Below are 54,578 nucleotides of genomic sequence, written 5' to 3' on the forward strand. Positions count from 1 at the left end.
AGCAGCACATGCTGGCCCTGATCGCGGAAATGTTCGGCCACGGCCATGGCGGTCCAAGCGGCTTGGCGGCGGGTCAGCGGCGGCTCGTCCCCGGTGGCGACGACGAGCACCGCCTTTTCCATCCCTTCGGGGCCGAGGTCGGAGGCGATGAAATCCTGCACCTCGCGCCCGCGTTCGCCGACCAGTGCCATGACCACCACATCGCACTCCGTATAGCGTGCCAGCATGGCCATAAGCGTCGATTTCCCGACGCCGGAACCTGCGAAAATGCCCAAGCGCTGGCCCTGACAAAGCGGGGTGAAAACATCGAGCGCGCGCACATGGGTCGCCAGTTTCGGGCCGATGCGCTTGCGGTCAAAGGCCCCCGGCGGGGCGGCGCGCAGCGGGCGGGGGTCGTTGCCCTCGGGCAGATGGCCCTTCCCGTCGAGCGGCGTGGCCGAGGCGCTGATCACCCGGCCCTTCCAGCTTTCATCGGGGCGGATCACATCGCGGCCAATCGCGACCTCGACCCGGTCGCCCGCCGCCACCCCGCGCCATGAGCCGAAGGGGAGCAATTCGGTGCCGTGACTGCCCAGCCCCACCACCTCGGCATGGACCGGCCCGTCGGAGCCATGCACGATGCAGCGCTCGCCGATGCCTAAAACCCGCTCCAGCCCCACGGCGGTCAGCGTGATGCCGGTGATCGCGCGCACTTCGCCGGTGATCTCGGCCTCGCCTGCCTCGCGGGCGAAACTGGTCAGCTCGGAAAAGAGTGTCTGCATGGATAAATTTCCTCTAGGAGCGCGGGGCAATATTTACTATACAAGGATTAAACAGGCCATAGGCAAAAAAATGAACTTGTCTAATCTTTCTATTCTTGGACTGGCGTCGGACCGGATGCAGTGGCTTTCGGCCCGGCAAAAGGTCGTGTCTGAAAACGTCGCCAATGCCTCGACCCCGAACTACAAGGCGCGCGATGTATCGTCCTTTGAATCGATGCTCAGCGGCGAGTTGTCGCGCGATACCGGGTTGGTGACCACCCATGACAAACATTTCACCGGCGTCGCCCATGGCACGCCCGGCGTGCGCGAAGTGACGGATGGCCACGCCAAGGGCACCACGCTGGATGGCAATACCGTGAACCTTGAAGAACAGGCCGTGAAGGCCGCCGAGATCGGCGATCACTATAGGTTGGCAGCACAGCTTTACCGCAAAAGCTATGACATGCTGACCATGGCCGTCACCGGAAACAGGTAAGGAAAGCCCATGGATCCGCTTCAGTCCATCGCCAAAATCGCCGCCAGCGGGATGACCGCGCAGACCGCGCGTTTGCGGGTGATCTCGGAAAACGTGGCCAATGCCGATTCAACGGGCACCACGCCCGGCGCCGATCCGTTTCGCCGCAAGACCATCAGTTTCTCAGAGTTGATCGACCGCAATGGCGGCGGCTCCTTGGTGGAGGTCGACCGTATCGGGCGCGACCAATCCCCCTTTCGCCGCGATTATGACCCGGCCCATCCGGCGGCGGATGAAACGGGCTATGTCAAACGCCCCAATGTCGATCCGATCATCGAGATGGCCAACATGCGAGAAGCCTCGCGCAACTACGAGGCCAATATGAACATGTTCGAGTCGGGCCGCCGGATGCGCGGTCAGATGCTCGACCTGCTGAAGTGAGGCTGACCTGAGATGAGCGATCCCGCCTCCCTGATCTCGACCGCCGCGGTTCGCGGTGCCTATCGCACCTCGCAATCGCTGACGGCGCAAAAGGGCGAAGCCATCGCCGAAGAGGCAGGCGCCAGCGCCAATAGTTTCACCAATATGGTGCAGCAAGCCTCGGAAAGCGCGCTGGAAACGGTGCGCGAGGGCGAAGCCGTGGCCCAAGCCGGGCTGCGCGGTGAGGCGGATACCCAGCAGGTGGTCGAAGCCATGCTGGCGATGGAATCCACCGTCAAAGTGGCCGTGTCTGTGCGCGACCGCTTTGTCGAAGCCTATCAGGAAATTCTGCGGATGCCGATCTAGGCCATGACCGAAACCCAGACCTATGACATCATCTCTGCTACCGTCTGGGCCGTGCTTCTGGCCTCGGGGCCGGTGTTGGGGGTGGCGCTGGCGATTGGTCTGGTGATCGCGTTTTTCCAAGCACTGACGCAAATTCAGGAAATGACGCTGACCTTCGTGCCCAAGATCGTGATGATCTTTGTCACCCTGCTGGCGGCGACGCCGTTTATGTATGCCACGCTGAAGAACCTGTCGGACACCATCTTTGACCTCGTGCAGAACGGTGGGCTGTGAGAGCGCTTTGGCATATGGCCCGCGCAGCGCTGCTGGGGGCGGTGCTTGCGACCCCTGCCCTCGCGCAGGGCTGGGGGTCTTTCTATGAGCCGTCGCAGAAGAACGCGGTGACCAAGACGGCCCGGACGCTGGCCGCCAAGGGCGGGCCTGAAGGCGTCTGCATCCGCGAAATCCTCGCCGCCCAAACCCGGCATGGCATCCCCGACAATCTGCTGCTGGCCATCGGCCTGCAAGAGGCGGGCACCCGCCGCAACGGGCATTTCACGGTCTGGCCCTATGCGGTCAACGCCGCGGGCGAAGGGCGGCTGTTTGACAGCCGCACTGCCGCGCTGGATTGGATCGCCGAGCGTCAGGCAAGCGGTATCCGCTCCATTGACGTGGGCTGTATGCAGATCAACATGCGCTGGCACCCGGATGCCTTTGACAGCCCCGCCCAAGGGTTCGATCCGCGCGTGAATGTCGACTACGCGGCGCGCTTCCTCAAGCGGTTGCATCGGCGCACGGGCAGTTGGCTACAGGCGGCGGGGTCGTATCATTCCTTTGAGCCGGAATACCGCGACACCTACCTCGACCGGCTGCAAAAGAACATTTCCGCCGCCAATGCGCGGCTGCCGGAGTTTCAGGCGCTGGCCAGTGCCAGCCCGGCGACGGCCCCTGCCCGCCCGCGCAAAACGGCGCGGCGCGAGGCGGGCCGCTATGACAGGCTGGCGGCCAAGGCGACATGGGGCGCGCAGATCGGCGGGGCGGCGAACGCGCGGCGCTCGCTTTACTCGGCGCATGAGATGCAGCCGGTCCTGCCGCAGTTCACCACCGTCCCTGCGGAGGATGCGGGATGAGCACGAAACCCAATACCCTCTTGCCGCAACTGAGCATGTTTGGCGCCAATAAGGACGTGAGCTTTGCCGTCGGCATGGCGTTGGTGCTGGCGGTGCTCTTCCTGCCGCTGCCGCCGATCCTGTTGGATTTCGGGCTGGCGCTGTCGCTCTCGCTCTCGGTGCTGATCTTCATGGTGGCGCTTTGGATTCCCTCCCCCTTGCAGTTCAACTCTTTCCCGACGCTGCTGCTCGTCACCACCATGCTGCGGCTGTCGCTCAACGTGGCCTCGACCCGGCTGATCCTCAGCGAAGGCCATGCGGGGATGCATGCGGCGGGGGATGTGATTCAAGGGTTCTCCAAATTCATCGTGGCGGGCAATTTCGTCATCGGCGTGGTGATCTTTGCCATCCTCGTGATCATCAACTTCGTCGTGATTACAAAGGGCTCAACCCGTATCGCCGAGGTCGCCGCGCGGTTCTCGCTGGATGCGATGCCGGGCAAGCAGATGGCGATCGACGCCGATATGGGTGCGGGGCTGATCGACGAGGATGAGGCCCGCCGCCGCCGCACGGAGCTTGAGGACGAAAGCGCCTTTTTCGGGGCGATGGACGGTGCCTCGAAATTCGTGCGCGGCGATGCGGTGGCGGGGCTGATCATCACGCTGATCAATGTGATCGGCGGCATCCTCATCGGCGTCGTGCAGCGCGGCATGGGCGTGGGCGATGCCTTCAACGTCTTTACCTCACTCACCATCGGCGACGGGCTGGTGAGCCAAATTCCGGCGCTTGTCGTCTCGCTCGCCGCCGGTCTGATCGTGACCAAGGGCGGCACCCGGGGCGCGGCGAACGAAGCTGTCTTTGACCAGCTTTCGAACTTCCCCAAGGCGCTTTACATGGCGGCGTTGCTGCTGTTCGGCATCGGCCTCTTGCCCGGCTTTCCGCTGCTGGTCTTTGCCCTTCTGGCCGCGGCCATGGTGGGCTTGGGGCTAATGATCCAGCGCGGCGCGGCCGAGGCGGCAGAGGCCAAGGCGAAGGCCGATGCCGAGGCGCAGAAAAAGCAGGAGATGCCGGAGGTCGACAACAATCCGATGCATCTGGATGAGCTGCGGCTGGTGCTGGGTGAAGGGCTGGTGGCGCTGGCCAACCGCCCTGATGCGGTCTTGCCGAGCAAGATCAAATCCCTGCGCAAACATTTCGCCGAAGAGTTCGGCTTTCCCATGCCCTCGGTACGGATCAAGGATGACGTGAGCCTGCCGATCAACAGCTACGCCTTCCAAATCCACGGCGTCGACGCGGCCAAGGGTGACATCCGCGCCAACCAGATGATGGTCATCAATCCCGAAGGCGCGCCGCTGCAACTGCCGGGTGAGGCCACGCGCGAGCCGACCTTTGGGCTGGATGCGCTTTGGGTCGACAGCAAGGTCGCCGATCAGGCCGAGGCGCAGGGCTATACGGTGGTGGACCCGGAAAGCGTGATCACCACCCATCTGACCGAAGTCGTCAAAGAGAACATGTCGGAACTGCTGACCTATGGCGCGGCGAAAGAGGCGATCGAGGGGTTGGACCGGAACTATCAAAAGCTGGTCAACGACCTGCCCGTCCCCTCCCCCGCCATTCTGGTGCAGCAAGTCTTGCAGGAACTGCTGCTTGAACGCGTCTCGATCCGCAATCTGCCGCTGATCGTCGAGGCGATGGCCGAGGCCACGCGCCAGACTTCCAAGCCCGCGCTGGTGCTGGAGAATGTGCGCCGCCGCCTGTCGAGCCAGATTTGCCAAGGGCTGGCCGATGGGCAGGGCTTCGTGCCGGTCATTACCCTGTCGCCCTCATGGGAGGCGGAGTTCATCGAGGCGGTCAAGATCGTGGGCGAGGACCGCACCTTTGTCATGTCGCCCAAACGGGTGCAGGAATTCGTGCTGCAAGCGCGCCAGCAGATCCAGCGCTTCGCCTCGGAAGACAGTTGGCCCGCGTTGATGGTCAACCCCGAGGCGCGGTCCTATGTGCGCTCCATGCTGGAACGGGTCAGCCCGATGACGCCGGTAATCTCCAACGCCGAGATCCATCGCAAGGTATCCCTGCGGACCGTCGCCACCATCGGGGGCTAGGGATGGACCTCTCAGCCCTCCTGACCGACGCCCTGATGGGGTATTTCGTCGTTTTCGCCCGGATCGGCAGCGCGCTTGTGTTCATGCCGGGGTTCGGGGAGACCTCGGTGCCCATGCGGCATCGGTTGTTCTTTGGTCTGATCCTGAGCGCCGCGCTCTATCCCGTGACCGGCCTCGGCCCGGTGGCCGAGGACCGCCCCGCCGCGCTGCTGCTGATCTTTGGCTCGGAAATCACCGTGGGGCTTTGGATTGGGCTGGTGGCGCGCACGCTGCTTTCGGCGCTGCAATTCGCGGGCTATCAGATGGCACTGATGTCGGGGCTGGCCAATGCTTTGGCCCCGAACATCGGCGCCTTTGAGGGGGCGACCTCTATGGCGGCGATGCTGTTGATCGGGGCCACGGCGCTGATCTTTATCACCGACCTGCACCACCTCATCATTGAATCGCTGCTGGTGTCCTATCAGGTCTTCGTGCCCGGCACCTTCATGCTGGCCGATCTGACCGACCAATTCGCGCGGGCAACGCAGGTGAGCCTCTACCTTGGCCTGTCCATCGCAGCACCCTTCTATGTCGCCGGTCTGGTGCTGAACGTCGGGATGGGTCTGGCCAACCGCATGATGGCGAGCCTTCAGGTCTTCTTTATCGCCCAGCCCCTGCTGATCGCCGCCGGGCTGGCCTTGATGGTGCTGGCCGTTCCGACCATGATGCGCGGGTTTCTTGAGCCTTTCGCGAATTGGCTCACCACCTACGGATTCTAGCCCATGTCGGAAGAGGACAAGAGCAGTAAGACCGAAGAGCCGACGGAGAAAAAGCTCCGCGACGCGCGCAAGAAAGGCGACGTGCCGCAATCGCGCGAGACCGGCACCGCGATGCTGGTCTTTGCCCTGCTGATGATCCTGATCTTCGTGCTGCCCGCCTCGATCGACGGGATCGTGGCGGCGCTGCAAAGCCCCCTTTTGGGGGCGGGTGTCACCGCCATTGGCACCGGCGGCACTGGCGTCGCCGAAGCGGGCCAGGTGCTGAAATCGCTTGGCTTTACGCTGGGGCTGGCGATGATGCCGGTGGTCGGGATCATGGTGCTGGCAGCCCTTTTCGGCGTGTTGATCCAAGGCGAGACCGTCGTCTCGGCCGAGCGGATCAAACCGAAGTTCTCCAAGCTGAACCCGCTGTCGGGGTTCAAGCGGCTGTTCTCGGCCGAGGCTTTTGTCGAATTTGCCAAGAATACGGCCAAGGTACTGGTGATCGGTTTCATCACCGTATGGGCCGTGCGCGACATCGCGCAGTCACTGGGCCAGACGCAGGCTTTCATCCCCGAGACGCTGCTGCAAGCGACCCTGCAGAAGGTGCGCTGGATTTTTCTGGTCACCACCGTGCTTCTGGTGCCCATCGCCATCGCCGACATCATCTGGAAGCGGGCGCAGTGGAAAAAGAAACAGATGATGAGCCTCAAGGAGATCCGCGACGAGCATAAAGACAGTGAGGGTGATCCGCAGATCAAGGGCCGCCGCGCCGAATTGCGCCGCGCCCGCGCCCGCCAGCGCATCGCGCAGGCCATCCCCAATGCCAGCGTGATCCTGACCAACCCGACCCATTACGCCGTGGCGCTGAAATATGAACAGGGCGTGGACGATGTGCCGGTCTGTGTGGCCAAGGGGGCTGATGTGATGGCCCACCGTATCCGCGAGTTGGCCAAGGAACACGACATTCCGATGATCGAGAACCGCCCATTGGCCCGTGCACTTCACGCGGCGGTGGAGGTCGACGACCGCATCCCGATGGAGCATTGGCAAGCCGTGGCCGAGATCATCGGCTTTGTCATGGACCTGCGCCGCAACGTGCGCCGCAAGCCGCCTGCCGGGTCGTCAATCCGCGAGGAGTGACGCGCGCTCAGCGCAGGCGCAGCCCTTCGAGGTTGCGGTCGGCAGGGAGTTTGGAGCGTTCCAGCAGGATTTTCGTAATCAACCGCGCCCGGACAAGGCTGAACGAGCCCATGATCTGCGCCGCGTCCCGTTCGGGCATGGCACCGATGACCTGCACGGCGGTCTCCACGTCGATCTCATCCATGATGCCCGCCGCCACCTGCGGCTTCATGTTGCGGTAAAGTTCGACCAGTTTGGTCATGTCTTGGTTGTTGGCCTCTTCGATCACCTTAAGCTGCGCGCCGATCTCGTCGCGCAGGCTGGCGAGGCGGGTCTGTTCGGCCTTGAGGCTCTGTTCGGCCAGCGCAAGCTTGGCTTCGCGGTCGGCAATCGTGTCGCGTTGCTCTTTCAGCAGCGCCCGCTCTTCGGCGATGGCTTCGGCAATCAGATGGCTCGGCTCACACATGCCACTCTCGCCCGGGGCGCTGGCGTCATAGCTGGGCGGCGCGGGGGCGGCGGCAAGCTCAACAGGGACCGGGGGCGTGTCATCGGGGGTTTCGGCAATGGCCATCATCGGCATGAACTCAACCGTGAGCTTGAGCACACCAGCCACACCAAGGCCAAAAAGCGCGATCTTGGGCATGGAAATACGGCTCATTCCTTACGCTCCTTGGTGATGTCAAAAAAGGTACGGACCAGTTCGGATTTGCCCTGTACCGCTGCTTGGCCCCGGACCTGCGCACGGCCCTTGAGCCGCGCGGCGCGCATCTGGGCCGGGTTCTGGCCTGCCGGGCCAGGCTCGGGCGCAGCTTGGCGGGGCGGCGTCGCCTCGCGCTGCACCGGCGGCTCGGGGCGCTGTACCTTGGTGCTAAGGTCGCGCAGGTCTTCGACCGATTTCGCCGATTGATCGACCGCATTGGAAAAGGCCCCGACCATCGGCTCCATCTCTTTCAGGGTCGCCATCAATGCGCGGACACGGCGGTCGAGGATAAAGGCATAGACCAGCGTGCCGACCAGCAGCACGATGATGAGGATATCAATCAAGGCCGGCATCATCGTCGCTGTCCTCCTGATTTTCCTTAGGGAGCAAGGATTGGATCACCCGCAGCGCCAAGGCGCCATTGCTGCGCTGGCCAAAGGCCGCTTGAAACATCGGCTGGGCGTTCACCATGCCGACCACGGGGGTATCGACGGTCATGCCCAGATCGATCACCTGACCGGGCTTCCATTCCAGCACCTCATGCAGCGGGATCGTCACCTGCTGTAGCACGCCGGTGATGGTGACCGTGGTGCTGGAGATCTGGCTGTTCATATCCTTGCGCGCGTTGCTGTCGGTGGGCGAGCGCCCGCCAAGGAAGGGCTGCGCAAGCTGTGCGCTGACCTCGTCCAGCGTGCCATAGGGCAAGACCAGCGCCATATGGCCGCTGCGATCCTCGAACTGCATATGCAGCCGGACCAGCACCGTCGCCGTGCGCGGCGCGGCCAGCATGACCGACCGGGGATTGGATTCGAGCGATTGAATGTCGAATTGCACCGGGCTGACATCATGCAGGCAATGCGCCAAACCTTTGAGCGACAATTCCGCCAGCCTGCGGCCCAGTTTCTGCTCAATCGCGGTCAAGCCGCGGGGTTTCCACTGCTGGCTGGTGGCGCGGCGGCCACCCAGCATGATCTCGAGCACCGAAAACAGCAGGTCAGGCTCGACCACACAGGCGATCTGGCTGCCCCAGCTTTCCGCATTGGCAATGGCGATGAGCGAGGGCGACTGGATGCTCTCCATCGCGTCCTCATAGGGCATGTATTCAAGCGAGCTCAGCTCGATCTCGGGGGCGACGGTGCAATAGGATTTGAGGTCGGGCACCAGCGCCAGCAGCAGACGGTCGATGATGATCTCAAGCGTGGGCAGGCGCTGGAAGCTTTCCCGCGCCTGACGGATCATCGTCTCTTCGAGGCTCAGCGCATCGGGGGAGGCCGCTATCGTCATTGCACCACCATATCGGCAATCAGGATTTCATGCGGCGCGTCGGTGTGCCCCACCGCCCGCGCCCGGCGCAGCAGTTCGGTCTTTAGCATCGCCAGCCCATAGCTGCCCGACAGATCGCTGACATGCAACTGGCGCAGGAAATCTTGGAAGCTGTCGCGCAGATAAATCTCACGCGCGACCAGACGGTCCGCGCCCTCGGCGGTTTCATCATAGACCATCAGCATGTTGAGCTTGAGAAAGCGGCTGGTCTGCCCACCCTGCGGCCCGGTGTCGGTGACGTTCACGATGATCTCAGGAAAAGGCATGACCGGCATTTTGACTTCGGTCTTGGGCTTTGCGCCGTGGCCGTCTTCGCCGCCCTTCTCGCCGTGATCGTTCTCAGCCGTCTCAACGGTCTCTTCGGCGGTTTCCTCCCCCCCCAGCCCGGCCATCTCAAGCAGCCCCGAAGGCCCGATGGCCAGCGTGACCCCACCCAGACCCGCAAGAAGGCAGAGCAAGACGACAGCAAGGATAGCGAGAGGCTTTTTCATTCTTTCACTCTTAATCGGATCCCGCGCGAAGCGCCACATGCAAGAACAAATACATCTTCAAACAAGCTTTATTGCAACAGAAACCTGTTTATTTTTCGGATCGGCCAAGTATAAATCGATATATGCTTGCATAGTGAGGGCCGAGTGGAGAATGCTCGGGCCATACAACCGAGTGAGGGGCCGTGAATCAGATCGTTGAAAACCTTAAGGATTTGGGTCCAAAGCGGCTGGCTCTTCTCGGCGGCATCGGTCTGGCGATCACCGCGGCCATCTTCATCGGCGCGCGAACCATCCTCGCCCCTACCTATGTGCCGGTTTACAGCCAGTTAAGCCCCGGCACCGCCTCGCAAATGATGCAGACGCTGGAACAGGCGGGGCTGACGGTCGATCTGTCGCGCAACGGCGATACCATCTCGGTCGCCGAGACCGACATCGCCCGCGCCCGCATGGCGCTGGCCGATGCAGGGCTGCCCGGCGAAGGCGTCCCGGGGTGGGAGATTTTCGACAATATGTCCGGCATGGGGATGAACTCCTTCATGCAAAAGGTGAACCGACTGCGCGCGCTGGAAGGGGAGCTGGCCCGGTCGATCCAGACGATCAGCGGCATCAAAGCCGCGCGGGTGCATCTGGTGCTGCCCGAACGCGCCGCCTTTTCGCGCAGCCGGGCCGAGGCCAGCGGCTCGGTCATCGTGCGCTCGCAGGCCAATACCAGCATGACGCGCCGTCAGGCGCAGGCGATCCAAGCGCTGGTCGCCTCCGCCGTGGCCGATTTGGAAGCGCAGAACGTGACCGTCCTGTCGGCCTCCGGCGAGACGATCCTGGCCAAGGATGAGGGCGGCAGCTCCGACTTCTCGCTGCAAGGGCAGCGCAGCATGATCGAAGAGCAATTGGCGCAAAAGGTTGAATCGATCCTCAACGCCCGCGTGGGGCCGGGCAATGCCCGCGTGCGGGTCAGCGTCGATCTGACGACCGAGCGCGAAGTCCGCGTCTCGCGCAGCTTCGATCCCGCCCAGCAGGTCGCCCGGTCGATCGAAACCCGCGTGCGCAACTCGAACGAGACTGACCCGGCGGCGGCCACGGTGGATGTGGCCAACAACATCCCCGATGAGCTGCGCGACGATGCAGGCGGGGCCGCAGGCCAGTCCACCCGTTCGGAAAACGATGAGATCATCAACTATGAGATCGGCTCGGTTCAGAGCGAACTGGTGCGCGAGCCGGGCGATATCGAGCGTATCTCGGTCGCGGTTCTGGTCAACGGCAGCTATGGCACCCTGCCCGATGGCTCCGAAGGCTATATTGAGCGCAGCCCCGAGGAGATGGCGCGCCTGACGCAGCTGGTCAGCACCGCCATCGGCTTTGATCAGGCCCGGGGTGATCAGGTGCAGGTCGACAGCCTGCAATTCCTCGATTTCGATTCCGAGTTCAGCAACCCCGCCAGCCGTGGCTTGGGCGCGGTGCTGGCCGATAACGCCATGACCATCCTGCGCTCGCTCTTTGCCTTGGCGCTGGTGGCGATCATCATGGTGCTGGGCGCCCGCCCGCTGCGCATGGTGCTGGATGCCACCCTGCCCCAGCCCGCGCTGGCCGGTGCCGGGGCCGATGCGGCGCTGCTGGACGGCCCCGAGGAAGACAACGCGCCCAAGGCGCTGACCGGCGGCACCCAGAAAGAGACCCCGCAAAACCGTCTGCCCACCCCGGCGGGGGCGCAAACCGGTGCGGTGCTTGGCCCAATGGATGAGCTGCCCCGCGACATGGTGCATCTCGCCTCGGTCGAGGGGGCGGTTCAGCACAGCCAGTTGCGCGCCGTGGCCGAACTGGCCGAGGACAACACCGATGACGCCCTGCGCGTTCTGGGCGAATGGCTGTCGGAAGGGGATGATCTGTGATCACCAGCCTCAAGCTTCAGAACTTCGACGAGGACGGCAAGAGCAAGCCGCAAGACCCGGCGCTGCCCACCCCCGAAGAGATCGAAGCGAAGATTAAGAAGGCCCATAAGCAGGGCCATATCGAAGGCTATCTGGCCGGGGCCGATGCAGGCCGCGCCGAGATGCATCAGACCATGCAGGCCGAACATGCCGCCATGGCCGAAAAGCTCGCGCAGGAACTGGCGCGGCTGGCACAGGCGATGCAGGCCCATCAAGAAGCGCTGATGGCGCAGATCGTGGGCTTTACCCTGCAAACCTGCGAAATCGTCCTGCCCGAGGTGATCGAAAGGCTCTCGACCGCGCGGGTGAAAAAGACCGTGACCCAATCGCTGAAAATGGCCATCGGGTCGAGCCATATCAAAGTGCGCCTGTCGCCCGCCACGCTGGATCAGATCGGCCCCGAGTTGCGTCAACGGGCGGTCTATTACAAATGCGACAGGGTGCTTGACCTGCGGGCCGATCCCGAACTGCCCGATGGCGATGCGCGCATGGAATGGGACCACGGCAGCCTTGATTACGGGTTCAAAAAGATTTGCGACCGCCTGCTTGCCGAATTGCGCGACACCCATGCGCGGGCGCTGAAAGCACAAAAGGAGAAGGACGGAAATGGACAAGCCTGACCTGCAATCCCCCCAAGACGACAACAAGGCCACAGAAAGCAAAGCGCCTGACGCCACGCCAGAGCAGCCGCGCGCCGATGCCTTTGGCAACGCCGCCAGCGCGGGCGGCGATGATGCGGGCGTCTTCCCGCAGCTTGACACCGAAGATTCGCGCAACGCGCTGGCCCCCCGCCCCGAGGCGGGCGGCGCGGGCATCAACGCGATGCTGAACGTCGGCCTCGACGTGCAGATCGTGCTGGGCCAAGCCCGCATGCCGATTTCGCGTCTGCTGGAACTCACCCGCGGCTCTATCGTGGAATTGAACCGCAAGATCGGCGCACCGGTTGACCTCATGGTCTCGGACCGTCTGGTGGCGCGCGGTGATCTTGTGAAGGTCGGTGAAGACCGGCTTGGCGTGTCGCTGACCCAGATTGTCAAGGACTATGTCCCTGACTGACCGCCCCTCTCTGCGCAGCTATGCGTCGGGCCGGATAGGCCTTGCCCTGCTGGTGCTTCTCGCCAGCGGCGGCATGGCCATGGCCCAAGACGGCGGGTTTCTCAGCACCCTGTCGGATGTGATTGGCGATACCGCGCCGGGCAGTGATGAGAACGCCAACCTTTCGGGGCGGATCGTCCAGTTCATCGCGCTGGTCACCGTGCTCAGCATCGCGCCGGGGCTTTTGGTGGTGATGACCAGCTTCACGCGCTTTGTCATCGTCCTGTCGATGCTGCGCTCGGCCCTTGGGCTGAACCAGACACCGCCTAATATCGTGCTGACCTCGCTGGCGCTGTTCATGACCTTCTTCGTTATGCAGCCGGTGTTCGAGGACGCCTATGAGGCCGGGGTCGAGCCGCTGTTGGAAAACGCCATCGCCGAAGAGCAGGCGCTGGAGCGGATCGCCGCGCCCTTCAAGACCTTCATGTACGTCAACACGCGGCCCGAAGACTACGCCCTGTTCCTGCGCATCGCGCCCGCGGATGAAGAGGCCGAAGAAAGCCCCCTGCCCGCCTCGGCGGAAGAGGCCACCTTCCGCCATCTGGTGCCCGCCTTCATGATCTCGGAACTGCGCCGCGCCTTTACCATTGGTTTTCTGATCTACCTGCCCTTCGTCGCCATCGACCTTATCGTCGCCTCGGTCTTGATGAGCGCGGGGATGATGATGCTACCGCCGGTGCTGATCTCCTTGCCGTTCAAGGTCATTTTCTTTGTGCTGATCGACGGTTGGTACATGCTGGCCGGGTCTCTGATCGAAAGCTATGTGCCGCTTGCCGGTGGCTGACCTGCTCTGAAAGGATCTCTTCATGTCGACCAATGCCCTTTCCAAATCCCGCAGAAAGCCCATCACGGTGGAGGATCTGAACGGTCCGACCAAGGCGGCCATCACCTTTCTCTGCCTTGGCGAGCAGACCGGCTCGGAACTCATGCAAAAGCTCGGCACCGCCGAGATCGAGCGTATCACCAGCGCCATGAGCCGCCTTGGCCCGATCCCGGCAGAGGTGGTGGAACATGTGCTCAAAGAGTTCACCCAAAAGGTCGTCAGCGGCACCGGATCGGTCGTGGGGTCGCTGTCGACGGCAGAGTCCATGCTGCGCAAATTCATGCCCGATGAGCAGGTGACCAGCATCATGGAGGGGCTCAAGAACAGCGAGCGCGAAAGCGCCATGTGGCGCGGCTTTGGCGCGCTGGATGAGACGGTGATCGCCAATTACCTCAAGGGCGAGCATGACCAAACCGCCGCGGCGATCCTCAACAACGTCGACACCGGCGTGGCCGCCAAGGTGCTGCCGCTGCTGGGCCCTGAGCGGATGCAGGACATCGCCGAGCGCATGATCGCGATGGAGGCCGTGCCACTGCATATGATGCAGCAGATCGAAGAGACGTTGAAACAAGATATCCTGTCGAATGCGATGCACACCAATTCGGTCGAGACGCATCAGCGCATGGCGGATCTGTTCAACCAGTTGGATGTGCAGGCCTTTGAGGAGCTTTCCGGCGCGCTGGACGCGCGTATTCCGGACGCTTTCCAAGCCATCAAACAGCGCATGTTCGTCTTTGACGACCTGTTCAAACTGCCGATGCAGGACTTGGCGCAGGTCATGCGCGGGCTGGATGGGGCCACCCTGCCGATGGCGATGCGCGGCGCCAAGAAAGAGCAGCGCGATCACCTGATGGAATGCCTGCCGCAACGCTCGCGTCAGATGCTGATGGACGAGATGGCCGCCACCGGCCCGGTCCGGGGCCGGGACGTGCGCGCGGCACAGGCCGCCATGGTGGAATATGCCAAAAGCCTCGCCGATCAAGGGGTGATCGAACTGCCCTCGGCCGCCGATGACGACGAATTCATCGAATAAAGGGGGTCAGCGGTAGACGCTCGACGCGCTATAGCCGCCGGTGATCGTGGGGATGTCGATGGTGGCAGCCGTAAAGCTGCCGCCCTGCCCGATCGAAACAGCCCCCTGCATCAGCGAAAGCACCGTGCTCGACGACGAAGAGACACCTTCGACCGCATCGTAAATCGCCGAGAACCGCGAGACGAGCTTGTCGACCTCCGCCGGGTCTTGCAGCTTTTCGATGTCGAACTTCTGCTCGAAAAGCGCGATCTGACGGTCGAGATCGACTTGAATCGCCTCATCCGGCACACCAAGCGCGCGGCGCATGAATTTGCCGAGGTCTTCGTCCTTCAACACGTCGAGCCAGGAGTCGATCTCAGCGGCTTTGGCTTTGAACTCCAAGGCGATCCGCGCGCCTTCGTTGTCCTCTCCGGCCTCGTTCAGCACGAAACGTTCCTTGAAACGCTCGATCATCTCGGCCTGCCAATCGACCTTATCGAGGTTTTCGCTGCTCCCCCCTCCGGGCGTGAAGCCCAAAGTGAGATACATGTCGCGGATTTTGGGGTCACTGAGGCGGTTCACCAGCGCGGAACTGTCGGTGATATCGCTTTCCAACGTCTTGCGGATCATCGCCTTGCCAAAGATCTGATCTTCAAGGTCAAATGCCCGCATGACGAAAGTATAGACTTCCGTATCGGCAATCAGTTCCTGCGGGGAAGAGATGCTGCCGATACGCTCTTCAAAGGCTTCGATCTGCCGGGCGTTCAGGGCGTTGCTGGCGGCAAGGTCGAGCTGTTTGTCGCGCGTTGCGTCGAACAGTTTGACCGCCACCTGCGTGCCCATGCCGCCCAGCGAAATCATGCGTGCGCGGCCTCATGGCTAGAGGCGGGCGGCACCGGGCGAAGCTGCATGAGTTCGCTCTCGTATTTCAGGACCGCGCGCAGCTCGCTCATTGCCTTGTAGAAATCGGCCATGGAGACGAAATTCGCCGCTTCCATGATGCGGGCGCGCATGTCTGCGCCAAAGCAACAGGCCAGATCAGCCAAACCCTGTTGGATCATCGGCAGGATTTGATCGCGGGTGTCGGGACGGATCAGCGCGGTTTGCACCAAGAAGTAGACCTTGGAGACGGGCGTGGATTCAGCATCCGGCTTCAGCAGATCGGATTCGCGCACGATATCGGCGCGGTTCTCGACCGTCAGCGCCTGACGGCGGTCGCCGTTGCGAATGACGCAGCCGTTTACAACAACGCGTTCGCGGGGGCGGAGGGTGAGTTTCAGCATCTTACACCTCCTGCATCTGGGGCGCGGCCTGCCCGGCCAGACCGGCGGCGATGTTGCCGTTGATTTCGACAAGACCCGCCAAGCGGCCTTCGCCAGCCATCAGCGCGGTGCTGTGACGGTCCACCCAGAGCGCGATGGAAATGAGCGAGGCTTTCAACCCGTCGGGCATCTTGTTTTCCCGCTCCGCAAGGTCAAAGCGCAGGGCCGACCAGAACCGTTGATTTTCGTAGATCGCGTCGCGCAGACCGGAGGCGAGGATGTTCAACCGCTCGCTCTTATCGTCTGTCGCATCAAAGCCTTGGCCCTTTTCGGCAAGGTCATGTGTGACGCGGCTCAGGATGCGGCGCTCGATCTGCCGCGGGGTTTCGCTTTCGCGAATTGTTCGTTTGTATGCTGCCAGCCCCATAGGAATTCTTCCTTGTTTTTATCGTTTGCTGCCTGCCAACCGCAAATTCTGAGGCGGTTGGATCGGGGCCAGAGCGCTAGGCTCTGGCCCCGAAAACCCTAATCCTTAACGGAACAGGCTCAGGATGTTCTGCGGCGCCTGGTTGGCGATCGACAGGGACTGCGATGCCAGCTGCTGCTGAACCTGAAGCGCCTGAAGACGGGCGGCTTCTTCTTCCATGTTGGCGTCAACCATCGCGCCAACACCTGTGTCGAGGTTGTCGGAGAGCTTGGTCAGGAACTCTTGCTGGTTTTCGATGGACTTCTGGCCAACACCGAGTGTGGTAGCGGCTGCGATCGCTTCGGACGTAAGTCCTTCAACTGCAGTCAGAGAGTTCCGGAGATATTCTTCGCCATCAGCGGCGCTAGTGCCTGCGGCAGTGTCGTACCCTGACTTAAAGTTATCGGCGATCGCTTTGAAGTCGGTGTAAGTACGCTTCAAATCGACACCGTCCACAGTCATTGTGGTGGCGGTGACGCCCGATGCGCCACGGGTGATACCGGTGACAACGGTCAAGCTGCGAGCACCTTCAGTCGTGGTGGCCGCTGTGCCAATAGTACCATCCGCAGCAACGGTGGTTGCTGTAGCCACGGTGTTACCGGCCCCGATCAGATCGTCGCCATTGAATGTCGCCTGGCTAATGGACGCATCCATCTGCTTCACGATTTCGTCAAGCTCGTCTTTGATATCGTCGACGCTTCCGCCGCCTTGGGCAAATGCCACACGCTCAGAGAACTGGCGGGCCAAATCGTTGAAGCTGTCCCCACCGACGCTGGCAGTTGCCAACGAGTTTTTGCTCAGAGTCAGGCTTTCGTTGATAGCCTTCGTCATGCCGCTATCACCCTTCATCGTCTCGGAGATGGCGAAATAAGCGGCGTTGTCCTTGGCCGATTCGACCTTCAGACCGGTCGAGATACGATCCTGAGTTTGATTCAGGCTCGAATTGACGCTCCGCAGAGTCGACAGAGCGTTCATTGCGGATGTGTTTGTGTTGATCGAAGACATATTCTTATTCCAGACTATTCTAGTTCGTTATGTCGTCTTTCTGACAACTGCGGGGCGAACCCGCTTGATTACGTTTTTACGCGAAAAACTGGCAACATTGAGGCAATTCAGAAACTTTTGTCCACGGTTGTCATCAGTGTTGCGCGGTTGTCACGTTTCGCACCGCTTCGGCCGTAAATGCCTGCAATGCTGTGCTTTTCCCGGATTTGGGAAACCTGTGAGATCATCTCTGACGTGGCTTGGCGGGCCAATTGCAGGTGGTGATGATCGCGCGCGATCAGATCTTTTAGATCGCGCAATTTATCTTTGCTGACCGCCTCGGGATCGTGGCTGAGTTGCTCTTCCAGCACGGCGGTGAGTCGGGCCTTTTCGCTGGCGAATTCGACCAGCTGGTTGAAGGCTCCGCCCTCGACTGCGGCGATTTCGCGGCGCAGCAGATTGCCCAAGGCGTCAACGGCGGCGAGTGCTTTGCGCGGATCGCTCATCGGTCGGCCCCCGTTTGATAGCGCTGCATGGCGGTCTCAATCGTGCGGGCGATTCCGGTGCTGTTCTGCTCGGCGATGCTTTCGCCAATCGCGTTGGACAGGAAGCTGCGCCAAGTCTCTTCGGCATGCCCCCCGCCGAAGCTGCCGATGTCCACGGTCGAGAGCATTTCATCGACCATTTGCCCGAGGAACATGGCCTCGAACTCCTGCGCCTTTTCAGCGGTGACGGCATCGGCCTGCGGTGCTGCCGGTTTGGCCGCCGGGGTCGGCGCGGGGATTGGGAAAGATGCGAATTCCATGACCTGCCCCTAGATGATCTCAAGGTCGGCATGCAGAGCGCCCGCCGCCTTGATGGCTTGAAGGATTGAAATCGTCTCGGTCGCGCCGACGCCGATGGCGTTCAGCCCGTCGACGAGCCGTTGCAAGCTGACCGATCCATCGATGACGGCGAATTTCGCGTCTTTCTCTTCGACGCCGACCGAGGAATTCGGCACCACTACGGTGGTCCCGCCGATGGACAGCGATTCGGGCTGGCTCACGTTGAAATCATCGCGGACGGTGACGGTCAGCCCGCCTTGGCTGACCGCGACACGGTCGATGCGGACATTGGCGCCGATGACGATGGTGCCGGAACGCGCGTCGATCACCACTTTGGCGACCTGATCAGGCTGGACTTGCAGCGGCTCGATCAGGGCCATCGTCTCCATCAACGATCCTTTGCCGTAGGCCGATACGGTGATGGTGCGCGAGTCGATGGCCTTGGCAACCGGGCCCATGGCTTGGTTGATCGCGGCCTCGACCCGTTGTGCGGTGACGAAATCGGCGTTGCGCAGGGCCAGTTTGATGCTGTTCATCTCGCTAAAATCGAAATCAACCTCACGCTCGACGATGGCGCCATTGTCGATCCGCGCGCCTGTCGGCACGCCTTCGACGATGGAGGCGTTCAGCCCCTGTGCGGCGAAACCGGCGACGGCAATCGGGCCTTGGGCCACGGCGTAGATCTCACCATCGGCGGCGGTCAGCGGGGTGACGATCAGCGTGCCGCCGCGCAGCGATGACGCATCGCCCAGCGAAGAGACCACCACGTCGATGGTGCTACCGGCCCGCGCGAAGGGCGGCAGGGAGGCGGTGACCATGACGGCGGCGGTATTGGCCGTGCGCATCTGGTCTTCGGTCAGGTTGCCGATGCCGAGCCGCTCTAGCATGCCTTCGATGGCGCGTTCGGTGAAGGGCGCGTTGCGCAGGCTGTCGCCCGTGCCGTTCAGCCCCACGACCAGCCCGTAGCCGACCAATTGGTTCGACCGTACGCCCTCGACGGTGACGATATCCTTGATCCGCACCTGTGCTGCCGCCGGCGCGGCGAGCGCGAGGGTGAGGCCGATCAGCAAGAGTTTAAACAAGGCGTTCATGGGGTGGTTCCGGTTAGAGGTAGTTCAGGAAGGACAGGCGCGAGAGCCGCGCGGTGATGGCAAAGCTGGAGTCGAGTTGGTTCTGCAATTGGGTCAGACGGGTGGCCGCATCATATTGGTCGACCCCTTCGAGGTTCATCACCTCCCCATCCAGAAACAGCGCCCGGCTTTCTTGGGCCGCGATCGTATCGGCCAGCTGTGCGCGTTTCAGGCCGGTCTGGGTTTCCAGATCAGTCAGCCCTTCAAGCCCCGCCCCGATGGCGCTGCGCGCCTCGGTTAGCCACGCATCACGGGCGGCCTCATCGGGGATGTCGCTGGGGTTAAACGCGCTCAGCATGGCCAGACCGCGGACCAGATCGCGGATTGCCGGATCATTGGCTTGGGCGGTTTGGGTGAGGGTTTGCGTCTCTGAGGTGCGCGAGGTCAGCGGCGGGTTGCCTGTGGGCGCGCCGTTATAGAAGGTGTTCTCGAAATTATTGGCCGGATCGGCGGCGGTATCGTTAAAGGCCGCTTTCAGCCCGTCGATCGCCGTTTGCACATCGGCCAGCGTTGTGGGAACGCCTCCGATCACATTTGTCACTGCGTCAGCCGGGGAAACGCCGCTGTTGGGGTTCTGAACGTCCCACGCTTGCAGCGGGTTGGTGTCGCTGCGGGTGCCGGACATCAGGAAGCCCGAACTGTCGCTGACCGCCGCACGCTCCAACACCCGGTCAAGCGCCGTGCGCGCCGCCTGCGACAGATAGGTCGTCGAAAGCCCGCCCGCGCTGTCGGTGGTGAAGGCTTGCTCAAGCACCTCTTGGCCCACGTCGCGCATGGCCCCGAGCGAGGTTTCCACGGCGAGGAAACGGCGGTCCAACAGCGCATTGGAGGTCAGGAAACCATCGTTGCGAGTGATCTGCATGCGAATGGCGATGGCATCGGCAGAGCGATGGCCCAGATCATCATAGGGGTTGGCCTTCAGCCCGGTTGTCACCTCTTTCGACACGTCCGAGATCTCGGCGGCGAGGCGGCTGGTCTGTTCGCGCTGGCGCAGGCTTTGCAAAGCGGTGGAGACGGTGCGGGAAATCTCGGTCATCCTATCCTCACACGCTGGCCAAAAGGGTGTCGAGCATATCGCTCAGGCTGGTGAGCACCTGCGAATTCGCGCCATAGGCCTGTTCGATCTCCAGCAGCTTTTGCAATTCGGTATCAACGTTCACGCCCTCGATGCTGCTGCGGTTGTCCTCGAAGGTGACGAGCCGCACGCGCGCCGTCTCGGCCTGCCCATCCGCCCCGACCCGCAGCACATTTTGCTGGCTGACCAGATCGGCGGCGTAATCCCCCAGACGCGCGTTGGTGCTGAGACCGGTGGCCGCGTCAAAGGCCATGCCCGTCTCAAGCACATCGACGAAGGCATTCAACTGCGTGGTGTCGCCCGGCTCCCCGGGCACCGTTGCACCGGCGCCGTCGCGCAGCCGCCAAAGCGCACCGCCCTTGTCGGGCTGGACGCTGTCATTGAGCGCAAGCCGCCCGGCCAGCCCGTCCAACTGCGCCGGATCGAAAGCCCCGCCCGCATCGGTGAAAAGCCCCGGCTGCCCGGCCCCGACGGAGGCATCTGCGGTCTCGAAACTCTGCACCAGCCCGCGGGCGAGTTCATCCAATTGCAGCTTCATCTGCGGCAGGTCATTGGCGATCAGCCCGCTCAGCCCCGCAAGGCGGCCACTGTCGGACCCGCGCGCGGTGACACTGTTTGGCGTGATGTCGATGTCCCCGGCCATCAGCCGCCCTGTATCGGGGTTGGCGCTGAGCGGCACGGCGGTTTCGCCATAGACCAATTCCGTGCCGCCAGTTGTGTGCAGCGTCAGCGTTCCATCCGCTTCCCAACGGCTTTGGAAATCCATCTGACTGCCCAAAGCATCAAGGCGGCGGTTCATCTCATCCATCAGCCCGCTGGTGCCGGTGGGATCGGTCCCGGCAAGGGCCAGACGTTCATTCAACGCGGCGATATCCGAGAGCGCCGCGTTCACCTCAGCCACGCTCGCCACAAGACTGTCACCGGCCTGAGCGCGGCTGCCCTCAAGCCCGATGGCGGCCTCGTTGATGCTGTGCACCAAGGTCTCGCTGCGCGACAAAAGGTCGTTCTGCGCGGCGGGGTCGGAGGGGTTGTTGGCCAAAAGGTCGAGCCCCGCCTGAAACTCCGCCAGACGAGCGGCGGGGGAGACTTCATCGCCCGGCTCGCCCAAGGTGATCAGATAGCTGCCGAGTATCTCACTGGTGGCGGAAGCGCGGCCCAATTCAGCCGAAGCATTCCGCGACATGCCCGCAAGGCGTTCATCCACCTGCCGCGCAATGCGCAGCTCCACCGTGCCACTTTGACCGTTGGTCGTGACCTGCGCGGCCTCGCGCCGGACGTAGCCTTCGGTTTGCGCATTGGCGATATTGCCCGCAACGAGGTTGGCGCGGCCCTCTGTCGTGCTCAGCCCGCTGCGGGCAATGCTAAAGGCAGATGAGATGCTCATTCATGCACCGGGTTAGCGTTTGATGCTTAGCGTTTCACTCAGCATCTCATCGCTGGTGGTGATGATCTTGGCGCTGGAGGAATAGGCCCGCTGCGTCTGGATCAGGTCGGTCAGCTCTTCCGCGATATCCACGTTGGAGCTTTCGAGCGCCCCGCTGTTGATGCTGCCGAGACCGTTCAACATCGGGTTGCCGATGCTCACCGCGCCGGAATCCCGGGTCGCCACATAGGCGTTGCCGTCGACCGAGCGCATCTGGTCGGGGTTGGCGACATTGGCAAGCGGCACTTGGAACAGCGCGCGGCGCTGGCCATTGTCGAAGACGCCGTAAAGGATGCCACTATCGCTCATCTCGGCCCGCTCGAGGCTGCCGGTCTCGGTGCCGTCATCCGAAAAGGCCGGGGGCGTGTAGTCGCCCGAGAATTGGGTCATCCCCTCAAAGGTGCCGGGCGCGCCGAAGTCGATCTCAAGCGGTTGTGGGGTGCCGCCGTTGTTGATTTGCAGGGTCACCACGCCGGTCGCGGGATCAATCGGCAGGGTGCCGGGCGTGTAGCTCGCCGGGCTGCCGGCATTGACGCCGCTGTCGGTGAAATTCACCGTCGCATCGCCGTAGCTGTTGCCTGCCTCATCGCTGATGCTGACAGTCCATTCATTGGCCGTGGCCCCCGGTGTCCAAGACAGGTTCAGCGCGTCGCTGCCGCCCAATTGGTTCACATAGCGCAGGGTGGATTCAAAGGCCGTGCCGGTGGTGCCAGCGCCGGTTTCCTGCGCGGGGACATTGCCCGAAACGCCAACGCGGGTGCTGGGCGTGCCTTGTACCTGATAGCTCGCCACATTGACGGTGCTGAGGTCATTGTAGCTGGTGCTGCTGACGCTGCCCGTGGCGCCGCTGGCATCTGTGGGGAAGCCCGAGAGGAAGTAGCCCGCAGAGTTGCGCAGGTTGCCGTTCTGATCCGGGGTGAAGGAACCGGCGCGCGTCAGGTAGTAGTTGGATTCGACAGGATCGTTGGGATTGCGCGAGACGACGAAGAAGCCGTCACCCTGCACCGCCAAGTCGGTCGAGCGCCCCGTGCCCATGATATTGCCATTGGCCGAGATATCGGCGCGCACATCCGTCAGCACCCCCGCCTGCGTCGCCCCGGTGTTCTGTGTCACGAATTCCGAGAAGGTCCGCCGGTAGCCTACGGTATTGGCGTTGGCGATATTGCTAGAGATATTCTGGACGCGGGAGGAGTTGGCCTGCAACCCGCTGACCCCGATCTGAAGGGCGCTTGTAATGCTCATGACTTGATCCTGCTCGTTCTTGTTATTCTTGCCTTATACATGAGAAAGCCGATTCTTCATGGCTAAAGCAAGAATAAAATGTGTATTTGATATTTATGTCACTGACTTTCCTTGACGTCCGTGACCTTGGTTACGGCCTCTAGGATACGGTCCGCGCTTTCCATGCTCAGCCGCATCACGTCTGACCCCAGCGGCCCCTCTTCGGCAGGGCGCGCGCCCAGCCCTGTGGCGATCTCGGCCCAGCCGGGCAGGTCGGCCAGCGCGGGAAAGGCCGTGGCGGCTCTTGCGACCGTGGCACTGTCGCCCGCCTGATAGGCGGCGAGGGTCAGGCGCGTGGCATCGGCAAAGGCAAACTGCTGGGGGTGTGCCTCCCACATCTCAAGATAGGCGTGCCGTGCAGCGCCCCATTTGCCGGTCTCGTAGAGGGCCACCGCGCGGCTGCGGCGCAGGTCCATGTCTTGGGCGCGCAGGCGCAGGGCGGCGAGTTCATCCGACCGGCCCGCCTGCGCCAAGGCTTCGACCAAAAGCGCTTCGGCCTCGGCGCCCTGATCGTCGGCATAGCCGCTGAGCAAGTCCACTGCCGCATCCGCCTGCCCACCTGCCAAAAGCGCGCGGGCCTCACCGCGCCGCAAGCGGGCCATAAGGGTTGCATCGGGGGCAGTCGCCCCGCCCCGCTCCAAGGTCTGGGCCATTTCGCGCAGCGCGCGATACTCCCGCGCGGCAAGGGCGGTCATCCCGGTATCCAGCAGGCGTTGCGGCACGGCCATGGCATGGCCGACAAAGCCCGGATCGAAACGCCAGCGGGCGCTGATGCGGGTGTGCCCTTCAAGGAATGGCCCGAGGTCGATCTCCCCCGCCGCCCCCGCGGCATAGAAGGCACCGTAGATCGCCCGCGCCTGTGCACGCAGCGCGTCGGCCTCCCCCTCTGGGGCGGTGCGCAGCAAATTATGCAGCGCCCACAACGCGGTATCGGTGTCGCCCTGCTCTGCGGCGACTTCTGCCAAAAGCTGCGCGCCTTCGCGCCCGAGGGCATCCCCGCTCCACATCCAGCGCGCGGTTTTCAATAGCGACAGCGCGTCTTGCCCCGGTAGGGTCTCGGTCTCGCGCCCCATCCGAACCAGCGCGAGCCGCGCCCGTTGCGCATAGGCATCGCGGCCCTGTGCGGCTTGGGCATAGCCATCGAAAGCCATCAAAAGATCGCCCGACACCTCTGAGGCGCGGGCCAGAAGGTAGCGATAGGCGGGGCCATCGCGCAGCTCGGCATGGTCGGGGAATTGCGCGGCCAAAGCCTGCGCCACCTCCCAATCCTCGGCCTCCAGCGCCGCTTCGAGCAGATCGGGCAGAACGGCGGCTTGAATGGCTGGCGACAGGTCGGCGAGGCTTTCCAAGGTGCGCGGCATCAAGCGCGCCGCCTCCTCCACCGCGCCCAGCCGGGCAAAGGCCGCCGCCCGCAGGGCCTGCCCCTGCCCCCAGCCGACGGACCATGACACCGCCTGTCCCAGATCGCCACCCGCGCCCCCGTCGAGCAGGGCGAGCGCGAGGCTCAGGGTCCGGTGCCGCCGCGCCGCGTCGCCGGTGAGGGTTTCGGCGTCGAGCGCTTCCAGAAAGCCAGCCGCCTCGGGGCGCATCATCCAAGCAAGGTGCAATTCCGCCAGCCCCAGCAACACCTCGGCCCGCGCGGGTTCCTCCGGCGCGGAGACTTCTGCCAGCCGCGTCATCAATCCTTCGCGCGCGGTTAGAAAATCCAGCCCGCCCTGCTCGGCCAAAGACAAAGGCGCAAAGACAGCACCCTCCTCCGCCGTCGCGGGTGAGGCCAAGAGCAAAGACAAGCCAAGAACAATGTTGTGCAGATGCTTCATTATATGGATAGATGCACTTTATTCTTGTAAAGATCCATTCTTTATTTCACACTGATCTTCATAATGTCACGCCATCCTTGCCCAAACTGAGGCCCGTTATGACGGAAACCAGCCATATCAGCATGTCGCTGGCGACTTCCCTCCAGCGCCAACTCGACATCACCGCCAACAATATCGCCAACGCCAGCACCGCGGGCTACAAGGGCGAACATGTGGTGTTCGAGGCGCTGTTGCAGGACAACACTGCGCTTGGCGACGATCAGGCGGCTTTCGTCAGCGATACCGGCTCCTACATCGACACCCGCCCCGGCGCGCTGTCGCAGACCGGCAACCCGCTGGACGTGGCGCTGCATGGTGAGGGCTGGTTCAGCTATCAAACCGCCGACGGGCAGCAGGCCTTTGGCCGCGATGGCAGCTTTGCGATCGACCCTGAGGGCAATCTGACGTTGCTGTCGGGGGCCAAAGTGCTCGACGCGGGCGGTGCGCCGATCCAACTGGCCCCTGCGGGCATGGGCGATATCAACATTTCCGAAGATGGCACCATTTCGGGCAGTGAGACCGGCCCGCTGGGCCGGATCGGCGTGTTCGATATACCTGAGATTCAAAGCTACAAACGGCTTGGTGGCGGCATGCTCGTCGCACCTGAGGGGGCCGCCAAACCGGGCGTGGCCGAAGCCGTGCAGGTGCGCCAAGGCACGCTGGAGCTTAGCAACGTGAACCCGGTGCGCGAGATGACGCGGCTGATCGACGTGCAGCGCGCTTATGAGCGCACCAATACCATGATGGGCAATGCGGACGACCTGCGCCGCGACTCGCTCAAACGGATCGCGCAGGCGGTCTGACCCGGCATCCGTAGAACGGAAGGAACGAGACAATGAAGGCACTCAGCATCGCCGCGACCGGCATGATGGCGCAGCAGACCAATGTCGATGTGATCTCGAACAACATCGCCAACGCGAATACCACCGGGTTCAAGGCCAGCCGCGCCGCCTTTCAAGACCTGATCTATCAATCCATGCAGCGCGAAGGCGCCGTCACTTCCGAGGCCGGATCGACCCGCCCCGTGGGCATCGACATTGGCATGGGCGTGCAGACCGCCGGCACCGTGCGGCTTAACACCCAAGGCGGCATGGTGGCCACGGAAAACCAGCTTAACGTCGCCATTGACGGGCGGGGCTATTTCTCGGTCACGCTGCCCGATGGCGGCACCGCCTATACGCGCGACGGGTCATTCCAACTCTCCCCCGAGGGTGAGATCGTGACGATGCAGGGCTACCGCGTCGAGCCCGGCATGGTCGTGCCCGAGAACACGACGGCGGTCGAGATCAACGAACAGGGCGTCGTCATGGCCTATGTCGAAAACGATCCCGTGCCGGTGGAACTGGGCCAGTTCAACCTGACCACCTTCGTCAATGAACCGGGGATGCGCCCGGTGGGCAACAACTTCCTGCTGGCGACCGAAGCCTCGGGCGAGGCGCAGGTGGTGAACCCCGGCGATCCGGGCGCGGGGATGATCCGTCAGGGCTATCTTGAGGCGTCCAACGTGAACGTCATCCAGCAGATCACCGATCTGATCTCGGCACAGCGCGCCTATGAGATGAACTCCAAATCCATCGAGACCGCAGACCAGATGCTCTCGGCTGCGAACCAAATCCGCTAATGCGACGGCTCGCCGCCCTCTTCCTTGGCCTGATGGTGCTGACGGGCCCTGCCCTCTCGGCGCCCATCGGCGTATTGGTCGAGGAACGCGCGCGGGTGGACTACGCCGACAGCCTGCCGCAAGAGGGTGCTTTCGAGATCACGGTCAAGGACGCCCCCGCCGAAGAGGTGCTGACGCTGGCCGAGTTCTGGATGGACCCGCGCAGCGGCAAGTTTCTGGCCAATGCGGTGCTTGAGACGGGCGAGGTGCAGCGCATCGCGGGCTACGCCCTTGTCACCATGCCGGTCCCTGTGCCCATCACCCGCCTGCTGCCCGATGACATCATCATGGAAGACGACCTGACCGTCATGCGCCTGCCGGTGGGCAGGATCGGCGCCTATGTGATGACGGATATGGAAGAGGTCGTTGGCAAACAGGTGCGCCGCGTGCTGACGCCGGGGCGGCCCATTCAGACGCAGTCCATCATTCAGCCGCTGGTCATCAACCGGGGTGAGCGGGTGGAGATCTATTTCAGCGACGGGCTTCTGGCCCTCTCCTCTCCCGGGCGCGCGCTTGATGACGCGCATGAGGGGCAGGAAATCCGTATCGTGAACCTTGTCAGCAACAAAACGGTCACCGGCATCGCCACCGGCGAAGGGACCGTGGAGATCCTACGATGACCACCGCTTTCGCGCGCCTCTCTGCCTTGATGCTCGGTGCCGCCCTTGCCCTGTCCGCCTGCGATACCGCAGATCACTTCGACCGCGATCCGCAGCCCTCCCCAATCGTGGTGGATGGCCAAGCCATCCCCGAGGTTGCCCGCGTACAGGTGCCGATGCCCGCCGTCGCGATGGAGCCGCCCCGGCGCGGGAGTGCCAAGGCCTCGCTCTTTACCGCGCGCAGCCAGCCGCTGTTTTCCGACCAGCGCGCCGATGACATCGGCGATATCGTCACGGTCGTGATCTCCATCGACGACCGGGCACAGCTGCGCAATTCGACCGACCGTGAGCGCGAGGGGGCAAGCTCGGTCGGATTCCCGACATTCTTTGGCTATGGCGCGAAAATTGCCGCAATTCTGCCCGGAATCAGCGCCGCCGATCTGCCGAGCGGCGATATCGTCGAGGTGGGATCGGCCTCGGAGGCCAGCGGGTCGGGTGCCATTTCGCGCAATGAACGGATCGAACTGAAAGTCGCCGCATTGGTGATCGACAAGCTGCCAAACGGCACGCTCGTCGTCGCCGGACGTCAAGAAATACTGGTTAATCAGGAGCTGCGCGAGCTGCGCATGGCCGGGATCGTGCGCCCTGCCGACATCCGCGATGACAACACCATTTCTTACGACAAGATCGCCGAGGCCCGCATCGCCTATGGCGGCAGAGGCACGCTGTCGCGCGCGCAAGAGCGCAGCTACGGCGAAGACGCGATGGATGTGATCCTGCCCTATTAATTCCTGACTTGGTCACAAAGTGAGACCATTGCCGTCGCAATCGACCGTTAAACCTGACGAAAGCTCAGGAAAGGTCGAACATGAAAAAGGCAGCAATCGCATTTATAGCACTCCCCTTGCTTTGCATGGGTGCAGGCTATGGCGCCGGTCTGGCCCTCGCCCCTGCCCCAGCCGAAGCGGCGGGGACAAAGAGTGATGACAAGACCGCTTATGACGCAAAGGAGACGGCAAAGGACGCCGCCCATGCGCCCGAGAAAGACGCCCATGGCGAGAAAGGTGAGAAATCCGCCAAGGGCGATGATCACGCGCCGATGGACAGTTATGAACTGGCCAATGACCGCACGGTGGTGCGTCTTGGGCAGATGACGATCCCGGTGGAGAAGACCAACAGCGTTTCTTATGTGGTCGCGGATTTCGCGCTCAAGATGGGGTCACTGGAATTGGCCGAACGCTACCGCCGCGTGGAAGACGCGACGCGGATGCGCGATTCGCTCTTGCAGGCGATGAACCTAGCCGCCGAAAGCGCCGTGCTGCGCGGCGTGGCGATCGACAGCGAAGCCCTGTCGCGGCTGCTGCGGGATCTGATCAGCAAAGAGCATAAGGGCGTCGATGATGTGATGTTCGTGTCACTCTACAAACAAGACGTGGCGCGGCTCTGACACGCGCCACATCGCAGGTTTAGAGAACCGAACGCACCACGTTCGACAGCACGGATTCCCCGTTATCCAGTTCCAACTCCGGCCCGTAGGCAGTGAAGTTCACCCGCGTCACCTCGGACCGGGTCAGCGGGGTGACGCCCACATCGTTGCCCTCGGCATCCGTCGCCGTGATCTCAACCCGGAAGGTATCGGGCGGCACCGGCAGGCCCACGGAATCGAGGCGGTTCCACTCCACGTCGATCACCTCCCCTTCGGCGGTGGAGGGGCCGGGCATCTCGCGGATCAGGGTGCCGTCTTCGGAGAAGATCCGAACGGTCACTTCCTCCGCCCCGGCGTTGAGCTGATAGCTCAGCGGGAATTCATCTTCGGTCATGCGCACTTGGGTCGAGGGCACCAGCACGTCGCGCCCGATCAATTGCAGGTCCGACATTGCACCCACGGTGGAAAGCATGGTCGAGATTTGCTCAAGGCTCGCGTTGGTGGCGATGCTCTGCTCCACTTGGGTCAACTGCGCCAATTGCGAGACGAACTGCGTCGAATCCACCGGGTTCAGCGGGTCTTGGTTCGAAATCTGCGCCGTCAGCAGGGTGAGAAAGCTGTTGTAGCTTTCCTGAAGCTCAGCGGATGAGGTCGCCGCCGCCGAAGTGTTGGCGGTGCTCAGGGTGCTTGCTGTGGTCGCGTCGATCATGGTCTCGCCTTTCAGGTGAGGATATCTAGCTGCCCGGCGCCGAGGCGCGGGCTGGGGGTCTGCGCCGTGGGCGCGACGTCACCGCCATGCGCGTCATCGGCCTGTGCTGTGGTCTGGGTGAACGCCGGGCCCTGTTGCTGCCCGCCATTGCGGCGCCGGTCGCCGAAAGTCTGGAAATCGAGATCCGCATTCTCGGCGCTGATGCCGCGCGATTGCAGCGCGTCCAGCAGTTGCTCACGGTCTTGCCGCAGCATGTTCAGGACCGAGGCGCTTTCGGTGGTCATGGCGATCTGCATGCGCCCTGCCTCACTGCGCACAACCTCGATCTCGATCTCGCCCATACCGTAGGGGGAGAGCGAGAAACGCAGCTTGTTGTCCGCCGTATCAAGGCTGCGGATCTGTTGGCTGACGTGTTGGCGAAGCTGCTCTTCCGGCGCGGCGGCAGGGTTCGGCGCGGGGGCCGGCGTGGGCTGCGGCGGGCTGAGACGTAGCCCCTCGCTCTGCGGTGCCTGCGGCGCGGTCAAGGCCGCGACCTCGCGCAGGACGGCCTCTGCCGCCGGGGCATTTGTGCCGGGCTGGGCGGCCTTGGCGGCATCAACCGCCGCGCTGAAACGCTCGGCGGCAGCGGTGAGGCGCGGGTCTGCGGCTTCTCCGCTCAAGTCCACCTTGGCGGCGGTCGTGCTAGCCTCGGCCTTCGCGGCGAGGGGTGGTTCTGTCGCCCCCACGGTGGCGGCTCTCGGAGCCGATGTCTCACTCAGCATGACGGTTTTAAGCCCGCTCTGTTCGGCATGGCCTTCGGCCTGCAACACCGGCGCGCCCCCTTCGGAGGCCATCACGCGCGCCCCCTGCTGGGCCTGCCCCATGGCCATACGTCCCACAACCGGCAGCGCGGCCGAGGCGATGCTCAATTGGCTGGCCGGGGTGGGCAGGCGCAGGGCACCGGCGATCCTCTCCTCCAAAGCGGCCTCAAGGCTGGGGTCATCCAACTGCGCCACCGCCTCCAGCGCGCCGAGGTTTTCAGGCGGCGCTTCGCCCAAGGCTTCGGCAAATGCGGCGAGGGCGGCTTTCGGGGTGATCGGCTGGCTGGTCTCCTCCAACCCCGCCAGGGTGTGATCCATCAGGGCCATCAGCCCCTCTGCCGTCTCAAGGTCGATATCCTCGGGCAGCGGATTGGGGGCGACTTCCACCTCTGGCGCGGTGGCTTGCAGGTCTTGGCCCTGCGCCTCCGACGCGCCTCCCTGCCCCGCCAACCCCTGCATCAGGGCGGCAAAACCTTCGGCAGCCCCCTTCCCCGAGGGCTGCCCGAGACCTGCGGCATTCGGCACCGCAGGTGCTGCCTGAAGTTGAGCGATCATCTGACGTCCTCCAACTTGGGATCCACGGCGGGATTCCGAAGGCTCTTGTAGGATCAGGAGATCCGCACGTTCCCGCGCTGATCTTCAAAGGCGCGGCGTACGCTGCGGGCCTCGACGAGGGCTTTCAGCCGCAGGGTCCACTGGTTGAGGGTCACCGGCGTCTCTGTCCCGGTCAGCGCACGCAGCGAAATCTGCGCGCCCTCTGCAGGGGCTGCAAAGACCGAATGACTGTCGACCGGACGGCCCCAGTACTGCCCCAGAACCGCGCTTAGCCCCATGCGGAAGGCCGCAGGCTCAAGCCCCAGCTTGAGCAGCTCATCCGCCTCGGCGGCGTGGTGGTAGGCCTGCCCCAAAGCATGCAGAACGCTGTCTTCGTCCATCATCGGGAACAGGCCGCGCCCGATGATCCCGATCAGCACTTCGCCCACCAGCGCACCGGCGGCTTGGGAGATATTGGTGAAATTGTCGCTTTTGCGAATAACGACGAGCGAGCCATAAGGCACATCGGCGTCGAGTTCTTCGGCAAGGATATCGCCAAGGCAAATGCCCGGGATCGGTTCGATGCAATCTGGCATTGCCACCGGATGACCGGCCCAATCCTGCATCTCGAAGACCGAAGCTTGAACCGGAATCAGCGCCCGGATCAGCATGTTGAAATGACGGCCATCGGCCGATGAATCCATGTGGCAGGCACCCTTCCAGATGCCACCTATAAGTGAGTTTACCTGCATTTCCGCCTCGTTCAGGACGTTCTGTCCATGGTTTATCCGGGCGATTTTTAAAGATTTTTTGGGTGCCCGGTGCTCGATTATTACATAAGGTCTAGATCGCAAGACCTTGACCGTCAACAATTTTACAAGACCGTGCCATTTTTTTGGGAATCAGCGGCAGGGATGTCGCACTTTTGCCTAGGATGGAAATCTCGCACAACCGGGCCGATAGAGCCTTGAAAACAAGGTCTACTCGGCTTGATAGACCAAGCGAATCGAGATGCGGCGGTTTTCCGGGGCCAAGGGATCGACCGTGTTGATCGGTTGCGTGTCGGCCACACCCGACACCCGCATGAAGCGCGCCCCGGCAATGCCCGCGGCCATCAACGTGCGGCGCGTGGCATTGGCGCGGTCTGCCGAAAGCTCCCAATTCGTGTAGCCATTGTTCGCGCCAAAAGCGGCGGCATCGGTATGGCCCACGATCTCGACCGGCTGGTTCTGTTCGGCAATCACATCGCCGATGGCCAGCAGCAGCTCGCGGGTCTTCGGGGTCACCTCGGCACTGCCCCGCGCAAAGAGAGACCGCTCATCCTGATCCAGCACCTGAACCGTCAGCGCCCCGTTCGATTTCTCAAGCCGGACATTGCGCGCCAGATCGTTCAAAGCGCTGTCCGAGGTGATCCGCTCGGCGATGTCCTCCGCCATGCGGTCGATCTCGGACTGGCGGCGCTCGGATTCCTCGATCGCGGCGAGCGTGGCGGGATCGGCGGGCGCCGCAGGTTCGGGCGCTTCGGCATATTCCACGACCACCGCGGCGGGTTTATCACGCAGACGGCTGTCAAAGACCATCATCGGATTGTCACGGCCAAAGGTCGGCTTTTGCACATTGCCGGTGTTGTCGACCGCGCCGGTCATCACCCCTGCGGCCATCAACGGGCGCAGGTCCGCCGCCGCATCCGAGGAAGAACCGCCGTCCGACACCGTGGGGGTAAAGTAATTGGCCAGCCCGCGCAGTTTTTCCTCATCCGAGGCGGCGAGGATCCACAGCAGCAGGAAAAACGCCATCATCGCGGTCATGAAGTCCGCATAGGCCACCTTCCAACCGCCGCCGTGGTGGGCGTGGCCGCCCTCCGCGTCGTAGCGCTTGATGATGATCATCGCGTTCTTCTTGTCAGCCATCAAGCGGCCTCCCGATTACGCAAGACCGGGCACGGGGGCCAGATCAGGAAAGCTCTGCGTTGTTGTCCGATTTGTCGCGGCTGTATTTGCCCAGACCTGCGCGTTTGGCGTATTCGGCCTTGCGCTTGGAATAGCTCGGCGCGACCAGCGGCGTGTCGGCAGGCAGATTGAACATCACGCGGTATTCCGCTTCGGTCAGCCCATGTTCGGCCCCGAGGTGACGTTTCAGCATCTTGAACCCCTTGCCGCAGCACAAGCAAAAGATCGTGTCTTCGGTCATCGGCTGCTCGCCCGGTGCGGCGGTCATGCCCTGCGCCTTGGGCGCGACGGGGGCCACGGCGGCGGCGGGGATATTGGCCAATGCGGTGGCCGGGGCTTCAGCCGGGGTCGCGCGCAGACGCTCGACCAAGGTCAGGATATCGTCGATGGTCACGTCGCTGCGGCTGGCGAACCCCGAAACGATGGTCGCAATCGCGGTATCGCTCAGATTCTGCTTGGGGGGTACATTAGGCATGAAGCAACTTCCTTATTAAGTTAATCTTGCCTTCTGCAAGGTTCGCGAAGCATTTAAAGAGCGCCTCGCAAGGGACGCAGCAAAGATAAATAATTCTTCGCCGTTTATTCTTATCACGATTCGAATTGTATTTGGAACCCGCGCAAGCATTGGCAAGCACTTTTTCGCCATATCGTGCGGAATGCATCACGGCTCCATCTGCGCGACGGTCTTGAAGATCGCGCTTTTCGGGGCCGGGTCGGGGGCCACGTCATTGCCGGTGGTCTGGGCGATGATCGTGCTGAACAGACCGGTCACCCCCAGCCCTGCCACCGCGATCAGCGGCACATGCAGCGACTTCCACAGGCTCTTGCGGGGCGCGGGCGGCTGCGGCGCCAATGCGGCGGGGTCGAGCAACTCAGGCTCGGGCGCCGGGGGCACTTCGATCGGCGCGCCGAACTCGACAAAGATGCCGCGCGGCATGACGGCCACCTTCACTTCGCGCCGCGCGCAGCTGTCGCTGAAGCCCGCAGGGAAGAGTTCAGCCGGGATATCGATCACCATATCATCCTTGGGCCGCCACTCTGCCGCCAGCGTGTCACGGGGGATATAAACCGAGGCGAAATCATCCCGAAAGGCGATGTCACGGACCAAGGTCGGCACCATGGGCAGCGGCTGTTCCGGGTTGGAGGCGATTCGCATGCGCCCCCCGGCGAGCCACATCTCAAGACGGACATAGAAACACTCCCCCGGCTGCACCTCGGCAGAGGGCATATAGCCTTCGGGCGGGCCCGAGCGCAGCTTGCGACGCTTGCGGTTGCCGATGGGAAAGATCTTGTTGGTGCTGACGCGTTGGAACTGGTCCAATTCGGGCCGCTGGCGCATCAGCTCGTCAAAATCCAGCCCCTCTTCGCGGGCGAAGTTGTAGTTGATCAGGTAATCCGCCGCCGTTTCCTCAAGCGTTTTGCTGTCCTGAATGGCCTTCAACAGCGCATTTTCCTCAGAGAACAAGAGCCTACGGCAGGGGTGGCCCTCAACCTCGGGGCTGACGGCAAAGCTGCCCACGGGACGGTCGAGGATATCCGCCACCCGGTCGAAAACTGCATGTTCTTCGTCATTGTGAAAAACCACGAACTCGCAAAGACCGGCGGCATCCATGCACAACAGCAGCCGCATCTCTTCGGGCCAGCCCGGCACGAGCACCGAAAGCTCGGAGGGATCGACGAAATAGGCGAAGGCATCGGGCTCTTGCAGAGCGTCGACATCACCCTTCAACTCTTCTTTGACCGAAAAACCACTATTCATCATAGAAACCCAAGTTCTTTCCTAGATAATACTTGTATAGGCCCATTCACTCAAGGATAAAGTAAGAATAGTTTCTTTTTGGAGGCGTGTGCAGCAATGACACTCTTGCTTGGTCTTGTAATGGTCTTCGGTCTGGTCTTTGGCGGCTTCATGCTGTCGGGGGGCAATATGGACATCGTCCTGCACGCCCTCCCCTACGAGGGCATGATGATCGGCGGTGCCTCTCTGGGGGCCTTCGTGATCGCCAACTCCTTCTCGGTGGTGAAGTCATCGCTGGCCGGGGTGATGCGGGTGATCAAGGGGCCGCGCTGGAAGGCGGCGGATTACAACGATCTGCTGGCGCTGATGTTTGAACTGGCGCGTCTTTATAAGACCAAGGGTATCGTCGCGATGGACGAGCATATCGAAAACCCCGAGGCCAGCCCGATCTTTCAGCGCTACCCCAAGCTGATGAAAGACCACTTCCTGACCGACCTCATCGCCGATAGCTTTCGCATGATGTCGATGCAATTCGACGACCGCTTCCAGATGGAAGACGTGTTGAACCGCAAGATCAAAAAACACCACCACGAGGCGCTCGTCTCGGCCCGCGCAATCCAAAGCATGGCTGACGGCCTGCCCGCCATCGGCATCGTCGCGGCGGTTCTGGGGGTGATCAAAACCATGTCGTCGATCGACAAGCCGCCAGAGATCCTTGGCGCGATGATCGGCGGTGCCTTGGTGGGCACTTTCCTTGGGGTTTTCCTTGCCTATTGTATGGTCCAGCCCATCGCAGGCCGGTTGGAGCAGATCGAGGAAGAAGACGGCGCCATGTATACGGTGATCCGCGATGTCATCGTGGCCATCGTGGCGGGCCATCCGCCCAGCATCTGCATTGAATTGGGCCGGGGCAACATTCCCACGACGAAACAGCCGAACTTCTCCGCCGTGGAGGCCTCGCAGCGCGAACTGCCTGCGGTATGATGCGCCCCCTGCCCCTGATCGTGCTGATCGCGCTCCTTGCCGGGCCGGGGCTGGCGGCGGGACCGGCCAAGAAAAAGGACGCGGAAGAGGTCGACAAGACCGCCAAAGCAGAGGCCCGGCTGCCCAATTCCATGCGCCGCCACGGTGTCATCGGCCATGTCCCCCCGATGGAGGGGCTTCCGCTGCTCGACGCCGAAGTGCTGGAACGGATGCGCGAGCGGCTCATCGTGCTGTCTCAGGGCGCGCAGCAGTGAAGCCGAAGCGCGGCGACGGGCTGGCCGTACTCTCGCGGCTGAAACGCTTTGAGATGGAGAATGTCGCGCTGGAGATGGCCGAGGTCAACCGCGCGCTGACCCAGATCGAAAACGAACGCCACAGCCTGATGGAGCAGCTCAACGACCGGGGCGATCCCGATGCGGTGGAATCGACGCGCGTGGTCTCGGCCTTTATCCGCAACGTCTCGGAAACCATCCACCGCAAAGAGGCCGAGGCCGAGCGCCTGCGCGCCGACAGCGCAGGCATCCACGACAGGCTGAACGGGCTTTTCGCCGAGGCCAAGCGCATCGACCTGATCCACAACCGCCGCGCCGAGGCCCGCAGGCAAGCCCTGCAAGAAGCCGAGACCACCGCCCAAGCCGAAGGGTTTCTGTCGATCTGGCTGGACGATCAACGATAGTTACACGGCCATATCCAATTACGGGAACTATTTCCGAAAATTCCCCTAAATAGCGAATACCGGACAAGAAAAAACCGCAATTTGATTCCATCAATGCCCCATTGAAAATGCCGCCCTGGGGAGGGGGGCGCCGAGGCCAACGCGTTATTATTCCGGCTTCGGTATAGTTTGAGAGGATTTACGATGAAGCGAAGAGGATTTTTCACCGCCGCCGCGATCGGTGCCGCGTCTTTGAGCGTCAGCCCGCTCTGCGCACAATCGGCGGAGGTGACCATCGCCGAGGTGCGCGCCTTGTTCCAAAGCCGCGACCTTGGCGCGCGCCGGATGGTGCAGGACAGCCTGAAACACGAGGGCTATTACAAGGGGGCCATCGACGGCGCATGGGGGCCGGGGACCGAAGCCGCCTTTCGCGCGCTCATGGCCTCCGACCGCTACCAACGCCACGCGCCCACATGGACGTTTACCCATGAGGTTCAGGTCAGCGAAACGATGTTTTTCCTGACCTCCGACGCCTATATGTGACTGCGCCCGGGGCCCTTTCGGGCCTCGGCCTTACCCCGCCTCCGCGACCGCCAGTTCGGCCATGCGCAGCGCCGCGTCGCGGTTTGCCGCCACGGCGATGAACCGCGCGTTGTGGCAGAACTTGGCCCCCGGCACACCGCTTGCGGCCTCCAATTCGGCATCCGTTAGCCCGGCCCAAGCCTCGGGCAGATCGGCGCGGGCCTCGAAACTATCACCACTTTTGCGGATCGTGGTCAGGGCCCAATCGTCCCCGCGCGGATGCACGACGAAGAGCAGATGATCGACCCCGGCCTTTTCCACCGCCGAGCGGAAGGGCATGCCCGTGGGCAGTTCCAAGACGCGCCCGCTGCCTGCCGCTTCAATCGCCTGCATCACCATTGCCTCGGCCCGGCGTTTAGCGGCCTTGCCCTTGATCGCGGCCTCCACAAAGGCCCGCGCGACCGGCAGGGCGGCCAAGAAGGCGCGGTCGTCGGCATCCTCACCACGTTCGTCGAAAACGGGCTTCAGCGTCTCCAAGAGCACCGGCAGGGTCATGCCCGCCAGCGGCCCCGCGACCGAGGGTTCAAGCGCGCCATTGTCGATCAGGTCAACCGGCAGCACAAAGCCCTGATCGAAACTGTGGTGGATATCCTCCACATCCGCCTCGGGCACGTCGAAGCTGCGCAGATAGTCGCGGCCATAGTGCTGCCAGATCAGCCCGAAAGAGCTGTAGGGCTGACCATCCTCGCGCAGCGGTCCCGGGCGCTGGTGGTGGTCAAAGATAAGCGCGTCGGCGTCATAGTCGCGGCCCACGTCATAAATGATCCGCCCCGCGCCGGGGGTGATCCACGCGGCATCCCGGCTGCGCATCAGCACCGCCTCTGGGTAGAGCCGGGTCAGGATGACGGAGGATAAAAGCTCATCCGCGTGAAAGCCGCCCGAATGGGTGACAAGATGGGTTATGGTCATCGGGCTGGCTCCGCTGCGGCTGGGGAAATCGGTCAATGGTGGCTTGCGCCCCCATACTGCGCGGCGCGGGCCAAGTGCAAGCCGCCCGCCCTAGCGCGACAGCGCGACCAGCGTGGCCGAGACGGGGTCGAGGATGAAGGCCCCCACCTGCGCCCGGGCCTGCGCCAACCCATCGCGCCGCTCGGGCATCAACTGCACGAGAGAGGCAAAGCGGTTGTGATGGGTGCCGTCCACCGCGCCGATGGCCGAGATATCGACCAGCAAAACGCCATAGCGTTTGGCCAGCGCCTGCACCGCCGGGGAGCTGGCACTTGTGCGCCCGATCCGAGGCCGCGCCCCGGCAAGCCCCGCCGAGATGCGCAGCGCCCGGTCATCCGGCGCCACAAGGATGACCATGGGCGGATCGAGCGGCCCGATCACCTCTAGCTGCTTGCGAAAGACATCCACGTCGATATCGGGCGCCGCGAGGACCACATCGCTCAGCCGCGCGATCACCTCATCCTGCCCCGACAGGCGCAACTGCCGCAGCGCCTCCACCACCAGCCAGCCGCCCATGCTGTGGCCGAAAAGCGTGATCTCGCCCACGTCGGGGTCGGCGGCGAGGGTGCCGAGCATGGCGGCCAGTTCATCGCGCGAATAGGCCGCCGCGTCCTTATCCGCGACATAGCCCACCACCGTCCCGGCAGAGGGCCAAGCGAAGAGGATCGGCTGTTCGGGCAAATGCCCATCCGCCGTCACCTGCGCCAAACGAAAGAGCGATTCCGGGAATGTCTGGTTGTAGCCGTGGACAAAGACCAGCACGTCCTGCCGCCCCCGGCCAGAGCGGTGGATATCGAGCCCCGGCAGCGGATCGCGCGCCGTCACCGCAAAGCTGCGGCTCGGGTCTGGCTTCTCATTGGGCCATTCGATCTTGCTGGCCTCATGGTCGGGCGGGATGGCGATGGTGAACCGCTCGTAATTCAGCGCCCGCGCGCGGGCATCGCTATAGGTACCGGTCTGCGGATCGCGCCCGCGGGTCGAGGCCACGGTGATCGCTAAACTCTTCGCAGCTTCGGCCTCGGGCACCACGGTCAGAGTCTCCCCACCCGGGCGCGGCGCGCAGGCGGACAGGAGGACCACCAAAACAGCACAGAGCGTCCGCAGCCCCCTGCCCCCGATGCTATGTTCTTGCATGTCGCCCCCGCCCTGTCGTTCGGCGCAGTTTTAGCCCGATCAGCCGATGAATTCATAGGCAAAAGGCCGGTTGCCCCTGCGGCGAAACAGCCACCGCTCTAAGGCAGCCCCATCTCTCTGCTCGCCTCTGCCGCCAGCAGCTCGCGGCCCGTGTCGAGCACGCCGTCGACGATGTCATTGGCAATCGCCGCGCTCAGGGCCGCGCCATCGCGGGCAGTGAGGGCGGCCAGCACCTCTTTGTGGCGGTCGATCTGGTAGTATTCCGCGACCTCTGTGATGACCTGCCGCTGAAACGGGCCAAGTTGCAGCCAGATGCTTTCGATCATCGGCAGGGACGCCTGCGCGGGGTTCACGGAGTAAAGCATCCGGTGGAAGGCTTGGTTCAGCAGCGTCAGTTGATCCGCGTTCCGCTCGGCCACGAAACGGTCCATACTGCCGTCGATCTCGGTCAGCCGGTCGATCACGATGTCCGAGATATAGGGCAAGGCGCGCAGGGCGGCGTGGGTCTCAACCGCGATGCGCAGGGCGACCAGCTCCTCGAAGCGGTCGGGGGTCATCAGCGGCACGGTCAGGCGGCGGTTGTCTTTGATTTGGATAGCATGTTCCGAACTCAGCCGCCGCACCGCCTCGCGCACTGGGGTCGGGCTGAGGCCGAGCCGCTCCGCAATGCCGCGCATGGTCAGCGAGGTGCCGGGCGTGATCGCGCCCAGCATGATCGCATTGCGCAGCCGCTCATAGACATATTCCTGCGTCGTCCCGCCCGGAATTTCGGGGATTTCGGGAATGTTGAGCGCATCGTTATCAGTGTCGATCATCGGGCCGCCTTTGGTCTTTCGCCGCTGACCATACGCGCGGGGGCAATTGACAGACAAGCGGACAGTGATATGACATTCCTTTAAATGGTATCACATTTTTAGGTTCGATATCGAAAGGAACCCCATGTCCGAGAGCAAAGCCGAAGCGTGGCTGGCGCAACATCCCGAGATCGAATCGATCTTTGCCTGCGTTTGTGACCTCAACGGCACCATGCGCGGCAAACGGGTGCCGGCCGATCAGGTGTCCAAAGTCGTCGAAGGCGGGCTCCGCCTGCCGCTGTCCATCGTCGGCATGGATATCTGGGGCGAGGATGTCGAAAACAGCGAGCTGGTGTTCGAGACCGGGGATTCCGACGGGCTTTGCGATTTCACCGGGCGGCCCCTGATGCCCATCACATGGACCACGCGCCCCACCGCGCTGGCGATGCTTTGGATGCGTCAGGAAAACGGCAAGCCCTTCCCCGGCGATCCGCGTCGCGCGCTGGCCGAGGTGGCCGCGCGGTTCAAGGCGCGCGGCTTGACCCCCGTGGTCGCCACGGAACTGGAGTTCTACCTCTTCGATCCGACCGAGGATCACCCGCAGGCCCCCTGCTCTCCGGTCACGGGCAAACGGCTGGATTCCGACGGTGCGCTGTCGCTGGACGAGTTGCAGCATTTCGATGAGTTCCTGAACGAGGTCTATGACGCCTGCGAATTGCAGGGCATCCCGGCTGATGCGGCCATTTCGGAAAACGGCGCGGGGCAGTTCGAGATCAACATGCGCCATGTGGACGATCCGCTGCGCGCCGCCGATGACGCGGTGCTGTTCAAACGTCTGGTGCGCGGCATCGCCCGCAAACACGGCTTTGCTGCCACCTTCATGGCCAAACCCTATGGCGATCTGGCGGGCAGCGGCTTTCACGTTCACTTTTCCCTAGTGGATGAAAACGGCGTCAATGTCTTCGACAATGGCGGGGAGGAAGGCACACCCCTGATGCTCAATGCCGTCGCCGGTCTGCTGGCCACGATGCAGCAAAACACGCTGACCTTCGCGCCGCATGAAAACTCCTACCGCCGCCTGCTGCCGGGCGCCCATGCGCCAACCAATGTCGCTTGGGGCTATGAGAACCGCACCGCCGCAATCCGCATCCCGGGCGGCGACCCCAAGGCCCGCCGCATCGAGCATCGCGTCGCCGGGGCCGACGCCAACCCCTATCTGGTGCTGACCAGCATCCTGGGCGGCGCGCTGTTGGGGATCGAGCAGGACATGCAGCCCGTGGCCCCGATCACTGGCGACGCCTATACGATGAAGCTCGACAACCTGCCGCTCGACTGGGCCACGGCCATCGACGCCTTCCGCAAGGGGCCGGATGTGCCCGGCCTGTTCTCTGCCCGGTTGCAGACCATGATGGTCGAATGCAAGACGCAGGAGTTGCGCAAATTCGCGCGGCAAGTGACCCATTTCGAATATGACACCTATCTGGAGATCGTCTGATGTCGCGCCATCCCTACGCCGGAGACGGCAGCCATACGTCAAGCTACTACGCCGCCTCGGCCAACCCTGCCCCCGCGCGCCCCGAATTGCAGGGCGATCACGAGATCGACGTCTGCATCGTCGGCGCGGGCTACAGCGGGCTGTCGACCGGCCTGCATCTGGCCGAAAAGGGCTATAGGGTCGCCATCATCGAAGGCGCGCGCGTGGGCTGGGGGGCCTCGGGGCGCAATGGCGGGCAGATCGTTAACGGGCTGAACGCGAGCCTGCAAACGATCAAGCGCCGCTATGGGCAGGACACCGCGACCTTTGTCGCCGGCCTCGTGCAAGAGGGTGGCGAGATCATCCGCGAGCGGGTCCGCACCTATGACATTCAATGCGACCTCAAGGACAAGAACATCTTCACCGGCCTCACCACGGCGCATATGCGCGAGTTGGAGGAGCGGCAGAAGCTCTGGCAAAGCTACGGCATCGACAATCAAGAGATGCTGGACAAGGACCAGCTGCGCGCCCATGTCAATTCCGACCTCTACGAAGGCGGGCTGATCGACCATTCGGGTGGCCATATGCACCCCCTGAACCTCGCCCTCGGCGAAGCGGCGGCTTTTGAGAAGAACGGCGGCACGATCTATGAGATGTCCCCGGTCACGGATGTCGATCACGAGGCTGCCCGCCCTGTGGTCCGCACGGCCAAGGGGACGATGACCTGCAAGACACTGGTGCTCTGCGGCAATGCCTACCTCGGCCACGTGGTGCCGACGCTGGCCCCGCGGGTGATGCCCGTCTCGACCCAAGTGATGGCCACCGAACCGCTGAGCGAGGCGCAGGCCCATGCGCTGCTGCCCACCGATGCCTGCGTCGAAGACATCCGCTATATCCTCGACTACTACCGCCTGTCGGGTGACAAACGGATGCTCTTTGGCGGCGGCACCGTCTATGGCGGCGCGGACCCGCGCGACATCAAGGCTAAGCTCAAACGCAATATGGACAAGGTCTTCCCCCAGTTGAAAGACGTGAAGATCGACTATGCCTGGAGCGGGAATTTCGCCCTTTCCTTCAGCCGCGTGCCGCAGATGGGCCGGATCGGTGACAACACCTATTTCGCCCATGGCTACAGCGGCCACGGCGTGACCGGATCGCATACCTTCGGGCGCATCCTTTCCGAGGCGATCGACGGCGACCTCACCCGCTTTGACGTTTTCGCCAATGTGCCATGGTTCCCCTTCCCCGGCGGGCGCATGTTCCGCGTGCCCTATTCGGTCGTGGGGTCGTGGTGGTACGGGCTGCGCGACCGTTTGGGTGTCTGAAACCTTTTGACAGGGCTGGGGGTTTCTTCACAGTGACGGGCACGGCGCACGTCATGAGTGGAAGGACCCCCATGCCCGATCAAAAGCCCGCCTCCGTGATCGTCTTCGACGTGAATGAGACCCTGCTCGACATCACCACGTTGGAGCCGCTCTTCGCGCGCCTCTTCGGCGACGCTTCAGTGATGCGCGAATGGTTCGCTGAGCTGATCCTCTATTCCCAGACCATGACCCTCTCGGGCCGCTACACGCCCTTCGGCGCGCTGGCGGCTGGCGTCTTGCGAATGGTCGGCGCGAACAAAGGCGTGGCGGTGACGGATGAGGACGTGGCCGAGTTGAAATCCCGCATCGGCTCCATGCCCGCGCACCCGGATGTCGCCCCTGCCCTGCGCAGGCTGCAAGAGGCGGGGTTTCGGCTGGTCACGCTGACCAATTCGCCCCCTTCCCCCACGCCGACCCCGCTGGAGAAAGCCGGGATCGCCGAGTTCTTCGAGCGGAGCTTTAGCATCGACGCGGTCGCAAAGCTCAAACCTCATCCGGCGACTTACCAGATGGTGGCCGAGGCGCTTGATCTGGAAACCCATGATCTCTGCATGGTGGCCTGCCACCTGTGGGACACCATCGGCGCGCAGGCGGCGGGCTGTCAGGGGGCCTTCCTCACCCGGCCCAACAACAACCTGATCGAGGTGCAAGAGGTGCCGCAGCCGCATTACCTTTCCGGCGATCTGGAGGATTTGGCCGAGCAGATCATCGCCGCGAACGGGCGCTAATCCTCAGCCGCCCATGCGCCGCGCCAACCGCGTTTCAAGCTGCACCATGGCGTCATAGATCAGTACCGCAAACAGGCCGACCGCCAGCCCGCCCTGTACCACAAAGGCGGTGTTATTGGTCAAAAGCCCTGCGATAATCACCTCCCCCAAGGTCCGCGCCGCCACGGTCGAGCCGATGGTCGCCGTGCCGAGCGCGATGACCACCGACAGCCGAATGCCCGTCAGCGCTACCGGCAGGGCCAGCGGCAGTTCCACCCGCCAGAGCCGCTGCCAGCGGCTGAGCCCGATGCCGCGCGCGGCCTCCATCGTGGCGGGCGGCAGGTTGGTGAGGCCGGTGACCGCATTCTCGAAGATCGGCAGCAGGCCATAGAGAAAGAGCGCCACCAGCGTCGGCCCGGCCCCAAAGCCCAAGGCCGGGACGGCCAGCGCCAGCACCGCCACGGGCGGGAAGGTCTGGCCCATATTGGTGATGGTGCGCGACAGCGGGCGAAAGGCTGCGCCTGCCGGGCGGGTCACGAGGACCGCCAGCGTCACCGCCACTACCGTCGCCGCAGCCGAAGCCATGGCCACCAGCGCCAGATGGCTCAGCGACAGCGACAAGAGCGAGGCGCGGGTGTAGATCACCGGACCATTCGCCGGTGCCAAGGGCGCAAGCAGCGGCGTGAACCACTCAGGCCGCAGGACCAACGCCAGCAGCGCCGCCACCAGAAGCGGCCGCAGGAACCAGCCGATCCTCATGCGTGCTGCCCGGCCCGGGCGCGGATTGCATCAAGGGTCACCCGGCCCATCGGCACCCCGTCTTTCGCCACCGGCACCGCCGCGCGCCCCGTCCACAGGCAGGCCGAAAGCGCGTCGCGCAGACTGGCATCGGCGGGCAGCGCTTCGCCTTCGGCGCTGCCCTCTTCCACCAATTCAGCGACGGGGATCAATGAAAGAAGCCGCAGGGGCCGCTCTACATCGCCGACCATATCTGCCACGAAATCCGTCGCGGGTGCGGCGATGATCTCGGCCGGCGTGCCGTGCTGCACCAGATGCCCGCCGTCCATGACCGCCACCCGGTCGCCCAGCCGGATCGCCTCTTCCATGTCGTGGGTCACCAGCATGATGGTCGACCCCAGCCGCTGCTGGATGTGCCGCAGGTCTTCCTGCGCGCGGGTGCGAATGATCGGGTCCAGCGCGCCAAAGGGTTCGTCCATCAGCAACAGATCGGGCCTTGAAGCCAAGGCCCGCGCCACGCCGACCCGCTGCTGCTGCCCGCCTGACAGTTCCGCCGGATAGCGGTCGCGGAATTGCGCGGGGTCCATCGAGAAAAGCGCAAGCAGTTCATCCACCCGCGCCGCGATCTTCTCGCGCGGCCAGCCCAGCAATTGCGGCACCGCGCCGATGTTGCGCCCCACCTTGTGATGCGGGAACAGCCCGTGGCCCTGAATGGCATAGCCGATGCGCCGCCGCAGGATATGCGGCTTGACCGACAGCGTGGAGTCGCCGTTGATCCGCACCTCGCCCGAGGTCGGTTCCTCCAACCGGTTAATCATCCGCAAAAGCGTGGTCTTGCCTGAGCCGGAGGTGCCGACGATCACCGTGATCGTGCCCGTCTCAACCGTCATCGACACGGAATCCACCGCGCGAATGTCGCCATAGGTCTTGGTAATGCGGTCGATCTCGATCATGCGCTGTCCTTTGGGGTCTTGCGGGTCAGTTCGACCAATATGTCCATCACGATGGCCGCCGTCAGCGCCAGCACCACGGTCGGCAGGGCACCCAGAAGGATCAAGTCGGTCGCCGTTTGGTTCAGCCCCTGAAAGACGAATGTCCCAAAACCGCCGCCGCCGATCAGCCCGGCGATGACGGCCAGCCCGATGTTCTGCACCAAGACGATGCGCAGCCCGGTGAGGATGATCGGCAGGCCAAGCGGCAGTTCCACCCGCATCAGCCGTTGCAGCGGCGTCATCCCCATGCCCCGCGCGGCTTCAAGCGCCGCAGGCGGGGCAGAGGCCAGCCCCGCCACGGTATTGCCGACCACGGGCAGCAGTGAATAGAGCACCAGCGCCAGAAAGGCGGGGGCAAAGCCGATGCCCGCGATGCCAAGCGCCCGCGCGCCGGGCAGATTGGCCCCCACCCAGCCGAGGATTGGGATCATCAGCCCGAACATGGCGAGCGAGGGAATGGTTTGCAAAAAGCTCAACACCGGCAAGGTAGCCCCGCGCAGCCCGACAAGACGGTGACAGAGCACGCCAAGCGGGAAGCCAATCACCGCCGCCGCGGCGAGAGAGCCAAAGGCCAGCCCAAGATGGCGCAGGAACTCCCGGCCAAAGGCATCGGCCCGGCTGGCGTATTCCTGCATCACCGAAAGCTCCGACAGCGCCCCCGACCACAGGATCGCGCCAAGCACCGCAAGCACCCCCGCCAGCACGCCCCCGCGCATCAGCGGCCCCGGTGCCATCGCGGCAAGCGCATCTGCCATGAGCAACATGAAGACGACCAGCAGACACCAAAAGCCTACTGAGGGCGAGACACGGGCGTAGTCACCCGCCTCGGCCAGCAGGCCGGAGGCGCCTTGGGTCAGCAGCCACAACAGCCCGCCCAAGCCCAAAGCCGCCCCGGCAATACGCAGACCATTGCGGCCCGCAGGCAGCCCCATCAGCAGCCCCGCCCCGATCGCCGCAAGCCCCGGCAGCACTACCGGCAGGCTGGCCACGCCCCATGCCATCACCCCTTCGCCCGCCACGATCCGGTTGGCGGCGAGGGTCATGAAAGGCACGCAAAGCGCTGCCGCGCCCAGCACAGCGAACAAAAGCCCCGGCGCAGAAATCCCTGCGCCGGGGCCAATTATTGTGCGGGCGGCGGAGATCAGTCCAGCACCCCGGTCTCGGTCAGATAGGAGCGTGCCACGGCTTCCGCCGGCTCCCCGCCGACTTGAATCCGACCGTTCAGCTTTTGCAGCGTCGCCATGTCGAGCCCGGAGAAGATCGGGTTCAGCACTTCGGCGATCTGGGGGTATTCCTCCAACACTTCGGCGCGGACGATGGGGGCGGGTTCATAGACCGGCTGCACGCCCTTGTCGTCTTCCATCACGACCAGACCCGTGGCCCCCACGCCGCCATCGGTGCCGTAGACCATCGCCGCGTTCACGCCCGATGTACCCCGTGCCGCCGCCTGAATGGTCGCCGCCGTGTCGCCGCCCGACAGGATCACGGTCTGATCTTGGCTCAGTTCGAAACCATAGGTCTCCTGCATCGCGGGCAAGACAGCCGGAGAGGACACGAATTCGGTCGAGGCCGCGAGCTTCACCTCACCGCCCTCGGCCACCCATGCGCCGAAATCGGACATGGTGGTGAGGTCATTCTCCTCGGCCACCGGGCCGGTCACAGCGATGGCCCAAGTGTTGTTGGCCGGTGCGGAGTCGAGCCATGTGACGTTATTCCCACCGCCATCCAATTCCTTGGCACGGGCATGGGCCTTGGCCGCGTCTTTCCAAACATCGCTTTCCGCTTCGTTAAAGAAGAAGGCCGCGTTGCCGGTGTATTCGGGGTAAATGTCGATCTGGTCCGACAGGATCGCTTCGCGCACGACCTGCGTGCCGCCGAGTTGCAGACGCCGCTCTACCGGCAAGCCCGCATCTTCGAGCGCCAGTGCGATGACGTTGCCCAACAGGCCGCCTTCGGTGTCGATCTTCGACGATACGGTGATCTCAGCCGAGGCGGCAGAGGCCAAAGTGGCGGCAAGGCCAGCGGCGGCGGCAGTGGAAAGAATGCGGGGACCCATGGGCGAGAACTCCTTGAAACAATGGCCTGACACGGCGACATGCCGTTTGAAAACGGTAAGGTAGCTGGCATTTTCGCGAAACCAAGGCGGGATTGCACGGCGGCGCGGAATTTTTACCGCCCGGATACGACAAAGGGCGCGCCCGGAGTGACCGAACGCGCCCTTTGCCTCGCCGCCACGCGCCGGTCAGGCGGCGCGGGCAGCCTCCGCCTCACGCGCGGCGCTGCGCTTGAAGAAGAGGAAGTAGAGCACCGGTGCCGCGATCAGCGTCAGGACCGAGGCAAAGGCCAGCCCGCCCATGATCGTCGCCGCCATCGATTGGAAGAAGGCATCTGACAACAGCGGCAGCATCCCCAGAATGGTCGTCGCAGCGGCCAAGAAGACCGGGCGCAAACGCGAGGTCGAGGCGGTGACGATGGCCTCTTTCAGGTCCAGCGTCGGATCGGCGGCGCGGGTGAGGTCGATCTCTTCGACCAGCACGATGCCGTTCTTGATCAACATCCCCGAGAGCGACAAGAGCCCCAGAAGCGCGGTGAAGGTGAAGGGCAGCCCCGTCCCCAAAAGCGCCAGACTGACCCCATTCACCGCCATCGGCACCAAGAGCCAGATGATGATCGGCTGTTTCAGCGCGTTGAACAGCAGGACCGAGATCAGAACCATGATGATGATGCTGAAGGGCAACTGCTTGCCCAAGGCGGCCTGCGCCTCGCCCGCGCTTTCCAACTCGCCCCCCCATTCCATGGCATAGCCTTCGGGAATTTCCATCGCCTCGATGGTTTCCTGCACCTCGGCCTGCACCTGCGCTGCCGTGACACCGCGCGGGATATCCGCGCCCACGGTGATCACATCGGCCCGGTCGCGACGGTAGAGCAACGTGTCCTGCGGCTCGAACCGGAAACCGTCGATCACCTGCTCCATCGACACCAGCGCATTGGTGTTCGATTCGTAAAGGACATGGTCCGTCAGCGCCAGATCGGCATCCTGCGGGGCGCGGATCACGATGGGAATCTGACGATCCCGCTCGCGGAAGGTGCCGCCGCTGGTGCCTTCGGTGGCAAACTTGAGGGTCTCCGTGATCTCGGTCCGCGAGATGCCGGCGTCCTGCGCGCGTTCCTCGGCATAGATCGGACGCAGCACCAGTTCACGCTCGCGCCAATCCTGCCGCGGCGTCACGATATTGTCCGACGCCGCCTGCATCCGGTCCATCGCCTCATCCGCGAGATCACGCAGTACATCGGGATCGCGGCCCGAGAAGCGCACCTCGATCGGGGCACCGCCGCCGGGGCCAAAGGCCAAACGCTTGGCCCGGAATTCCCCTTGCGGCACCGCATCGGTGGCGAAGGCCTCAAGCGCGTTCATCTCGTCTTGGATCACCTCAAGCGAAGACACCCGAACGATCAGATGCCCATAGCTGGGGTTGGGGTCTTCGGCCTGATAGGTCAGCATGAAACGCGCCGCCCCCTGCCCCGCGTAGGAGGTCACGTCTTCGACATTATCCCGCGCCACCAGCCAGTCTTCGAGCACAGCCAGATCGTTGGATGTCTGATGGATCGACGACCCTTGCGGCAGTTTGTAATGCACGAAGTAAAGCGGCGTGTTGCTGTCGGGGAAGAACTGCTGCTTGATCTGACCAAAAAGGCCATAGCAGACAACCGTGCCCGCGATGAGGCCAACAACCACCAGCCAGCGCAGCTTGAGCGAGGCACGCAGCACGGCGGCATAGCTCTTGAAGATCGCGCCATCATAGCCGCCAGCCCCCCCTTCGACGCCGCGTTTGAAAAAGTAGTGCCCCAAAAGCGGCGTGGCGGTGATGGCCAGCACCCAAGAGAGCAGCAGCGAAATCGCGATCACGGCAAAGAGCGAGAAGAGGAATTCGCCCGTGGCATCGGGGCTCAGCCCGATCCCGGCAAAGGCCATGATGCCGATAACTGTCGCCCCCAAAAGCGGGATCTGCGTCTTGCTCGCCGCCTCGGTCGCCGCTTCGCGCGAGCTTTTGCCCTGCTGCATGGAGATCTGCATCCCCTCGGCCACAACGATGGCGTTATCGACCAGCATCCCCATCGCGATGATCAACGCCCCGAGTGAGATACGCTCCATCTCAATCGCGCCGAGCGCCATGAAAAAGAGCGTCCCCACCACCGTCAGCAACAGGGTGGAGCCCACGACCACCGCCGCGCGCCAACCCATGAAGACGGCCAGCACGGCCACAACGATGGCGACCGACATGGCGAGGTTCAGCAAAAAGGCGTTCGACGCCTCTTCGACCACCGCGTGCTGGCGGTAGATGGATTCAATCGAGATGCCCAAGGGCAGCGTTTCGCGCAGCTGCGCAAGCTTGTCGTCCACCCGTTTGCCGATATCGACGATATTCTCGGTCGCGATCCCGGCCACCCCGAGGGTAAAGGCCTCCTGCCCGTTGTGGCGGATCACCAGATCGGGGTTCGCCTCGCGGGTGCGGTAGATGTTGGTCACATCGGCAAGGTTGATCACCTGACCGCCAACCCCCACCGACAAGGCGGCGATCTCGGACACGCTGTCAGAGCCTTCGGGCCGCTGGATCAGGGTGCGCCCGTCCGCGTCTTGAATGGCGCCGCCGTCGACGATCTCATTCGCGCTCGATACCGCGCCGACAATGGCCGAGGGCGGAATGCCGAGCGTGGTGCTCAGCGCAAGTTGCGGTTCGACATAGATGACCTCATTGGGCAAGCCCGAGAGCGCCACATCCGACACACCATCGACCAGCAGCAATTCCCGACGCAGATAGCTGGAGAGTTCGTTGACCTCGGCGTCGGAATAGCCCTCAGCCGTGACGGCGTAGTAAAGCCCGTAAACGTCGCCGAAACCGTCATTCACATAGGGCTGTGTCGCCCCGCTCGGCAAGGCTGCCTCATTCACGCGGTTGCGTAGTTTGGTCCAGATTTCCGGCAGTTCGGACCCGTCAAAGGTGTCCTGCATATTGACCGTGATCCACGACAGACCGGGCTGGTTCATGGATTCGATGTCCTTGATCTCGGACATCTTCTGGATTTGCGATTCCAGCGGTTCGGTGACCTCAAGCGCGACCTCTTCGGCAGAGGCACCGGGGTATTGGGTCACCACCACGGCGGTTTTGATGGTAAAGGCCGGATCTTCGAGACGGCCAAGGGTGGCAAAGCCCCAGATGCCGCCCAAAAGACAGGTCAGCATGATGATCCAAGTATAGATCGGGCGGTTGATCGACAGACGTGCGATATCCATGCGCTCAGTCTCCGAAACCGACGAAGCGGCGCACGGCGGCACCGTCTTCAAGCTGGCTCGCGCCGCTCACCACGATCTCTTGCCCATCGGAAAGCCCGGCTTCGACTTTGACATCGCCGCGCGCGGTGGGGGTGATCTCAACCGCGGTGCGGGTCACGGTGCCTTCGCGCGCGCCGGTGGGGTCAAAGACCATGACATAGGTGCCGCGGTCATTGCCGACCACGATGGCGGTGTCGGGCACGATGATGCTCGACCCGCCGATGTTCAGCGTGGCGCGCACCTCGACCGAGGCGCCGGGCAGCGGCACGAAATCTTCGGGCAATTCCGCCCCAAGGGTGATGCTATAGGTCTGGCCGACATCCGCCGTCTCGGCGTTGTATTCGCGGATTTGCATCGGGTAGGTGTTGGCGTTGGCCGGGAACTTGGCCATGAAACGCACGCTGGGGTCGCGCCCTGCGCGCAGGAACAGGGTTTCGGGCACGTCGATCTCGACCCGCAACTCGGACATGTCATGCAGACGCACCACCGGGGTGCCCGCGCTGACGGTCGAGAAATTGGGCACCAGCCGCGAGGCGACAATCGCATCGAAGGGCGCGTGCAGGGTCGCGTTCTCAAGGTCGCGCTCGGCGTTGCGCACGGCGATATCGTTGACCGTCACGGCGGTTTCGGCGTCTTGCAGGTTGACCTCGGCCACCGAAGACCCGGCGAGCTTTTGATAACGCTCCATCGTCCGGCGCGCCTGAGCATCATTGGCCTGCGCCTGCTCTAGCGCCAGCTGAAATGGCTCCAGATCCATCCGGGCGACGACCGTGTCTTCACTGACCGTGGCCCCCTCTTCGACCGGGAATTCCTCGATCTGACCGCCGACTTGAAAGGCAAGGTCCACGGTTTCACGTGCAACCACCTTGCCAAAGAACACACGCTCAACCTCGGCGTCGCTGACCTTGACCGTTTGCAGCTTTACCACCGGCTTTTCGGCGGCCGCCACCATCGGCGCGGCGACACCGGCGGCCAAGGCCAGCGCAAATCCCAACACCCGCCCCGCGCCGGTCCCGCGCGTCGTCTCAACAAGCCATTTGGCCATGGTCAGTCTTCCTTATGAATAGCATCCGGCACGGGCCCAAGGGCGGCGGTCAGACTAAGTTGTTTGAGGGTGCGCAACTGCGCGAGAAAGTGGTCACGATCCAGCGCATGCATGCCAGCGGCCTTGGCGGAACGTTGGATGAAATCGGCCAGCGCCTCGACACTCAAGCCATTGCGGGTGATCGACGCCCCATAGGGCATCAGCACCTTAGCGATCACGTCGCGAAAGCGCCCGGCGGAACATTGCAGCGCCTCTTGGCTGACGGCATTGGCCCCGTCGATGAAATCCTGCGCATTGGGCATCGCCTGCATCGTGTCATAGCCGCGCACCACCATCCGATCAAAGATCAGATCAAGCTGCGCCGCCAGATCGGTGGCATTGGGCATCTCTTCGGCGATCTCTTCCAGCGCCAATTCGGTGTAGCGCCCTATCAGCCCGCGCAGAATGTCGTCCTTGTTGCGAAACCGATTGTAGAGGGTCTGGCGCGAAACGCCCGCCTCTTCGCACAGATCGCCCATGCTGGTGCGCTTGACCCCATAGCGGGAAAAGACATGCAGCGCAGCGTCAAGCACGGTCTTTTCGAGTTCGGTCATGCGGGCTCCTTAACACGGGTCAAGGCGCAATTGGACATTCGAACCAAATATGTCAACCTGTAAATCAGCGACCATGCAGCCCGCGCAGATCACAATCGCGTTTCGCGCATGGAGCGCGCTCTAGGGCGCGGAGATCAGACTGCCGAGATAGAGCGTGAGCGGCAGGGTGAAAAAGCTGAGCAGCGTCTGCGTGGTGATGATCGCGGCCATCAAGGGCGCATCGCCGCGCATCTCCCGCGCCAGCGTATAGCTGGCCACCCCGGTTGGCAGGGCCGCGAAGATCAGCGCGATTTGCAGCGTCAGCGGCGCAGGGTTCAGCACCAGCGCGGCCAACAAGACCGCCAGCGGGTTCACCAGATGTTTGCCGATGATCGACAGGCCGATGACCGAGACCGAGCCGGAAAGCCCGCGCAGCCGCAGGTTGGCGCCGACGCAAAGCAGCATGATCGGCAGCGCCGCATCCCCCAAGATGCGCGCGCTTTCATGCAAGACGGGCACATGGTGCAGCCCCGCGAAGTTAAAGAGCACGCCTGCCAGAATGCCCAGGATCAGCGGGTTCTTGACCAAGCCTTTGAGGATGGATTTCCCGCCCCCGCCCAATTGCCGGGTCATCAACGTCACCACCGTCACATTCACCACGGGCACCAGCAGGGCCGAACCGAGCACGGCAATCTGTAGCCCTGCCGTGCCAAAAACGGCTTCGGCAATCGCGAGGCCGATGAATGTGTTGAACCGCGCGCTGCCCTGCATCAGCGAACTGCCCTGCGGCGCGGCATAGGCGCGACCGAACAGCCAGCCGCAAAAGATCGCTGCAAAGAACCCAGCGTAGAGCAGCAGCGCATAGTCGCCCAAGCCGCCACTAAGGTCCGCTGCCGAGATCTTGGCAAAGAACAGCGCGGGCATCAGCACCCAATAGACCAGCCGGTCATTCAGGTTCCAGAACTTGGTCGAAGGGATACCCCCCCGGCGCAGGCCATAGCCCATGAGGATCAGCGCGAAGACCGGCGCGATGGCCAGAAAGATAGTGAACATATTAACCGCCCGGAAGGATCGCGCGGACCCTAGGCGCGGCTTGGCCCAGATGCAACAGGGAGCGTTGCCTCAAACGGGCGGCCCCGGCCCCAAAGGGCCGGGACATGGATCAATCACGGATCAATCGCTGCCGTGCACTGCGATTTGGGCGTCGGGTGCGGGGCGGAACTTCCACTGCACCGCAAAGATCACCGCCGCCACTGCGATGCCGATGAGGTCGGTCATCAGACCGCCCGCGATCATGCAAAGCGCCGCGAGGATCAGACCCAGCCGGATGAACCAAGCCGCACCGCTGCCCGCGAACCAGCCCTGCATGCCCGAAGACAGCAGATAGACCCCAAAGATCGCCGTGACGCCCGCGCGGATCACCTCGAACCACGTGCCGTCCATCAGGATCGCGCCGTTGTAGAAGAACATGAAGGGCACGATGAAGGCCGAGATGCCGATCTTGAAGGAGGCCACCGACGTCTCCATCGGGTTGGCGCCCGATATCCCCGCCGCCGCGTAACTGGCCAGCGCCACGGGGGGCGTGATGGCCGAGACGACGGCGAAGTAGAAGACAAAGAAGTGCGCCGTCAGCAGCGGAATGCCCAGTTGGACCAGCCCCGGCGCCACGACCGAAGCCGCCACCGCATAGGCCGCTGTGGTGGGCATGCCCATGCCGAGCAGAATGGCGATACACATGGCAAAGAACAGGGCGAGGAATTGGCTCGCCTCTGCCAGACCCAGCAGCACGGAAGAGAAACGCGCGCCGACACCGGTCAGGCTGATGACACCCACGATGATGCCCGCACAGGCGCAGACCGCGATGATCTGGATCGACATGATCCCGGCCAGGTCAAAGGCTTTGACGATGCTGCGCGGCCCCATGCGGAAGGGCGTGAACCAAGACACCACTGCCGCTGCCGCCGTCGCCAGCGTGCCCGCGCGGATGATCGAATAGCCCATGAACAGCGCATAGATCAGGATGATGATCGGGATGAACAGAAACATCCGGCGCAGCATGTCCTTGAGCTTGGGCAGTTCCTCGGAACGCATCCCGCGCATGCCCAGCTTGGCCGCTTCGAAATCCACCATGAAGTAGATCGACACGAAGTAGAGCACCGCCGGGATGATCGCCGCCACGGCAATATCGGTGTAGGGGATGCCCGTGATCTCGGCCATGATGAAGGCGCCCGCCCCCATGATCGGCGGCATGATCTGCCCCCCGGTCGAGGCAGCGGCTTCGACCGCGCCTGCGGTCCGGGCCGGGTAGCCCACCTTTTTCATCAGCGGAATGGTCAGCGAGCCTGTCGCCACCACATTGCCCGCCGAGGTGCCGTTGATCATCCCCATAAGACCCGAGGCAAAGATCGCGACCTTGGCTGGCCCCCCGCGCGAGCGGCCCGCCGCGGCAAAGGCGAAGTTGACGAAATAGTCCCCCACCTTCGACGCCTGAAGGAAGGCCGCGAAAATGATGAAGAGGATGATATAGGTCGACGACACCGCCGTGGTCGGCCCCAGAATGCCCGCATCGGTGTAGACTTGGCTAAAGAAGCGGGTCCACTGGATGTTGGGCGCGTTCAGGAAGCCCGGCAGCATGTCCCCGACGAAGACATAGACCAGAAAGACACCCGAGATCACGATAAGCGCAAGCCCCGCCACGCGGCGCGTCAGCTCCATGATCAGCGCGGTGCCTGCAACTGCGGCGATGGAGATGCCGATGGGCGCAAAGGGCGTGCCCGTCGAGTTGCGCATCAAGGTGCCGTACATGGTGATCAGGTAGATCGCCACGGCCACCCCGCAGATAGACAGCAACAGGTCCGCAGGGGAAACCTGCCCCCGCTCGCGCCCGCGCAGCCAACCCACGACGATGCCGATGGCCGTCGCCGCCACCAGCGGCAGGCCATAGTGATAGATTTCGAGGGTCTTGAACTCGGGGCTCATGCCGTTCCACTGGGTGCCGCCAGCGATCTGGCTGGCGATGCTCCAAGCGGTCCAAATCGAATAAAGCGCAGGGATCATCGCGGCCCATGCCACGAAATCCAGCGGATGACGGCCCTGCCCCTTGCCCTCATCCACAAAGG

At 63.3% G+C, this 54,578-nt stretch carries 59 protein-coding genes (2 of these 59 cut by a window edge); 25 read left to right on the forward strand and 34 right to left on the reverse strand.

Going from position 1 to position 54,578, the window contains the following annotated elements; genetic code table 11:
- Positions 1 to 761, reverse strand: the 5' portion of a protein-coding gene (locus ACGYLQ_RS08090; RefSeq protein WP_394441875.1) for a FliI/YscN family ATPase. It extends 580 nt beyond the left edge of the window; the window shows 761 of its 1,341 coding nt (coding positions 1–761); the start codon lies at positions 759 to 761; its stop codon lies beyond the left edge, outside the window.
- Between the two features lie 70 nt (positions 762 to 831).
- Here ACGYLQ_RS08090 and flgB point away from each other — a divergent pair, with 70 nt between their 5' ends.
- Genes flgB through flhB form a run of 8 tightly spaced genes read left to right on the forward strand, consistent with a single transcriptional unit; the run spans position 832 to position 7,071 of the window.
- On the forward strand, positions 832 to 1,236 hold the full coding sequence (flgB, locus tag ACGYLQ_RS08095; RefSeq protein WP_067261029.1) for a flagellar basal body rod protein FlgB: 405 nt from the start codon (positions 832 to 834) through the stop codon (positions 1,234 to 1,236).
- 9 nt (positions 1,237 to 1,245) lie between these two features.
- The gene (gene flgC / locus ACGYLQ_RS08100) at positions 1,246 to 1,656 is read left to right on the forward strand and encodes a flagellar basal body rod protein FlgC (RefSeq protein WP_067261031.1); all 411 of its coding nucleotides are present in this window, start codon (positions 1,246 to 1,248) and stop codon (positions 1,654 to 1,656) included.
- Between the two features lie 12 nt (positions 1,657 to 1,668).
- A complete protein-coding gene (locus tag ACGYLQ_RS08105) occupies positions 1,669 to 2,001 on the forward strand; it encodes a flagellar hook-basal body complex protein FliE (protein WP_067261033.1) in 333 nt (110 codons plus the stop codon).
- Between the two features lie 3 nt (positions 2,002 to 2,004).
- Positions 2,005 to 2,274 carry a flagellar biosynthesis protein FliQ gene (gene fliQ / locus ACGYLQ_RS08110; protein WP_067261035.1) on the forward strand — a complete coding sequence of 90 codons (270 nt, stop codon included), beginning with the start codon at positions 2,005 to 2,007 and terminating at the stop codon, positions 2,272 to 2,274.
- Between the two features lie 14 nt (positions 2,275 to 2,288).
- Positions 2,289 to 3,110 carry a lytic transglycosylase domain-containing protein gene (locus ACGYLQ_RS08115; RefSeq protein WP_394441878.1) on the forward strand — a complete coding sequence of 274 codons (822 nt, stop codon included), beginning with the start codon at positions 2,289 to 2,291 and terminating at the stop codon, positions 3,108 to 3,110.
- Positions 3,107 to 5,191, forward strand: a complete 2,085-nt coding sequence (gene flhA, locus ACGYLQ_RS08120; protein WP_394441881.1) for a flagellar biosynthesis protein FlhA — start codon at positions 3,107 to 3,109, stop codon at positions 5,189 to 5,191. Before ACGYLQ_RS08115 ends, flhA begins: the two co-directional genes overlap by 4 nt.
- 2 nt (positions 5,192 to 5,193) lie before the next feature.
- Positions 5,194 to 5,949 (forward strand): flagellar biosynthetic protein FliR, encoded by a 756-nt coding sequence (locus ACGYLQ_RS08125; RefSeq protein ID WP_394441882.1) that lies wholly within the window; start codon positions 5,194 to 5,196, stop codon positions 5,947 to 5,949.
- A gap of 3 nt (positions 5,950 to 5,952) precedes the next feature.
- Positions 5,953 to 7,071 carry a flagellar biosynthesis protein FlhB gene (gene flhB, locus ACGYLQ_RS08130; protein ID WP_394410929.1) on the forward strand — a complete coding sequence of 373 codons (1,119 nt, stop codon included), beginning with the start codon at positions 5,953 to 5,955 and terminating at the stop codon, positions 7,069 to 7,071.
- Between the two features lie 7 nt (positions 7,072 to 7,078).
- On the opposite strand, the gene ACGYLQ_RS08135 is transcribed toward flhB, so the two are convergent.
- Genes ACGYLQ_RS08135 through fliL form a run of 4 tightly spaced genes read right to left on the reverse strand, consistent with a single transcriptional unit; the run spans position 7,079 to position 9,564 of the window.
- Positions 7,079 to 7,708 carry a MotE family protein gene (locus ACGYLQ_RS08135; RefSeq protein ID WP_394441885.1) on the reverse strand — a complete coding sequence of 210 codons (630 nt, stop codon included), beginning with the start codon at positions 7,706 to 7,708 and terminating at the stop codon, positions 7,079 to 7,081.
- Complete coding sequence (locus ACGYLQ_RS08140) at positions 7,705 to 8,106, reverse strand: flagellar motor switch protein (protein WP_394441887.1); 402 nt, start codon at positions 8,104 to 8,106, stop codon at positions 7,705 to 7,707. Before ACGYLQ_RS08140 ends, ACGYLQ_RS08135 begins: the two co-directional genes overlap by 4 nt.
- Complete coding sequence (locus tag ACGYLQ_RS08145) at positions 8,087 to 9,034, reverse strand: FliM/FliN family flagellar motor switch protein (RefSeq protein ID WP_168612849.1); 948 nt, start codon at positions 9,032 to 9,034, stop codon at positions 8,087 to 8,089. Before ACGYLQ_RS08145 ends, ACGYLQ_RS08140 begins: the two co-directional genes overlap by 20 nt.
- A complete protein-coding gene (gene fliL / locus ACGYLQ_RS08150; protein ID WP_271692032.1) occupies positions 9,031 to 9,564 on the reverse strand; it encodes a flagellar basal body-associated protein FliL in 534 nt (177 codons plus the stop codon). Before fliL ends, ACGYLQ_RS08145 begins: the two co-directional genes overlap by 4 nt.
- Positions 9,565 to 9,746: 182 nt before the next feature.
- On the opposite strand from fliL, the gene fliF reads away from it, so the two are divergent.
- Genes fliF through ACGYLQ_RS08175 form a run of 5 tightly spaced genes read left to right on the forward strand, consistent with a single transcriptional unit; the run spans position 9,747 to position 14,440 of the window.
- Entirely contained in the window at positions 9,747 to 11,450 is a 1,704-nt protein-coding gene (gene fliF / locus ACGYLQ_RS08155) for a flagellar basal-body MS-ring/collar protein FliF (RefSeq protein WP_394441890.1), read from the forward strand.
- On the forward strand, positions 11,447 to 12,109 hold the full coding sequence (locus tag ACGYLQ_RS08160; RefSeq protein WP_394441893.1) for a FliH/SctL family protein: 663 nt from the start codon (positions 11,447 to 11,449) through the stop codon (positions 12,107 to 12,109). Before fliF ends, ACGYLQ_RS08160 begins: the two co-directional genes overlap by 4 nt.
- Positions 12,096 to 12,545: a FliM/FliN family flagellar motor switch protein gene (locus ACGYLQ_RS08165; RefSeq protein ID WP_394441896.1), complete on the forward strand. Its 450-nt coding sequence runs from the start codon at positions 12,096 to 12,098 to the stop codon at positions 12,543 to 12,545. The genes ACGYLQ_RS08160 and ACGYLQ_RS08165 overlap by 14 nt, the downstream gene beginning before the upstream one ends.
- The gene (gene fliP, locus ACGYLQ_RS08170) at positions 12,532 to 13,368 is read left to right on the forward strand and encodes a flagellar type III secretion system pore protein FliP (RefSeq protein ID WP_394441900.1); all 837 of its coding nucleotides are present in this window, start codon (positions 12,532 to 12,534) and stop codon (positions 13,366 to 13,368) included. Before ACGYLQ_RS08165 ends, fliP begins: the two co-directional genes overlap by 14 nt.
- A 22-nt stretch (positions 13,369 to 13,390) precedes the next feature.
- Entirely contained in the window at positions 13,391 to 14,440 is a 1,050-nt protein-coding gene (locus tag ACGYLQ_RS08175; RefSeq protein WP_394441903.1) for a flagellar motor switch protein FliG, read from the forward strand.
- 6 nt (positions 14,441 to 14,446) lie between these two features.
- On the opposite strand, the gene ACGYLQ_RS08180 is transcribed toward ACGYLQ_RS08175, so the two are convergent.
- From ACGYLQ_RS08180 to ACGYLQ_RS08230, 11 genes are all read right to left on the reverse strand, one after another.
- A complete protein-coding gene (locus ACGYLQ_RS08180; RefSeq protein WP_067262362.1) occupies positions 14,447 to 15,280 on the reverse strand; it encodes a DUF1217 domain-containing protein in 834 nt (277 codons plus the stop codon).
- The gene (locus tag ACGYLQ_RS08185; RefSeq protein WP_394441906.1) at positions 15,277 to 15,702 is read right to left on the reverse strand and encodes a flagellar biosynthesis repressor FlbT; all 426 of its coding nucleotides are present in this window, start codon (positions 15,700 to 15,702) and stop codon (positions 15,277 to 15,279) included. The genes ACGYLQ_RS08180 and ACGYLQ_RS08185 overlap by 4 nt, the downstream gene beginning before the upstream one ends.
- A 1-nt stretch (position 15,703) precedes the next feature.
- Entirely contained in the window at positions 15,704 to 16,108 is a 405-nt protein-coding gene (gene flaF / locus ACGYLQ_RS08190) for a flagellar biosynthesis regulator FlaF (RefSeq protein ID WP_394441908.1), read from the reverse strand.
- Positions 16,109 to 16,213: 105 nt separating this feature from the next.
- On the reverse strand, positions 16,214 to 17,152 hold the full coding sequence (locus tag ACGYLQ_RS08195) for a flagellin (RefSeq protein WP_394441911.1): 939 nt from the start codon (positions 17,150 to 17,152) through the stop codon (positions 16,214 to 16,216).
- Between the two features lie 107 nt (positions 17,153 to 17,259).
- Positions 17,260 to 17,637 (reverse strand): hypothetical protein, encoded by a 378-nt coding sequence (locus tag ACGYLQ_RS08200; RefSeq protein WP_209217508.1) that lies wholly within the window; start codon positions 17,635 to 17,637, stop codon positions 17,260 to 17,262.
- Positions 17,634 to 17,936 (reverse strand): rod-binding protein, encoded by a 303-nt coding sequence (locus ACGYLQ_RS08205; RefSeq protein WP_394441914.1) that lies wholly within the window; start codon positions 17,934 to 17,936, stop codon positions 17,634 to 17,636. The genes ACGYLQ_RS08200 and ACGYLQ_RS08205 overlap by 4 nt, the downstream gene beginning before the upstream one ends.
- A gap of 9 nt (positions 17,937 to 17,945) precedes the next feature.
- Positions 17,946 to 19,046 (reverse strand): flagellar basal body P-ring protein FlgI, encoded by a 1,101-nt coding sequence (locus tag ACGYLQ_RS08210; protein ID WP_394441917.1) that lies wholly within the window; start codon positions 19,044 to 19,046, stop codon positions 17,946 to 17,948.
- 13 nt (positions 19,047 to 19,059) lie between these two features.
- Positions 19,060 to 20,121, reverse strand: coding sequence for a flagellin (locus ACGYLQ_RS08215; protein WP_394441920.1), 1,062 nt, complete (start codon positions 20,119 to 20,121; stop codon positions 19,060 to 19,062).
- A 7-nt stretch (positions 20,122 to 20,128) separates the two neighbouring features.
- Positions 20,129 to 21,544: a flagellar hook-associated protein FlgK gene (gene flgK / locus ACGYLQ_RS08220; RefSeq protein WP_394441923.1), complete on the reverse strand. Its 1,416-nt coding sequence runs from the start codon at positions 21,542 to 21,544 to the stop codon at positions 20,129 to 20,131.
- 12 nt (positions 21,545 to 21,556) lie between these two features.
- Positions 21,557 to 22,825, reverse strand: coding sequence for a flagellar hook protein FlgE (locus ACGYLQ_RS08225; RefSeq protein ID WP_394441925.1), 1,269 nt, complete (start codon positions 22,823 to 22,825; stop codon positions 21,557 to 21,559).
- A gap of 98 nt (positions 22,826 to 22,923) precedes the next feature.
- Positions 22,924 to 24,684, reverse strand: a complete 1,761-nt coding sequence (locus tag ACGYLQ_RS08230; protein ID WP_394441928.1) for a hypothetical protein — start codon at positions 24,682 to 24,684, stop codon at positions 22,924 to 22,926.
- 98 nt (positions 24,685 to 24,782) lie between these two features.
- Here ACGYLQ_RS08230 and flgF point away from each other — a divergent pair, with 98 nt between their 5' ends.
- From flgF to ACGYLQ_RS08255, 5 genes are all read left to right on the forward strand, one after another.
- On the forward strand, positions 24,783 to 25,526 hold the full coding sequence (gene flgF, locus ACGYLQ_RS08235; RefSeq protein WP_394441931.1) for a flagellar basal-body rod protein FlgF: 744 nt from the start codon (positions 24,783 to 24,785) through the stop codon (positions 25,524 to 25,526).
- Positions 25,527 to 25,558: 32 nt separating this feature from the next.
- Positions 25,559 to 26,344, forward strand: a complete 786-nt coding sequence (gene flgG / locus ACGYLQ_RS08240; protein ID WP_067262392.1) for a flagellar basal-body rod protein FlgG — start codon at positions 25,559 to 25,561, stop codon at positions 26,342 to 26,344.
- Entirely contained in the window at positions 26,344 to 27,003 is a 660-nt protein-coding gene (gene flgA / locus ACGYLQ_RS08245) for a flagellar basal body P-ring formation chaperone FlgA (protein WP_394441934.1), read from the forward strand. Before flgG ends, flgA begins: the two co-directional genes overlap by 1 nt.
- Positions 27,000 to 27,770, forward strand: coding sequence for a flagellar basal body L-ring protein FlgH (locus ACGYLQ_RS08250; protein ID WP_394441937.1), 771 nt, complete (start codon positions 27,000 to 27,002; stop codon positions 27,768 to 27,770). Before flgA ends, ACGYLQ_RS08250 begins: the two co-directional genes overlap by 4 nt.
- Before the next feature lie 80 nt (positions 27,771 to 27,850).
- The gene (locus ACGYLQ_RS08255) at positions 27,851 to 28,429 is read left to right on the forward strand and encodes a hypothetical protein (RefSeq protein WP_394441940.1); all 579 of its coding nucleotides are present in this window, start codon (positions 27,851 to 27,853) and stop codon (positions 28,427 to 28,429) included.
- 19 nt (positions 28,430 to 28,448) lie between these two features.
- Here the strand turns inward: ACGYLQ_RS08255 and ACGYLQ_RS08260 are convergent, their stop codons facing one another.
- The 6 genes from ACGYLQ_RS08260 to ACGYLQ_RS08285 all read right to left on the reverse strand — a co-directional run bounded on the left by ACGYLQ_RS08260 (position 28,449) and on the right by ACGYLQ_RS08285 (position 34,162).
- Complete coding sequence (locus ACGYLQ_RS08260) at positions 28,449 to 29,117, reverse strand: flagellar hook assembly protein FlgD (protein ID WP_067262400.1); 669 nt, start codon at positions 29,115 to 29,117, stop codon at positions 28,449 to 28,451.
- A gap of 11 nt (positions 29,118 to 29,128) precedes the next feature.
- Positions 29,129 to 30,472 carry a flagellar hook-length control protein FliK gene (locus tag ACGYLQ_RS08265; protein ID WP_394441943.1) on the reverse strand — a complete coding sequence of 448 codons (1,344 nt, stop codon included), beginning with the start codon at positions 30,470 to 30,472 and terminating at the stop codon, positions 29,129 to 29,131.
- 53 nt (positions 30,473 to 30,525) lie between these two features.
- A complete protein-coding gene (locus ACGYLQ_RS08270; RefSeq protein ID WP_394441945.1) occupies positions 30,526 to 31,155 on the reverse strand; it encodes a hypothetical protein in 630 nt (209 codons plus the stop codon).
- 276 nt (positions 31,156 to 31,431) lie between these two features.
- Complete coding sequence (locus ACGYLQ_RS08275; protein WP_394441948.1) at positions 31,432 to 32,361, reverse strand: flagellar motor protein MotB; 930 nt, start codon at positions 32,359 to 32,361, stop codon at positions 31,432 to 31,434.
- 43 nt (positions 32,362 to 32,404) lie between these two features.
- Positions 32,405 to 32,875 carry a MucR family transcriptional regulator gene (locus ACGYLQ_RS08280; protein WP_067262409.1) on the reverse strand — a complete coding sequence of 157 codons (471 nt, stop codon included), beginning with the start codon at positions 32,873 to 32,875 and terminating at the stop codon, positions 32,405 to 32,407.
- A gap of 186 nt (positions 32,876 to 33,061) precedes the next feature.
- Complete coding sequence (locus ACGYLQ_RS08285) at positions 33,062 to 34,162, reverse strand: hypothetical protein (protein ID WP_271692065.1); 1,101 nt, start codon at positions 34,160 to 34,162, stop codon at positions 33,062 to 33,064.
- Positions 34,163 to 34,255: 93 nt separating this feature from the next.
- Between ACGYLQ_RS08285 and motA the strand changes: the two genes are divergently transcribed.
- From motA to ACGYLQ_RS08305, 4 genes are all read left to right on the forward strand, one after another.
- Positions 34,256 to 35,122 (forward strand): flagellar motor stator protein MotA, encoded by an 867-nt coding sequence (gene motA / locus ACGYLQ_RS08290; protein ID WP_067262415.1) that lies wholly within the window; start codon positions 34,256 to 34,258, stop codon positions 35,120 to 35,122.
- Positions 35,119 to 35,376: a hypothetical protein gene (locus ACGYLQ_RS08295; protein WP_394441950.1), complete on the forward strand. Its 258-nt coding sequence runs from the start codon at positions 35,119 to 35,121 to the stop codon at positions 35,374 to 35,376. The genes motA and ACGYLQ_RS08295 overlap by 4 nt, the downstream gene beginning before the upstream one ends.
- Positions 35,373 to 35,798, forward strand: a complete 426-nt coding sequence (locus ACGYLQ_RS08300) for a hypothetical protein (RefSeq protein ID WP_394441953.1) — start codon at positions 35,373 to 35,375, stop codon at positions 35,796 to 35,798. Before ACGYLQ_RS08295 ends, ACGYLQ_RS08300 begins: the two co-directional genes overlap by 4 nt.
- A 183-nt stretch (positions 35,799 to 35,981) precedes the next feature.
- Positions 35,982 to 36,320: a peptidoglycan-binding protein gene (locus ACGYLQ_RS08305; protein WP_394441956.1), complete on the forward strand. Its 339-nt coding sequence runs from the start codon at positions 35,982 to 35,984 to the stop codon at positions 36,318 to 36,320.
- 30 nt (positions 36,321 to 36,350) lie between these two features.
- Here ACGYLQ_RS08305 and ACGYLQ_RS08310 read toward each other — a convergent pair whose 3' ends face one another.
- From ACGYLQ_RS08310 to ACGYLQ_RS08320, 3 genes are all read right to left on the reverse strand, one after another.
- The gene (locus ACGYLQ_RS08310) at positions 36,351 to 37,268 is read right to left on the reverse strand and encodes an MYG1 family protein (protein WP_394441959.1); all 918 of its coding nucleotides are present in this window, start codon (positions 37,266 to 37,268) and stop codon (positions 36,351 to 36,353) included.
- Positions 37,269 to 37,358: 90 nt separating this feature from the next.
- A complete protein-coding gene (locus tag ACGYLQ_RS08315) occupies positions 37,359 to 38,441 on the reverse strand; it encodes an alpha/beta hydrolase (RefSeq protein WP_394441962.1) in 1,083 nt (360 codons plus the stop codon).
- 98 nt (positions 38,442 to 38,539) lie between these two features.
- Entirely contained in the window at positions 38,540 to 39,256 is a 717-nt protein-coding gene (locus tag ACGYLQ_RS08320; RefSeq protein WP_394441964.1) for a GntR family transcriptional regulator, read from the reverse strand.
- A gap of 124 nt (positions 39,257 to 39,380) precedes the next feature.
- Here ACGYLQ_RS08320 and ACGYLQ_RS08325 point away from each other — a divergent pair, with 124 nt between their 5' ends.
- From ACGYLQ_RS08325 to ACGYLQ_RS08335, 3 genes are all read left to right on the forward strand, one after another.
- Positions 39,381 to 40,730, forward strand: coding sequence for a glutamine synthetase family protein (locus ACGYLQ_RS08325; RefSeq protein WP_322329159.1), 1,350 nt, complete (start codon positions 39,381 to 39,383; stop codon positions 40,728 to 40,730).
- The gene (locus ACGYLQ_RS08330) at positions 40,730 to 42,034 is read left to right on the forward strand and encodes an NAD(P)/FAD-dependent oxidoreductase (RefSeq protein ID WP_394441967.1); all 1,305 of its coding nucleotides are present in this window, start codon (positions 40,730 to 40,732) and stop codon (positions 42,032 to 42,034) included. Before ACGYLQ_RS08325 ends, ACGYLQ_RS08330 begins: the two co-directional genes overlap by 1 nt.
- 71 nt (positions 42,035 to 42,105) lie before the next feature.
- A complete protein-coding gene (locus tag ACGYLQ_RS08335) occupies positions 42,106 to 42,801 on the forward strand; it encodes a haloacid dehalogenase type II (protein ID WP_394441970.1) in 696 nt (231 codons plus the stop codon).
- A 3-nt stretch (positions 42,802 to 42,804) separates the two neighbouring features.
- Here the strand turns inward: ACGYLQ_RS08335 and ACGYLQ_RS08340 are convergent, their stop codons facing one another.
- The 9 genes from ACGYLQ_RS08340 to ACGYLQ_RS08380 form a co-directional block, all read right to left on the reverse strand.
- On the reverse strand, positions 42,805 to 43,539 hold the full coding sequence (locus ACGYLQ_RS08340; protein ID WP_394441973.1) for an ABC transporter permease: 735 nt from the start codon (positions 43,537 to 43,539) through the stop codon (positions 42,805 to 42,807).
- Positions 43,536 to 44,471, reverse strand: coding sequence for an ABC transporter ATP-binding protein (locus ACGYLQ_RS08345; RefSeq protein ID WP_394419079.1), 936 nt, complete (start codon positions 44,469 to 44,471; stop codon positions 43,536 to 43,538). Before ACGYLQ_RS08345 ends, ACGYLQ_RS08340 begins: the two co-directional genes overlap by 4 nt.
- Positions 44,468 to 45,586, reverse strand: a complete 1,119-nt coding sequence (locus tag ACGYLQ_RS08350) for an ABC transporter permease (RefSeq protein ID WP_394442134.1) — start codon at positions 45,584 to 45,586, stop codon at positions 44,468 to 44,470. The genes ACGYLQ_RS08345 and ACGYLQ_RS08350 overlap by 4 nt, the downstream gene beginning before the upstream one ends.
- Before the next feature lie 65 nt (positions 45,587 to 45,651).
- Positions 45,652 to 46,566, reverse strand: a complete 915-nt coding sequence (locus ACGYLQ_RS08355) for an ABC transporter substrate-binding protein (protein ID WP_394441976.1) — start codon at positions 46,564 to 46,566, stop codon at positions 45,652 to 45,654.
- A 186-nt stretch (positions 46,567 to 46,752) separates the two neighbouring features.
- On the reverse strand, positions 46,753 to 49,803 hold the full coding sequence (locus ACGYLQ_RS08360) for an efflux RND transporter permease subunit (protein ID WP_394441979.1): 3,051 nt from the start codon (positions 49,801 to 49,803) through the stop codon (positions 46,753 to 46,755).
- A 4-nt stretch (positions 49,804 to 49,807) separates the two neighbouring features.
- A complete protein-coding gene (locus tag ACGYLQ_RS08365) occupies positions 49,808 to 50,887 on the reverse strand; it encodes an efflux RND transporter periplasmic adaptor subunit (protein ID WP_394441982.1) in 1,080 nt (359 codons plus the stop codon).
- Between the two features lie 2 nt (positions 50,888 to 50,889).
- Entirely contained in the window at positions 50,890 to 51,480 is a 591-nt protein-coding gene (locus ACGYLQ_RS08370) for a TetR/AcrR family transcriptional regulator (RefSeq protein WP_394441985.1), read from the reverse strand.
- 120 nt (positions 51,481 to 51,600) lie between these two features.
- A complete protein-coding gene (locus tag ACGYLQ_RS08375; RefSeq protein WP_067268057.1) occupies positions 51,601 to 52,512 on the reverse strand; it encodes an AEC family transporter in 912 nt (303 codons plus the stop codon).
- Positions 52,513 to 52,632: 120 nt separating this feature from the next.
- A protein-coding gene (locus tag ACGYLQ_RS08380; RefSeq protein ID WP_394441988.1) for a TRAP transporter permease crosses the window boundary here: on the reverse strand, positions 52,633 to 54,578 show its 3' portion. Its footprint extends 298 nt past the window's final position; 1,946 of the gene's 2,244 nt are visible here — the last part of the coding sequence; its start codon lies beyond the right edge, outside the window — the gene reads right to left on this strand; its stop codon occupies positions 52,633 to 52,635.

The organism is Sulfitobacter sp. 1A12779 (assembly GCF_043557315.1).
In the GTDB taxonomy this organism is placed as follows: domain Bacteria; phylum Pseudomonadota; class Alphaproteobacteria; order Rhodobacterales; family Rhodobacteraceae; genus Sulfitobacter; species Sulfitobacter faviae.

Coding starts and splice junctions, on each gene's coding strand:
- ACGYLQ_RS08105 (WP_067261033.1), top strand. CDS start 1,669: ATGAGCGATCCCGCCTCCCTGATCTCGACCGCCGCGGTTCGCGGTGCC.
- ACGYLQ_RS08365 (WP_394441982.1), bottom strand. CDS start 50,887: ATGGCCAAATGGCTTGTTGAGACGACGCGCGGGACCGGCGCGGGGCGG.
- ACGYLQ_RS08345 (WP_394419079.1), bottom strand. CDS start 44,471: ATGATCGAGATCGACCGCATTACCAAGACCTATGGCGACATTCGCGCG.
- ACGYLQ_RS08165 (WP_394441896.1), top strand. CDS start 12,096: ATGGACAAGCCTGACCTGCAATCCCCCCAAGACGACAACAAGGCCACA.
- motA (WP_067262415.1), top strand. CDS start 34,256: ATGACACTCTTGCTTGGTCTTGTAATGGTCTTCGGTCTGGTCTTTGGC.
- ACGYLQ_RS08335 (WP_394441970.1), top strand. CDS start 42,106: ATGCCCGATCAAAAGCCCGCCTCCGTGATCGTCTTCGACGTGAATGAG.
- ACGYLQ_RS08285 (WP_271692065.1), bottom strand. CDS start 34,162: ATGATGAATAGTGGTTTTTCGGTCAAAGAAGAGTTGAAGGGTGATGTC.
- flgC (WP_067261031.1), top strand. CDS start 1,246: ATGGATCCGCTTCAGTCCATCGCCAAAATCGCCGCCAGCGGGATGACC.
- fliP (WP_394441900.1), top strand. CDS start 12,532: ATGTCCCTGACTGACCGCCCCTCTCTGCGCAGCTATGCGTCGGGCCGG.
- ACGYLQ_RS08215 (WP_394441920.1), bottom strand. CDS start 20,121: ATGACCGAGATTTCCCGCACCGTCTCCACCGCTTTGCAAAGCCTGCGC.
- ACGYLQ_RS08295 (WP_394441950.1), top strand. CDS start 35,119: ATGATGCGCCCCCTGCCCCTGATCGTGCTGATCGCGCTCCTTGCCGGG.
- ACGYLQ_RS08275 (WP_394441948.1), bottom strand. CDS start 32,361: ATGGCTGACAAGAAGAACGCGATGATCATCATCAAGCGCTACGACGCG.
- flgK (WP_394441923.1), bottom strand. CDS start 21,544: ATGAGCATCTCATCTGCCTTTAGCATTGCCCGCAGCGGGCTGAGCACG.
- ACGYLQ_RS08250 (WP_394441937.1), top strand. CDS start 27,000: ATGACCACCGCTTTCGCGCGCCTCTCTGCCTTGATGCTCGGTGCCGCC.
- ACGYLQ_RS08175 (WP_394441903.1), top strand. CDS start 13,391: ATGTCGACCAATGCCCTTTCCAAATCCCGCAGAAAGCCCATCACGGTG.
- ACGYLQ_RS08185 (WP_394441906.1), bottom strand. CDS start 15,702: ATGCTGAAACTCACCCTCCGCCCCCGCGAACGCGTTGTTGTAAACGGC.
- ACGYLQ_RS08145 (WP_168612849.1), bottom strand. CDS start 9,034: ATGACGATAGCGGCCTCCCCCGATGCGCTGAGCCTCGAAGAGACGATG.
- fliL (WP_271692032.1), bottom strand. CDS start 9,564: ATGAAAAAGCCTCTCGCTATCCTTGCTGTCGTCTTGCTCTGCCTTCTT.
- ACGYLQ_RS08195 (WP_394441911.1), bottom strand. CDS start 17,152: ATGTCTTCGATCAACACAAACACATCCGCAATGAACGCTCTGTCGACT.
- ACGYLQ_RS08205 (WP_394441914.1), bottom strand. CDS start 17,936: ATGGAATTCGCATCTTTCCCAATCCCCGCGCCGACCCCGGCGGCCAAA.
- ACGYLQ_RS08310 (WP_394441959.1), bottom strand. CDS start 37,268: ATGACCATAACCCATCTTGTCACCCATTCGGGCGGCTTTCACGCGGAT.
- ACGYLQ_RS08200 (WP_209217508.1), bottom strand. CDS start 17,637: ATGAGCGATCCGCGCAAAGCACTCGCCGCCGTTGACGCCTTGGGCAAT.
- ACGYLQ_RS08280 (WP_067262409.1), bottom strand. CDS start 32,875: ATGCCTAATGTACCCCCCAAGCAGAATCTGAGCGATACCGCGATTGCG.
- ACGYLQ_RS08125 (WP_394441882.1), top strand. CDS start 5,194: ATGGACCTCTCAGCCCTCCTGACCGACGCCCTGATGGGGTATTTCGTC.
- ACGYLQ_RS08115 (WP_394441878.1), top strand. CDS start 2,289: ATGGCCCGCGCAGCGCTGCTGGGGGCGGTGCTTGCGACCCCTGCCCTC.
- ACGYLQ_RS08340 (WP_394441973.1), bottom strand. CDS start 43,539: ATGAGGATCGGCTGGTTCCTGCGGCCGCTTCTGGTGGCGGCGCTGCTG.
- flgB (WP_067261029.1), top strand. CDS start 832: ATGAACTTGTCTAATCTTTCTATTCTTGGACTGGCGTCGGACCGGATG.
- flhB (WP_394410929.1), top strand. CDS start 5,953: ATGTCGGAAGAGGACAAGAGCAGTAAGACCGAAGAGCCGACGGAGAAA.
- ACGYLQ_RS08360 (WP_394441979.1), bottom strand. CDS start 49,803: ATGGATATCGCACGTCTGTCGATCAACCGCCCGATCTATACTTGGATC.
- flgG (WP_067262392.1), top strand. CDS start 25,559: ATGAAGGCACTCAGCATCGCCGCGACCGGCATGATGGCGCAGCAGACC.
- ACGYLQ_RS08260 (WP_067262400.1), bottom strand. CDS start 29,117: ATGATCGACGCGACCACAGCAAGCACCCTGAGCACCGCCAACACTTCG.
- ACGYLQ_RS08255 (WP_394441940.1), top strand. CDS start 27,851: ATGAAAAAGGCAGCAATCGCATTTATAGCACTCCCCTTGCTTTGCATG.
- ACGYLQ_RS08225 (WP_394441925.1), bottom strand. CDS start 22,825: ATGAGCATTACAAGCGCCCTTCAGATCGGGGTCAGCGGGTTGCAGGCC.
- ACGYLQ_RS08355 (WP_394441976.1), bottom strand. CDS start 46,566: ATGGGTCCCCGCATTCTTTCCACTGCCGCCGCCGCTGGCCTTGCCGCC.
- ACGYLQ_RS08370 (WP_394441985.1), bottom strand. CDS start 51,480: ATGACCGAACTCGAAAAGACCGTGCTTGACGCTGCGCTGCATGTCTTT.
- ACGYLQ_RS08270 (WP_394441945.1), bottom strand. CDS start 31,155: ATGGATTCATCGGCCGATGGCCGTCATTTCAACATGCTGATCCGGGCG.
- ACGYLQ_RS08330 (WP_394441967.1), top strand. CDS start 40,730: ATGTCGCGCCATCCCTACGCCGGAGACGGCAGCCATACGTCAAGCTAC.
- ACGYLQ_RS08180 (WP_067262362.1), bottom strand. CDS start 15,280: ATGATTTCGCTGGGCGGCATGGGCACGCAGGTGGCGGTCAAACTGTTC.
- flgA (WP_394441934.1), top strand. CDS start 26,344: ATGCGACGGCTCGCCGCCCTCTTCCTTGGCCTGATGGTGCTGACGGGC.
- ACGYLQ_RS08325 (WP_322329159.1), top strand. CDS start 39,381: ATGTCCGAGAGCAAAGCCGAAGCGTGGCTGGCGCAACATCCCGAGATC.
- ACGYLQ_RS08230 (WP_394441928.1), bottom strand. CDS start 24,684: ATGAAGCATCTGCACAACATTGTTCTTGGCTTGTCTTTGCTCTTGGCC.
- ACGYLQ_RS08305 (WP_394441956.1), top strand. CDS start 35,982: ATGAAGCGAAGAGGATTTTTCACCGCCGCCGCGATCGGTGCCGCGTCT.
- flhA (WP_394441881.1), top strand. CDS start 3,107: ATGAGCACGAAACCCAATACCCTCTTGCCGCAACTGAGCATGTTTGGC.
- ACGYLQ_RS08375 (WP_067268057.1), bottom strand. CDS start 52,512: ATGTTCACTATCTTTCTGGCCATCGCGCCGGTCTTCGCGCTGATCCTC.
- ACGYLQ_RS08320 (WP_394441964.1), bottom strand. CDS start 39,256: ATGATCGACACTGATAACGATGCGCTCAACATTCCCGAAATCCCCGAA.
- ACGYLQ_RS08315 (WP_394441962.1), bottom strand. CDS start 38,441: ATGCAAGAACATAGCATCGGGGGCAGGGGGCTGCGGACGCTCTGTGCT.
- flgF (WP_394441931.1), top strand. CDS start 24,783: ATGACGGAAACCAGCCATATCAGCATGTCGCTGGCGACTTCCCTCCAG.
- ACGYLQ_RS08135 (WP_394441885.1), bottom strand. CDS start 7,708: ATGAGCCGTATTTCCATGCCCAAGATCGCGCTTTTTGGCCTTGGTGTG.
- ACGYLQ_RS08210 (WP_394441917.1), bottom strand. CDS start 19,046: ATGAACGCCTTGTTTAAACTCTTGCTGATCGGCCTCACCCTCGCGCTC.
- ACGYLQ_RS08140 (WP_394441887.1), bottom strand. CDS start 8,106: ATGATGCCGGCCTTGATTGATATCCTCATCATCGTGCTGCTGGTCGGC.
- ACGYLQ_RS08265 (WP_394441943.1), bottom strand. CDS start 30,472: ATGATCGCTCAACTTCAGGCAGCACCTGCGGTGCCGAATGCCGCAGGT.
- fliQ (WP_067261035.1), top strand. CDS start 2,005: ATGACCGAAACCCAGACCTATGACATCATCTCTGCTACCGTCTGGGCC.
- flaF (WP_394441908.1), bottom strand. CDS start 16,108: ATGGGGCTGGCAGCATACAAACGAACAATTCGCGAAAGCGAAACCCCG.